This window comes from Colwellia sp. NW0002-52-1 (assembly GCF_057550865.1).
In genome coordinates this window covers 1-57,671 of record NZ_BAAJLU010000005.1, presented here as the reverse complement: position 1 = coordinate 57,671, position 57,671 = coordinate 1, and the positions used below count along the sequence as shown (strand labels likewise).

Sequence of the window (57,671 nt, the reverse complement as noted above, 5' to 3'; positions counted from 1 at the left end):
AATACAATTATCAGTTACTACAAACGCCATTTTACTCTGCTTAAGTTGGAAGTTAGTTGGATGTTAAATGTTTAAATCTAGCGCATATCTGCGATTAATATGCGGATCATACCTTGCTAGCCAACAATTTCAATTAATGTTTTAGCTTTGTATTTGGTATCGCTGAGAGTATCAGGTAAAATAGCGCCAATTTTTACCCTAGTCTTGCTTTGGAAACCTAATATGTTGCGTTTAACTAACGTCAAATTACCGCTTAACCATCAACCTGAAGAATTAAAGCTAGCTATTCTTTCTATATTAGAAATTTCTGCTGAGCAGCTTGTAGACTTTTCAGTTTTTAAACGTGGTTATGACGCGCGTAAAAAAAGCAACATCATTCTAATGTACACACTAGACGTTGAAACAACCGTTAATGAAGAACTGTTGATAACGCACAGTAAAAACCAGAACATTAAAACCAGCCCCGATACTAGCTACAAATTTGTTGGGCAGGCGCCTGAAAACTTAAGCGAGCGTCCTGTGGTTATTGGTATGGGCCCTTGTGGCTTGTTCGCAGGTTTACTATTAGCGCAAATGGGCTTTAAGCCTATTATTTTAGAGCGCGGAAAAGATGTACGTCAGCGTACTAAAGATACTTTTGGTTTTTGGCGTAAAAAAATTCTGAATACTGAATCAAATGTACAGTTTGGTGAAGGTGGCGCGGGTACGTTTTCAGACGGTAAATTATACAGCCAAGTAAAAGATCCAAAACATTATAGTCGTAAAGTATTGCATGAGTTTGTTGATGCTGGCGCACCTGCAGAAATATTATTTGTTAGTAAACCACATATTGGTACCTTTAAATTAGTGACCATGGTTGAGCAAATGCGTGCTGAAATTCATCGTCTTGGTGGCGAAGTGCGTTTTGATCAACGTGTGGACGATATTCATTTTGAAAGTGCGAATGACGGCACTGATAATATGCAAGTTACTGGTTTAACTTTAGCAACAGGTGAAGTTATATCGACCAAGCATATTGCCTTAGCAATTGGCCACAGCGCCCGTGATACTTTTGCTATGCTGCATAAAAAAGGTGTTTTCATAAAAGCTAAACCATTTTCAGTCGGGTTTAGAATTGAACATGAACAATCGGTGATTGACGATGCACGTTTCGGCGAAAATGCGGGTAATCCTATTTTAGGTGCTGCAGATTACAAGCTTGTGCACCACTGTAAAAATGGTCGCTCAGTTTATAGTTTTTGTATGTGCCCGGGTGGAACCGTGGTTGCGGCAGCATCAGAAGAAGGTCGCTTAGTCACTAACGGAATGAGCCAATATTCACGCCATGAACGCAATGCTAATAGTGCGATTGTTGTCGGCATATCTCCCGAAGATTATGATGAGAATGGCAGTAAAGACAATGTCCTTGCAGGTATTGAATTTCAACGTCGACTTGAAGAAACCGCTTTTAAACTCGGTGGTGAAAACTACGATGCGCCAGTGCAACTTGTTGGCGATTTTCTCGCCGGACGAAAAAGTGGCGAGCATGGCTCAGTTTCGCCTTCTTACAAACCCGGTGTTAAGTACTGCGACTTAAGTGAAACATTACCGGCTTACGCTATTGAAGCAATACGTGAGGCTTTGCCTGCATTTGAACGTAAAATAAAAGGCTTTTCGATGGCAGATGCAACCTTAACTGCTGTTGAAACTCGTACCTCATCGCCAATTAACATTACCCGTGATAAAGAAAGCTTTGAAAGTGTTAATACTAAAGGTTTGTATCCTGCAGGTGAGGGAGCAGGTTATGCTGGCGGTATTTTATCTGCTGGTATTGATGGTATTAAAGTTGCTGAAGCTATGGCGCTTTCTATGCTTAAACAACACGCTTAAAATGCCATTTTAAAGCTTCAAGTTAATGTTCAGGGTAACTTGAAGCTTTATCATTAAAAAGTGACTGTTATATTTTTATTGAGATGAATACTGAGGTGTATATTAAGGTATTAGTTGCACTTTTCTTTATCACAAACTTAATCACTTACTTCCAACATCTCTTTAATATTCGCTTTAGTCACTTGTTGATACTTACTTTTAGGTAACTGCGCGCTCATGTTTTGCAAGCTAGACCAAATACCACGTAATGTCATCGGTTTGGCTAGCCATTGAGGTACGTTACCTTTTGGGTCAATCATAAATTGATAAGTAATATCGATTTTATTAGGCTCAATAGGTACAATTTTCCAATGAGCACCTAAAACTTGCATGCGGACCACGTGTTGGTTTTTTGAAATTTCTTTTGCGTCTTCAACCAAAATATCAATCGATAAATCTTTATTTTGCCAATATCTAGAGTGCACAACCATCTCACGGGCAGAAAATGGCCATATACTATTAAACTGAATATTGAAGATATGCTCGTTGTTTGAAACTTCTTCAATAAGCTGCGCTGACTTCGCGTTGTCAAGCCACTGTGGTGTTAGGCTTAAATCTTCAATAAAGTATAGAAAGCCCGCAAGTGTTGAGTTAAATCTGGCTTGGGCCTTTATTTCAACTAAATTTGTTACGCTATTAATGCGGTAACTTACGTTGAAGTTGTTATTTGTGCGCCATAATTTCCAAGGGAGGTCTTGGATTTCGTTATAACTGGCATTGAAAAGTTTAACGGTATTTTTTGTCGCTAAACTCTGCATTGATAACAAGCTAAAACATGCGCCGAGAATCATGACTATTTTTAAGGTTAACGTTTTTTTTACTTGCTTGTTCAATATACTGGTCCTGTCCATTGCAAATTATAGAGAATTCCCCTATATTCCCGTGCTCGGCTCAGCACAATTTTTTCATTCTCATATCTTTGTGTTTGTAGCCTAACAATATAATATCGAATTTAGCTTTATATAGCGCCATTTATTGCTTGAGCATTAATGTGGCAGTTATAAATATTAATTAATAAATCTCAAGCGGCACTTAGTGTGTGTCGCCACTGAACAAAGGAAAACTACATGCCTGTAATTACGCTTCCCGATGGTAGTCAACGCTCTTTTGAACAAGCTGTGTCTGTAATGGACGTTGCCCTTGATATTGGTCCTGGTTTGGCAAAAGCCACCATTGCTGGTCGTATCAACGGTGAATTAGTTGATGCTTGTGAATTAATTAAAGAAGATGCAGCTCTGCAACTTATTACCAGTAAAGATAGTGAAGGTTTAGAGATCATTCGCCACTCTTGTGCACATTTATTAGGCCATGCTATTAAGCAATTATGGCCAAACACCAAAATGGCTATTGGTCCGACAATCGAAAACGGTTTTTATTATGATGTTGATTTAGAAGAATCAATCACCGAAGACGATTTAGTTAAACTAGAAAAGCGCATGACAGAATTAGCCAGAACCGGCTATGAAGTTATTAAAAAAACAGGTACGTGGCAAGATGCTTACGATGCTTTCACCGAACGTGGTGAGACCTACAAATTAGAAATTCTTGATGAAAATATTGATAAGTCAGATACACCAGCGCTTTATCATCATCAAGAATACATTGACATGTGTCGTGGTCCTCACGTGCCAAGCATGCGTCATTGTCATCACTTTAAGTTGATGAAAGTTGCTGGCGCATACTGGCGTGGCAATTCAGATAATAAAATGCTGCAACGTGTATACGGCACAGCATGGGCAGATAAAAAGCAACTTAAAGCTTATATAGTACGTTTAGCGGAAGCTGAAAAGCGCGATCACCGTAAAATTGGTAAAACGCTAGATTTATTCCATTGGCAAGAAGAAGCGCCGGGTATGGTGTTTTGGCATAACGATGGCTGGACGATTTACACTGAGTTAGAAAAATTTGTTCGTGAAAAGCTACACGAATATGATTACGACGAAGTTAAAGCGCCCATGATGATGGACCGCAGCCTTTGGGAGAAATCTGGCCACTGGGATAAATATGCTGATGGCATGTTTACCACTGAGTCAGAAAAGCGTGAATACGCAATAAAACCCATGAACTGCCCAGGCCACGTACAAATATTTAACCAAGGGTTAAAATCTTATCGTGATTTGCCACTGCGTATTGCTGAGTTTGGCTGTTGTCACCGTAATGAGCCATCGGGTTCTTTACATGGCCTAATGCGTGTACGTGGTTTTACGCAAGACGATGCCCATATTTTCTGTATGGAATCACAAGTACAAGCTGAAGTAACCAAATGTATTGAAATGGTTTACGACGTCTATGGCTCATTTGGCTTTGAAGATATTGTTGTTAAGCTTTCTACTCGTCCTGAAAACCGTATTGGTAGTGATGAAATTTGGGATAAAGCAGAAGCCGGACTTGCTCAAGCATTAACTGACAGCGATATTAAATTTGAATACCTACCAGGCGAAGGTGCTTTTTACGGTCCTAAAATTGAATTTACTTTAATGGATTGTTTGGGACGTGCTTGGCAATGTGGTACTGTGCAACTCGATTTTGCTTTACCAGAGCGTTTAGGCGCAACTTATGTTGGTGAAGACAACGAAAGATACATTCCAGTGATGATCCATCGTGCAATTTTGGGTTCACTTGAACGTTTTATCGGAATTTTGATCGAAGAGTACACCGGCAAATTTCCAACTTGGTTATCGCCAATTCAAGCAACTGTGATGAATATTACCGACAAACAGGGTCAATATTGTGAAAAAGTTGTAAAAAAACTAAAAGAAAATGGATTTAGAGCAAAACTAGACTTGAGAAATGAGAAGATAGGCTTTAAAATCCGCGAGCATACTTTAAAGCGTGTTCCGTATTTGTTAGTCGTTGGTGATAAAGAAATGGAAACTGGCGAAATTGCAGTACGAACTCGAAGTGGTGAAGATTTAGGAACGATGTCGGTAGACGACTTTGTTGCTAAATTATCGAACGAAGTGAAAACTCGTCAATAAACACTTTGTAATAAAACACGTAATATTATTATTTAACCCAAGTGAGCTAAAATTAGTGCTTACTTGGTCACAACGTTCTTTGGAGGAACATGGCTATTAAAGGTGGACAACGTGGCGGGCAAAAAGAGCCGGCGCATCGTTTAAATGAGTTAATCACAGGTATTCAGGGCAATGAAGTTCGTTTAATTAAATTTGACGGCGAACCTGGTGGCATAGTTACTTTAGATGAAGCAATGGACCAAGCGGATGACGCAGGTGTAGATCTCGTAGAAATCAGCCCAACAGCTAAACCTCCTGTTTGTCGCGTCATGGATTACGGTAAGTTTATCTATGAAAAAGCTAAAGAACAGAAAGAACAACGTAAAAACCAGAAACAAATACAGGTTAAGGAAATTAAATTCCGTCCTGGAACAGATGAAGGCGATTATCAGGTCAAACTACGCAACCTGAAACGCTTTTTAGAAGGCGGCGACAAGGTCAAGGTAACATTACGTTTCCGTGGCCGTGAAATGGCCCACCAAGAACTAGGTCTTGAAATTCTAACTCGCGTTAAAAACGATTTAGAAGAATTGACTGTAGTCGAGTTTTTCCCTCGTAGAGCGGAAGGGCGTCAAATGGTGATGGTTCTCGCCCCTAAAAAATAGATAGTACCCGGTTTGACAAGTAGTTAATTGTTTTTCGGAATAATTAACTCACCGCTATTATCTTTAAGCTGGTAGACAAGGCCTACAAGTAGAATTCGACATCTTAGTTTAAGCACTAAGCGCTGAGAAGTTCTCGCCCTCGTTTACTTTATATTTGGCATAACAATGCGGAGTTATTAACATGCCTAAAATGAAAACCAATAAAGGTGCTGCAAAGCGCTTTAAACAGACAGCCACAGGCTATAAATTTAAACAAGCCGGTCTTCGTCATATTTTGACTAAACGCCGTACTAAAGTTAAGCGTCATCTTCGTGCTAAATGCATGATCGCCGCATCTGACATTAAGTCAGTTAAAAAACTTTTACGTCACGGTTAATAGGAGAAATAGAAAATGGCAAGAGTAAAACGTGGTGTACAAGCACGTGCACGTCACAAAAAGGTTCTAAAGCAAGCTAAAGGTTACTACGGTGCCCGTAGTCGCGTTTATCGCGTTGCTTTCCAAGCTGTAACTAAAGCTGGCCAATACGCATACCGTGACCGTCGTCAACGTAAGCGTCAATTCCGTCAACTTTGGATTGCTCGTATAAACGCAGCAGCTCGTCAAAATGGTTTATCTTACAGCCGTTTCATTAATGGTCTTAAAAAGGCTTCTATTGAAATCGATCGTAAGATCCTAGCTGACATTGCAGTATACGATAAAGCAGCTTTCACATTCTTAGTTGAAAAAGCGCAAGCTTCTTTAGCATAAGTTTGAGATATTAGCTCGATAAAAAAGGACGCCTCTGGCGTCCTTTTCTTTTTTTAAATGTTAAGAAACTGACTACTAAGTCAGGAAATATTGTTGCTATGACATGAGCGATTAATTAAGCGGGTTACGCACTTTTACATTAACCCGTTTAGTTAAACGTTTATTTAACTATAGGAAGTAAAGGTCTTATTATGAGTCTTGCTGATCAAATTTTAGCGGTAAACAACGATTTGCCTATCCGCACTGGCGCTGCTGTCCATAGTGGCAAAGTACGTTCTGTATATTGGTTAACTGAAGATGACAGCCGTCGTTTAATTGAAGAAAAAAATTACGATGTAGCACTTGATACACCGCTAGCGATTATGGTGATCAGTGATCGCATTTCAGCTTTTGATTGTATTTGGCACGGCGAAGGTGGTATGAAAGGCGTTCCGGGCAAAGGTGCGGCACTTAATGCTATTTCTAATCATTGGTTTAAACTATTTAAAGAGCAAGGTTTAGCTGACAGCCATATTCTCGATATTCCTCATCCTTTTGTTTGGATCGTACAAAAAGCTAAGCCTGTAATGATAGAAGCTATTTGTCGTCAATATATTACTGGCTCAATGTGGCGCTCTTATGCAAAAGGCGAGCGTGAGTTTTGTGGTATCGAGCTAAACGACGAGCTTGAAAAAGACAGTAAGTTACCAACACTGCTACAAACTCCGTCTACAAAAGGCATTTTGCAAGGTATTCCAGGCGTTCCAGCGGTTGACGATGTTAATATTACGCGTAAAAACATTGAAGATAACTTTGCGGCTTTTAACTTCAAATCACCCGAAGATATAGCTTTATATGAAAAGTTATTAACAGAGGGCTTTGATGTTATCTCTGATGCATTAGCTAAGATTGATCAAATTTTTGTCGATACCAAATTTGAATTTGGCTATGTTAAAGACCGTAATGGTAATGACAAACTTATTTATATGGATGAAGTTGGCACGCCAGATTCATCACGCATTTGGGATGGTGAACAATATCGTGCGGGTAAAATTGTTGAAAACTCTAAAGAAGGCTTCCGCCAATTACTTCTTAGTCACTTTCCAGACCCTGATATTCTGTTGAATAAAGACCGAATGAAAGAGCGTGAAGCGCTTGCTCGCGATAACGAACTACCTGCAGCTGTGCTAATGTCTCTATCGGCAACTTACCTTGCCATTGCAGAGAAAGTCATTGGCGAAAAAATTGTTTTATCGCAAAATCCGAAACAAGAAATTATTGATATTTTACGTGATGAATATCAACTGATTGATTAGGCTTGAGTGTTAATTAATCGTGATACCAATATACTAAAACAGCCTCGTAACAGCGGGGCTTTTTTATCAGTAAATTTTGATGATAATATCTTGTACATGTTATTTAATTAAGTTTTAAGGAACTTGACACTGATTCACAAGGGTAGTTAAATGATGTGTATTAATAAAATAATAATTATAGTTTTTAGCTAAATTAATACAGTGGTAAGAGGGAAGTCGATAAATAATGGAAAGTATTTTATTAGAATATCATGATAACGCAGATCTTTATGATTCTTATATGCCTTTTTTCAAGCATGGTGGTTTGTTTTTTCGTACTGATGATGAGTATGATTTAGGAACACCGATCAACCTTTACGTTAGTCTCCCTGATTCACTAGAGTCAATTTGTGTTAAAGCTCAAGTAGGGTGGGTAACTCCTCAAAATTCTCAAAATGGTAATGATGCCGGTGTTGGAGTCGCTTTCGTGGATGATCACGAAAATCTAAGCCAGCAAATACAAAATGCCATTCAACTTTTTATGAATATGGATAAACCTACCTTATCAATGTAGTAACACTTGGCTATACTTTGTGATTGATTAATGAGTTAAATAATAATAATAAAAGGTAATAATAATGAATAAATGGTTTCTGCTCGATAATGGGAAAATTAAAGGTCCTTTTGATTTAACTGAAGCACAGGCATTGGTGGCAACTAATCCATATCTATATGCATGGCAGCCGTTATATTCGCACTGGACACCGGTCAATCAAATTAGCCATTTTAATGTTGCTGCTGATATTCCTCCTCCTCCACTCGATATTCCTGAAGAGTTAAGGTTAGCTTTTGTAGAAGAAGAGCGTCAAATGTTGACTCAGTTAGATAAACTAGACTCGGAACTTACGCCAATTAGTGATGATATTTCTGAGGTGTCAGTAGAATTAAATCGTTATCTAGAATTAACCCAGAGCTTAAATAGTGAAGTAAGTTCGGTTATTGCTAATATTGAACAGCAATTTGCTGCGCTACAACAAAACCTGGCGATTAAAACTAAACTAAATTAAATAAGTACGTTTATACTTTTGTTCGTTAAATGTAATTTCAATAAAAAGAAGAATAAATAATGAATACATGGATTTTTTCAAAAAATGGTAAAGTAACTGAACCTCTAGCAATTGCCGAAGCAAAAAAATATGTTGTAGAAAATCAAGATGCTTATGCTTGGCAGGCTAGTTACACACAATGGTTACCCGTTCATAGTATAAGTGAATTTCAGGCATTATTACCCGAGCCTGAAAACAGCGCCCAAATACCACAAGTCATTATTGATGAGTTTTTTTCGAAAGAACAAACGCTGAATCAATACTTTGATGAAATGAACAAGAAACTTACTGATAGTGAAGATAATGCATCACTCTTTGCACAAGAGATTGAAAATTATAAAAAGCTAACGGCGTCATTAAGTCCTGAAATGAAGGGCAATATTAATGATGTTGAACAGCAATATTTAGCTTTGGAAGCAAAATTAAATAATCTTAAGCAGGTAGTTAATTTATCTCAAACAAAGCTAGACACAGTTGTAAATGAATTTAATGAAAAGGTGTCGACTAAGTCAGTAAAAAGCACTGTTGTGCCACAGCAAGCTCAAAAAACGAAAACTAATGCACCGTCAATTCAATTAGTATCAAAAGACACAGTTAAAGTTGAAACCGAAAAAAGTGCAAAGCCTGAGCAAAAATCTGAAACCGTAAAAAATACAAAGCCTGAACAAAAAGCTGAATCAACTAAAGTTACAAAGGTTGAGCAACCTACAGAAGCTGAAAAAAACTCAAAGGCTGAAGACACTACAGAGCAAAAAGATAATAGCAAAGTAGCGCCTGAAGTGAAAAAAGTACCAACGGCTAAGGTTATTAGTACTCGTGCACCTAAACGCGTTGATATTAAAAAGGTTAATACGCGCCCAAGTGACTCAAACAATAACAATAATACATCTACAGAAGAAGCTGGCGTTACAAAAGAGCAAGCAAGTGAACAAGTAGAAGCCGTAAAAGCATCTAATGATAAAGCTAAGCCTGTGGCAGTAAAAGAACCTACCGTTGAAGCTCAGTTTGAGGGTAAAGAGAAAACAGCTAATGTGGCCAACCCAAGTAATCTGACGACAGAAGAAAACGATGATAAGAATCACAACCTACAGTCTAAACTTGAGTCTGGTGTGAAAAATATCTTCAAATCTGTTTTTACTAAAGAAGAACCTGTAACTTCCAAGAATATTTTTACTGATATCATAGAAAAAGATAACAAAAATGAGGATGTTAAACAGCCAGCCACTGAAGCTGTTAGCGCTGAAGATGAGGCCTTAAAAGCACCACGTAGAAGACGACGAAGATAAAAAGTTAATTTGCATTGTATGCAAAGCAGACGAAAACCTAGCGGATAAACCCTAAGTAAGTTAATACACTTGTATTGAAAATAGCCTCGCATTAGCGGGGCTTTTTTATATAACCTGAACTCTGGGTAATGAGTGCTTGATACTCAAGTGAATCAAAAGTTTAGGTGGTAAAGTAAATGCTATAGCAAAGTGAACATCACAAATAGACACCATTAATGCTTCATTTTATGGCATTGCCCAAGAAAAATGTTTATGGATAGCGAGCTATTTATTGACGCTTTAACGCAGGCAATGGGTTAAAAGGGAGCATTGAGCAAGTGCTGCTTATCCAGAGTTCAGGTTATATATGGTTTAGGGCTTTAGAGCTTTATGACTATATGCTTATTTATCCGTATACATTCCTAGCCCATATAACTAGCTTAGCATTTACATTGTTGCCCCATTCAGTAGCAAGATAGTTTTTTCGCACCAACATGGCGCCTTTTTGTTTTTCTTTTGCACCATATTGGTTCGTTGTTCTTTATTAAAATCAAGCGGATTTTCCTTAAGTTATTATTATAGTTGTACTTTTTAAGTTGGGCATAAATGGTGCTTAGTGTTAGGAAATAATAAAAAATAAATTAACTATGAATGCACTAAAGGTGATCGAATGAAACTAATAACCGCAATTATTAAGCCCTTCAAAATGGATGATGTCCGTGAAGCTCTAAACGAAATTGGTTTAGATGGTATGACAGTAACAGAAGTAAAAGGCTTTGGTCGTCAAAAGGGCCACACTGAGCTTTATCGTGGCGCTGAATACTCAGTAGATTTTCTACCAAAAATTAAGTTTGAAATTGCAGTTAAAGACGATTTTGCTGAGCGTGTTATTGACACTATTGTTAGCTCGGCTCAAACCGGAAAAATTGGTGATGGTAAAATTTTCGTCACCAATATTGAGAATATTACTCGTATTCGAACCGGAGAAGTAGACGACGACGCTATTTAATACTAGCTAGTTCATGTAGAAGTAATAACAAACTCGACTAAAGAGTACATATAGCAAATAGATTTAAATAGTGGATGTAAAAATGAATAAAATATTAATCACACTTATCGCCTTACTGGTTTCTTTACCTAGCTATGCACAAGAGGCAACACTTAACAGTGCGAATACCGCATGGGTATTAACTTCAACCGCATTAGTTTTATTGATGACCTTACCAGGTTTAGCGCTTTTTTATGGCGGTTTAGTTCGTCGTAAAAATATACTTTCAATTTTAATGCAGTGTTTTGCCATTGCAGGTGTTTCATCAATATTATGGTTTATTGTTGGCTACAGTTTAGCTTTTGGTGAAGGTAATGCTTGGATAGGCGACTTTAGTAAAGTGTTAATGGTTGGCATGACAAAAGAAACGCTAGCAGGAGATATTCCTGAAAGCTTGTTTATGTTATTTCAAATGACCTTTGCGGTAATAACACCTGCACTTATTATTGGTGCCTATGCCGAGCGTATGAAGTTTTCTGCCGTATTGTTATTTTCAGGCTTGTGGCTTCTAATTGTTTACGCACCGGTTACTCATTGGGTTTGGGGCGGCGGATGGCTTGCACAAATGGGCGTTTATGATTTTGCTGGTGGTATTGTGGTACATATTACTGCTGGTGTTGCAGCGCTTGTTGCCGCAGTAGTACTTGGTCCTCGTCACGGTTTTCCAAAAACACCTATGCTACCGCATAACTTAACGATGACAGTGACTGGCGCAGGTATGTTATGGGTTGGTTGGTTTGGTTTTAATGGTGGTAGTGCTTTAGCAGCTAATGGAGATGCTGCGATGGCAATGCTAGTTACTCATCTTTCCGCCTCTGCTGGTGCCTTAACTTGGGCTGCAATTGAATGGAAAAAATTTGGTAAAGCAAGTGTACTTGGAGCGGTAACCGGTATGGTTGCTGGCTTAGGTACTATTACACCAGCGTCAGGTTTTGTTGGCCCTGGTGGTGCGTTAATTATTGGTATTTCTGCGGGTATTATTTGTTTTTACTCAACAGTTTATATTAAACAGAAGCTTAAAATTGACGACTCGTTAGATGTGTTTCCTGTTCATGGTATAGGTGGCATATTAGGTACTTTGTTGGCCGGTGTATTTGCTTCTACAGAACTAGGTGCGTTTAGTGGCTTCGGTTACGCAGAGGGTATTACAACTATGCTTGGGCAAGTAACCGTACAGTTAATTGGCATAGGTTCTACAATTGTTTATACCGCTGTTGTATCTTACATTCTGTTTAAAGTAGTAGCGTTAATGACCAAAGGGTTAAGGGTTTCAAAAGAGCAAGAAACTACCGGATTAGATTTAACTGAGCATGATGAAGTTGGCTATAACATGTAATTGAGTGTGCTAACGATATTAATAATCTTGAAAATAAATAACCTGAACTCTGGATAAGCAGTACTTGCTCAATCCTCCCTTTTAAGCCATTACCAGCGTTGAAACGTCGATAAATAGCCCGCTATTCATAAACGTTTTGCCTTGGAAATGGCATAAAATGAAGCATTGATGGTGTAAATTAGTGATGTTCACCTTGCTATAGCATTTACTTTACCACCTAAGCTTTTGATTCACTTGAGTATCAAGCACTCATTATCCAGAGTTCAGGTTAAATAAGATTAAAACAAAAATTGGCTTCAGAATTTGAAGCCATTTTTTTATCTGAAATAACACGGTTAAATATTTATTGTAGTGTTTAATCACTATTTATAGGTAAGTAATTTAATAATTTATTATCTCAATGGCATTTAATTAGTAATTAGCGGTGATATTTCTTGAAAAACGTATATTTACTCTACTCTAACGTTAATTTTTTGTGTAAAATCGTTCACCATTTTATTAATCGAAAAAGTCTAGCTAAAGGCCAAATTAGGCCGATGTTAATGCCCTATATTTTTGTACTAAAACTATGGGCGCTTTGAACACGCTTTAGAGGAACTCATGAATTTAGACGATATTATATTGCAGGCAGAACAAGCAATTGCAGCGGCGACTGATCCTGCAGAACTTGACCAAGTTCGCGTTAATTTCTTAGGCAAAAAAGGTTTGTTCACTGAGCAAATGAAAGGCCTAAGCAAGTTACCAAAAGAAGAAAAGCCCAAAGCGGGTCAAGTGATTAACATCGCTAAACAGCAAGTACAAAAATTGTTGACTGAACGTGGTGAATTATTACGTGCCGCTGTTATCAAGCAACAACTTGCTGCTGAATCTATCGATGTAACATTGCCTGGTCGTGGTGATGAGTTAGGTGGATTGCACCCAGTAACACGTACAATCGAAAGAATTGAAAGCTTTTTCGGTGATTTAGGTTTCTCTGTTAAACAAGGCCCAGAAGTTGAAGACGACTTTCATAACTTCGATGCTTTAAATATTCCTGAACATCATCCTGCACGTCAAGATCACGATACGTTCTACTTTAACCCTAAGTTAGTGCTTCGTACGCAAACGTCTGGTGTACAAATACGTACCATGGAAAAAGAACAGCCACCTTTGCGTATTATTTCTCCTGGTAAAGTTTATCGTAACGATTATGACCAAACACATACGCCAATGTTTCATCAAGTTGAAGGCTTAATGGTTGATAAAGACGTAAGTTTTACGCATTTAAAAGGTGTGTTGCATGACTTTTTACATCACTTTTTTGAAGAAGAAGTAGAAATTCGCTTCCGCCCATCATATTTCCCATTTACTGAACCTTCTGCTGAAGTCGACATTATGGGCAAAAATGGCAAATGGTTAGAAGTATTAGGCTGTGGCATGGTGCATCCAAATGTACTGCGCAGCGTTGGTATTGACCCTGAAGTTTATACCGGCTTCGCTTTCGGTATGGGGGTTGAGCGATTAACCATGTTACGTTACGGCGTAAATGACTTACGCTCATTCTTTGAAAATGATCTTCGCTTCTTAAAACAGTTCAAGTAGGAAAGCCATATAATGAAATTTAGTGAATCTTGGTTACGTGAGTGGGTTAATCCTGCTATATCTTCAGATGAATTAGCATATCAAATTACCATGGCTGGTCTAGAAGTTGACGCCGTAGAACCTGTAGCGGGTGAATTTACCGGTGTGTTAATTGGTGAAGTGGTTGAATGTGGCCCTCATCCAGACGCAGACAAATTACAAGTAACAAAAATTAACTTAGGCCCAGACTTTAATGACGGTGAGTTAGTCGATATTGTTTGTGGCGCTAAAAATTGTCGTTTAGGTTTAAAAGTAGCCGTTGCCACTGTTGGTGCTGTATTACCGGGCGATTTTAAAATCAAAAAAGCAAAGCTTCGCGGTGTGCCATCACACGGAATGTTGTGTAGTGAGTCTGAAATTGGTTTATCTGAAGACTCTAATGGCATCATGGAATTAGCAAACGATGCGCCTATTGGAAAGTGTGTTCGTGAGTACCTTGATCTTAACGATGTAACCATTGATGTGGACTTAACTGCTAACCGTGGCGATTGCTTAGGCCTTAAAGGTTTAGCACGTGAAGTAGGTGTATTAAATAGTTTAAGTGTAACCGAACCTGAAATAACGCCAGTATCTCCAACGATTGAAGACACGCTTGAAATTACATTGTCAGCTGAAGCTGCTTGCCCACGCTATTTAGGTCGTGTAATTAAGAATATTAATATCGAGGCACAAACACCTTTATGGATGGTTGAGAAGCTACGTCGTTGTGGTACGCGTTCAATTGATCCTGTGGTTGATGTAACTAACTATGTATTGCTTGAACAAGGCCACCCAATGCATGCTTTTGACTTATCAGCAATAGAAGGTGGCATTAACGTACGTTTCGCTAATGAAGCAGAAAAACTAACCTTGTTAGATGGTAATGAAGTTACATTATCAACACAAACCTTAGTAATAGCTGATAACACAAAAGCATTAGCAATGGCGGGTATTTTTGGTGGTTTAGCATCAGGTGTTACTAGCGAATCAAAAGATATTTTCTTAGAAAGTGCTTTTTTTGCACCTTTAGCTATCTTAGGTAAAGCACGTCAATATGGTTTACATACTGATGCATCGCACCGTTATGAACGTGGTATTGATCCACAACTTCAGCATGATGCTATGGAACGTGCTACACAATTATTGCTTGAGATTGTTGGCGGTGAAGCCGGACCTATCGTTGAAGCCGTTTCAAAAGATAATATTCCAGCTGAAAAAACAGTAACACTGCGTAGAGCAAAGTTAGATGCTCGTATTGGTCATCATATTAAAGATGCTACCGTTAGCGATATATTAACGCGATTAGGCTTTAACGTTACTGAAAGCGGAACAGAACAAGACAAAGTGTGGACTGTTGTTGTACCAGCATATCGTTTCGATATCAGTATTGAAGTTGACTTAATTGAAGAAGTTGCTCGCATATTTGGTTATAACAATATTCCTAATGTTTCGCCAAAAGCAACGTTAGCGATGCGTGAGCAAAAAGAAGCGCAGTTGCCGGTAAGTAAATTACGTAACGTTTTAGTTAATCGTGGTTACCAGGAAGCGATAACTTATAGTTTTGTAGATCCAAAAGTACAAGCGCAATTGCACCCGGGTCAAGCGACCATGACTTTGCCGCATCCTATTTCTTCTGAAATGTCAGAAATGCGTGTAAGTTTATGGACGGGATTATTACAATCGGTTGCCTATAATCAAAATCGTCAACAAGCGCGTGTACGTTTATTCGAAACTGGTTTGCGTTTTATTCCAGATAACAGTGTAGAAAATGGCGTTCGCCAAGACAACATGATTGCAGGTGTTCTTAGCGGCCAACGCAGTGAAGAACATTGGGATATTGAAAAAGCAGCTTCAGACTTTTACGACATTAAATCTGATGTACAAGCATTGCTAGGATTAACGAATAACGAAAGTGACTTTATTTTTTCAAAGGCAGAAATTGACGCTTTACATCCAGGGCAAACCGCCGCTATTCATAAAAATGGTGTACTGGTTGGTCATGTTGGTGCCTTACATCCTGAATTAGAACGAAAATTAGGCCTTAATGGACGCACATTAGTTTTTGAACTTTTATTGAGCGAAGTTTGTACACAAAATATCCCTCAAGCACGCGACATATCTCGCTTTCCGGCGAATAGACGTGACATAGCTGTAGTGGTAGATGAGCAAGTTAGTGCAAATAAAGTACTACAACTTATTGAAAAGGTTGGCGGAAATTATTTAGTTGATCTAAACTTGTTCGATGTATACCAAGGTAATGGTATAGAATCTGGTTTTAAGAGCTTAGCAATAGCAATGACATTGCAAGATAATAATAAAACCTTAGAAGAAAAGGATATCACTGACGTAGTTGACCGAGTGGTTGATACCTTAAAAACTGAACTAAATGCATCTCTGAGGGATTAAATAATGGCGCTAACAAAAGCAGAAGTAGCAGAACATTTATTTGAAAAAGTCGGGCTAAGTAAGCGTGACGCAAAAGATATGGTTGAAGTGTTTTTTGAAGAAATTCGCGAAACCTTAGAATCAGGCGAGCAAGTTAAATTGTCTGGTTTTGGTAATTTCGACCTACGTGTTAAAAGTGAACGTCCTGGTCGTAACCCTAAAACAGGTGAAGATATTCCAATTTCAGCGCGTAAAGTAGTAACTTTTCGACCTGGCCAAAAACTTAAAAGTCGCGTAGAAGACGGTAATAGCGAATAATACCAAATGTAATAAGTTATTGACCAATTTTAAGCGAGGATAAATTGTTCAATAATACATGTTTATTGTTCCAGACTAAACATAAGTACCTGCATCCCTGCAGGCAAGGCGTTTGATTGAGTTATAGTGAGCTATTGGGATTGAAAGCAACGCAGTTATTGGCGATTTAAACCGCCTTAAAATTATCGATTATTTATTTCAATTGGTATAAGTTAGCAAGTCAGTTTTGTAGTTAGTACAGTAATAAAAAAGGTTGCTTAGGCAACCTTTTTTATTGCTTATTTTTTGCAAATGTAAATGTGATGCCAAGTTAATGAATTAGCTGCTGACTTTTACTTAATGTAAAAGTTGAACGCTTAATTAATCAAGTTAGTATTAACCGTTGATTAGGGTTGAATAGGTTTTTCTTTTTTTTCTTTGAAAGGGAGTTTAACTGCAAAAATAGTAAGCTCTTTAAGTAACAATGCCCCAATTGCCAGTGTCGCACCTGTCGCAATAGCATTTAACTCAAGTGGAATAGCCATTGAAAAGTTCTCAGCGGTCCCTGAAGCTATTTGCTTGTCTAAATGCCAAATAATTTGGTATACACTGTTGAGATAATCTGATTGAGATATTTGCGTTAAATGATTTGCTAAGTAGTCCACACGTAAAGATAAATGTTCAATTAACTCGCCCGTGCTGATAATTGAAGCTTCAGTATTTTCTTTATAGCGTGCAATCATCGTGACTAAACTGCCGTCAAAGTGTTGCTGTGCTATTACTTCAAATTGAGCAAGTTGCGATTGAGCTTCGGCTAAATGACCACCAAGGCGTTGTTGATATTGCTGCATAAACTCAGGCAGCTGCACACCTAAAATAAATGTAACCGTGAAAAAGCAACGATCAATAATATTGTTAAATACCGTCAACATAATGATAAGTTACCCGATGGAAAATATAGTGTTACGTTAGCACAATTAATGACAAAATTCAGCGCAAAAAAACTAAGTCAGTGTTAGGTTTTAAATTATTAATTGCCTAACAGTGATAATATAGCGTGACGTAAAATCGTTAAGTCACATTAAATTCACTTGGAAGTTAACCACAAAAATGCGCAGATCATCACATCATAGCGAACATGAAGTTACTACTTTTAATTGGCATGTAGTTAAATTGCTATTGCCTTATTTATTTGAATTTAAGGCGCGTATATTTTTTGCCTTAGCTTGTTTAGTGTTAACCAAAGTAGCCAGTGTTTACCTGCCATTTATTCTTAAAGACATTGTTGATATTTTAGATAAACAACAAGAAAACCGTATTTACCTTGTGCCATTTGCATTAGTTGGGGCATACGGCTTGGTCAGATTAACCATCGTACTTTTTGCCGAAATTCGTGACACTTTATTTGGTCGAGTTACCGAACGGGCAATCCGACGTATTGGTTTAAAAGTTTTTCAACATCTACACAAATTAGATTTAGACTTTCATTTGAATCGTCAAACGGGTGGCTTATCGCGTGATATAGATCGAGGTACCACCGGCATTAATTTTTTAATGCGCTTTATGGTCTTTAATATTATTCCCACCTTAATAGAAATAACCATGGTCGTGGGGATTTTATTTTTTAACTATGGTATTTGGTTTGCGCTCATTACCTTATCTTCTATCGTGTTGTATGTTGCTTATTCAGTGTATGCAACAGACTGGCGAACTCGTTTTATAAGAGAAGCCAACAAGGCAGATTCATCGAGTAACACGCGTGCAATTGACAGCCTACTAAATTATGAAACCGTTAAATATTTTACTAATGAAGACTTTGAAGCAAAATCTTACGATAGCCAATTAGCTAACTGGGAACAGGCAAAAATGAAGAATCGTTTATCTTTATTTGCCCTAAATGGTGGCCAAGCGTTGATTATATCGTGTGCAATGACCGCAATGTTAGCTTTAGCTGCCTACCAAGTAACCCACGAGGAAATGACTTTAGGTGACTTTGTTTTGATCAATGCTTTTATGATGCAGCTATTTATTCCGTTGAACTTTCTAGGTTTTGTTTACCGTGAAATTAAAGGTTCATTAGCCAATATAGAGCAAATGTTTGATCTGATGCTAAGAAAACCTAAAGTAGAAGACAATGCACAGGCTAGCGAATTAAACCTAACGCAGGCGGAAATTAAATTTGAAGATGTATCGTTCGCCTATAATGTTAAAAGGCCTATTATTAAAAACATATCGTTTACCATAAAAGCAGGGCAAAAGGTTGCTGTAGTAGGTGAAAGTGGCTCTGGAAAATCAACACTAGTGAAGTTGTTATTTAGGTTTTACGATTGTGACAGCGGTAAAATAGCCGTAGATGGACAAGATATTCGTCTCGTTACACAGCACTCATTAAGAAAAAATATTGGCATAGTGCCACAAGATACCGTGTTATTTAATGATACGCTTTTTGAAAATGTACAATATGGAGCACCAGAGGCAAGTGCTGAAAACGTACATAATGCCTTTAAACTAGCACATTTATCTGACTTTGTTTCAAGATTACCTGAAGGCGTTGAAACTATAGTTGGAGAGCGTGGCTTAAAGTTATCAGGAGGTGAAAAACAACGAGTTGCTATTGCGCGTACTATTTTGAAGAACCCGAAAATTTTAGTGTTCGACGAGGCAACATCTTCACTTGATAGCCAGTCAGAACAAGCCATATTACGTGCCATTAAAGAAGTTGCTGAACATAGAACTAGCTTGGTTATTGCACATCGTTTATCAACTATTGTCGATGCTGATAATATTATTGTTATGCAACAAGGTGAAATTGTCGAGCAGGGTACACACCAGCATTTAATCACTGAAAAAGGTCATTATTATAGAATGTGGCAATTACAACAATCAGACAACAGTGAATAGCTCTACTACGACTTGCTAATCAGTATGAATAAAGAAAGAGAAAAATTGAGTAAAATGTTATGACGGTAATACATGAAATAGAGCAAACCAAGCAATGGTTAACTCAGGTTATTATCAACCTGAACTTCTGCCCATTTGCTAAGAAAGAGTTTGTAAACCAAACCATTCATTATCATGTAAGTGAGAAAGCACAGCTAAAAACTGCTTTAGTTGAGTTTTTAGCGCAATGCCATTACTTAAATGATAATCCAGCCATTGAAACAAGTTTGTTAATTTACAGTGATGGTTTTAGAGATTTTAACCGTTTTCTTGATTTGGTTGATGACAGCAATGACCTTATTGTTGAACATGGCTTTGAAGGGATATTTCAAATAGCGACCTTTCATCCAGAATACTGCTTTGCTGATGCTGATTACGATGATGCCAGTAACTATACCAACCGTTCTCCATACCCTACATTGCACTTAATTCGCGAGCAAAGCATGGAACGCGTGCTCAGTGTATATAAAAACCCTGAAGCTATTCCTGAAAATAATATTGCCTTAGCTGAAAAAATGGGAGCAGAATATTTTCAGTCTTTACTACATAAAATTAGCAATAGTTAGCAAAGATTAAATCAACTTAAAAATCCTGCTTAGTTTTCATATTGCTAATAACTTTTCTTTGCTATTCACACCGTACTTTGAATTACGATATACTGGCAACAATTTAGATATAAGCGTCACTTGTGCGCTTACTCATTAGGTATATTTTTGTGGAAAAACTTCCTGTTGTAAAAGTTGGTGGTAGCGTTGAAGAAGCTGTAAAAGGTGAATATTCTCTTGATGTAGTAGCAATATTAAAAGAAGCATGGCAATTAACCTTAAAGTCACGCATGTCGATTAATTTAGGGCTACTGACTTGCCTTGTTATCGGTATGTTAGTGTCGATTATAGTCAGTAGTCAACTCGGTGGTATAGAAGTGGCGATTCAAGACCAGCAGTCTGCCACTTTACTTAATATTATCGTTACTTTAGTGGTTTACCCCTTTATTGTTGGTGTAGAAATGATGGGCGTATTTCACTCTGTTGGTTTGGAAACCAAACCAAAATTGATTTTTGGTTTTTTAAAACGCGGCAGTTGGGTGGCGGTTAGCGCCTTACTCACCTCTACTTTAGTTACTATGGGTTTAGCTTTGTTCTATATACCCGGTATATTTTTAGCTGTGGCATTATCGTTAGTTTTACCTTTAGTGGTAGAAAAGCAAATGTCACCGTTAAAAGCCATAACGGTAAGCATTCAGGCTACACGTTTTCAATGGTTTAAAATATTTTCAATTTACTTAATTCTAGCCTTGGCTGTCATGGTTGCCGCTTTACCTGTAGCCGCCGCAGGTGCTTCAGAGTTAGGTTTTGTTGCTATCGCATTTTTTCTTTTCTGTTTGGCTTATTTAGCGCCGCTTTTTTACAATGTGAAAGGAATTTTATATCGCGAAATATTTGGTTTACAAATACAAGCCGATGCACAAAAAAGTAATAATATAAATGACACATTTTCAGCTTAGAACAATCGCTTCTTACGATAGAGTAAAGTCGAACATGCTCTATACTAAAAATAGGTGCACAAGGAGTAATTGTTTTGGTAAACATTAAAAAACAAAATATTTTAGGGTTTATATGTTTAGTGCTGTTAGGCGCAGGACTAGTGGCACCTTTTAGTTTTTTAAAGCTAGAAGAAATCAGTATTATTAGCTCGGAAGAAAAAACAGTCCCGAAAAAAGTCATTAAAAAAGTGGTTAAGAAGGCAGAGAAGCCTCTGCATGATGTTAAGTTACCCAACTTTGCTAAGATCCGCGATGTAAAAGAGAAAAAGCGTAAATTTTTTGCCTTTATTAAACCTGCAGTTACTGCCGAAAATAAAAAAATATTGGCTAAGCGTGCAGAGGTAGAACGTTTAATCGAGCAGTTAACTTTAGAACAACCCTTCAGTGTTGAAGATGAAGCGTTAGTGGCTAAGTTAGTCAACGATTATAAGGTCAGTAAAAAGTTTTCACTATTAAAGCAGCTTTACGAACTTCAACTTAAAGTCGATGTGATCCCGCAAGCGCTTGTTTTAGTGCAAGCAGCCAATGAGTCTGCGTGGGGTACTTCTCGATTTGCTAGAATTGGTTTGAATTTTTTCGGTGTTTGGTGTTATAGCGAGGGCTGTGGCATGGTACCAAATAGCCGTAACTCCGGTGCCGCACATGAAGTAGCGGCATACAGCTCGGTAAAACAAGGCGTTGAGCGTTATTTACATAACATTAATACTCATCGTGCTTATAGCGTATTTAGAGTTATTCGTGGCCAGTTACGAGAACAAAACCAACCCTTAGTGCCCGAAATACTGGCAACAGGATTAACCGCATATTCTGAACGTGGTGCTGATTATGTGTTAGAACTGACAGAAATGATCCGCCATAATCGACCTTACTTTGGAGCAACGATTAAACAAAATCATTAATGTTTCCCATGTAAAGCTTCTAACCATTATAAAACTGTGGTCGCTATAAATGGTTATGCCGTTCGCAATAAATGCAATACCGAACGGCGAGTTTTACATAATTAGTCAGAGCCGAATATAAAATTCAGTCTTTTCCTAGCCTTACCTAGACTAAAAAATTAAATTATTAATCGTAAGTTAAGTTTAATATTGCTAACTAACCTGAACTCTGGATAAGCAGCACTTGCTCAATGCTCCCTTTTAAGCCATTACCTGCGTTAAAACGTCGATAAATAGCGCGCTATTCATAAACGTTTTGCCTTGGAAATGGCATAAAATGAAGCATTGATGGTGTCTATTCGTGATGTTCACCTTGCTATAGCATTTGCTTTACCACCTAAGCTTTTGATTCACTTGAGTATCAAGCACTCATTATCCAGAGTTCAGGTTAACTAAGCTCATGTGGTTGTCAGAAAATATTATAAGTTACTTGACGTTATCAAAGATAATTTGTTGATAAATCGTTGAGCTTACTTAATTTCAGTTACGTTTAATAAATCTGCAGCTTGTATACTCACGGCTGTTTTTTCTGGCGCTGCTGGCGTGAATGTTTCTTGATCAAAAGCGGTATCGCCGCCATCAATAATGCCAGAGTTTGCGTTAATGCCTTTAAAGTCGAAAAGTTCACTGTCACATAAATGTGAAGGAACAACATTTTTAATAGCAGTAAACATTGACTCTATACGTCCTGGGTGGTTTTTATCCCAGTCTTGCAACATTGCCTTGATGTTTTGACGTTGTAAGTTAGGCTGTGAACCACACAAATTACAAGGAATAATCGGAAACTGTTTTAATGCCGCATACTGAATAAGCTCTTGTTCTTTACAGAATGCTAAAGGGCGAATAACAACATGTTCACCGTTGTCAGATACTAGCTTAGCGGGCATTGATTTTAACTTACCACCGTAAAACATATTCAGCATTAATGTTTCTACCATGTCGTCACGATGATGGCCAAGTGCAATTTTAGTGGCACCTAATGCTTTAGCGGCTTTGTACAATAATGCACGGCGTAAGCGAGAGCATAAGCTACAAGTGGTTTTACCTTCAGGGATTTTTTCTTTTACGATTGCATAGGTGTCTTCTTCAACAATTTTGTAAGCCACCCCTATTGATTCAAGGTAATTTGGTAAAATGTGCTCAGGAAACCCAGGTTGTTTTTGATCAAGGTTTACCGCAATTAAGTCGAAATTAATCGGGGCTGACTCTTTTAAACGCATTAATATCTCAAGCATGGCATAGCTGTCCTTGCCACCCGACACACAGACCATGATTTTATCGCCATCTTCAATCATATTATATTGAGCAATGGCTTGACCAACATGACGGCGAAGACGCTTTTCAAGCTTGTCTAGTTGAGTGTTTTGGCTTGGCGTTAGGGCTGATGTTAAAACTGCGCTCATAATAATTTCCTGATAAATATTGGCGCGTAGTATAGCGGAACTAACGGTTTGAACAAAGTTGAACTTAATGAAATTTTTTATCTAATTTATGCTGATGTTTTTAATGCCTTTGCTACTTGTTCCGCCCAAACAGAATAAGCAAGCGATGATGGATGAAAACCATCTTGAGCTAAATATTGTGGCGCAAAAGGCATGTTAATGGTTAGCACGCTGCATTGATTATAATCTGTTGAAGTTAAAGTCATTAACTCATTAAGTTTTTTTGCTCTTAACCCTAACCACCACCTTAATGGTTGCAGTAAGCCAGTAAACAAGTGCATAGGAGGTATCGCTGTCATCAAAACTTTTGGGTTATCAAATTTGACGTTACATAAGTCTACAATAGTCTTGATATTACTAACCCATTGGTGCTGCTTTGTTAAGCCAGTAACATCGTTTACACCAATAGATACTAGAACAAAGTCAAATCTTTGGTTTTTGATATTCTCAATTTCACTTATTAAAGCTGTTGATGTTAAGCCTGTAGTCGCCACTAGTTGCCAATTAACGGTGTTGTTAGTCGCAAGGTTCGCTACTAACTGACCTGATAAGGCATTTTTTTGTGCTTTTGTGCCAACACCGGCCGAGGCAGAATCACCTATAATTAATAAGTTAATCTTCTTACCACTACCTGCAGTGCCTGAACGCTCACCTAATGCTTCAGGTAGCTTTATCATACTAACGCGAACCCATACTGCTTGTAAAAGCAATATAGGCATTATTAACAAAGTACTGATGCAATAAAGAATATGAGTAAGTGGCTTTTTTATCTGCAACGCTAAAACCCTAACGGGAACGGTAAATTATAGTTATAACGTAAAATATATTCGAAGACAAATAGTAGAAAAAACAGCGTCTAATAAGTGAAGTTAATTCACGTACAATTTGTAAGTAAACAAGATATAAGTGCGGTTTATACCAATTGATATAAACAATCGATCATTCGAAAGCGGTTTAAATATCCAGTATCTACGTTGCTTTCAATCCCAATAGCCTGCTATTGCTCAATCAAGCGCCTTGCTACTGAAAATTTATCCTCGTTTAAAATTGACCGATTCATTAAATCAATTGGTATTACTAGGAGTAATGTGCTGTGTACAAGTTGCTAGAAGTCAGCTGCTAAAGCTAAATATGAAGTGCTAAATGTGAAGTGCTGAGAAAAAACGTCAACCAAAGAACTGTATTATCAGTGGATGACGCATTTTTATAAGTAATGAACTTCAGTAGCTTTATTTAACATCCAAAGGAGAAACATAACCTTCAGGTTTTAAAGCGAGTACATCACAATTTAGTCGATCAATAACATGTTCAGCGGTATTGCCGATTAGCGCGGCAGATAAGCCTGTGCGACCTATAGTGCCTAAAATAACAAGTTCCGCATCTATTTCTTCAGCAACACTTTGAATAATATCTTCAGGTAACCCTTCTTTTATATGAGTGAAATCCTCAGTGATATTAAAAGCGGCTGCATGCTCTAACATGGCCTCTTCATGATGCTTGAGCATAGCAAGGTTATAATCATTAGCATCAAACTCTGGAATCTCTATGGCGATATTTACCGGAGTGCCTGGAAACGAATTTACCAAGTGTAAGTTTGCTTTCATTACTTTGGCTAACTGTTTGGCTTCTGCCGTTATTTTATCGTTTAAGGCTTTATGTTCTTCTTCTTCGCTGCCAATGTTTAATGCAGCAATAATATTGCCGTCTTCAGGCCATAAATGTTCTTTCACTAGCAGTACAGGGCAAGGGCATTTACGTAAAATATGCCAATCGGTTGGGGTAAATATAACGGACTTTAATTTATCGTGTTGATGAGTCCCTTTGATGACAATATCATAACCATGATCAATAACTTGTGCGATTATTTGCTCAAAAGGGCGGTTATGCCAAATAACTTTACAATCAACAGTAATACCAGAAACATCTAGGTCAGCAATCATAAACTCTAACCATTGTGTACGATCATTAATAACCGATTTGCACATAGCTTCGCGTTCATCGCCTGAAAGCATTGTAGTCATTTCATAAGAGAAGTCATATATGGTCAAAAATGCAGTGATACTTGCACCCGTTTTACGTGCTAATTCTATTGCTCGCTTTAACGCTTTTTGATCTTCTGTTGTTGGGTCAACAATTGCGAGTATTTTTTGATACTTTTCCATAGTTAATTCCTTATCTTTGCCTGCTTGTATTAGGCCAAACCACACAGCTAATAACCTTGCTTAATATATTAACAATAATCTATTTTGAAAAGATAATACTTGTTTTAAATCAAATTATTATCATTTTTTATAAACTATATTATGTTAAGCATAGCGGTAAATTGTTGAATAATAAAGTCGTGAGAAAACGCTGGATTTATATTTTAAAGCGCGGCACACTCATTTAATTTTTCAATATTTACGATGGTAATAAGTTTACCATTAACGGCAATTAAGCCATTTTTATCGAAGCGGTTAAGTAAACGACTTATGGTTTCTACGGTTAAACCAATATAGTTACCAATATCATTACGTGTCATAGACAAACGAAATTCAGAGGCCGATAAACCACGCGCATGATAGCGACTACTTAAAGTACTAAAGAAGGTGGCAAGGCGTTGTTCCGCATTTTTACGGTTAAGTAATGTTAGCATTTCATGATCTTCACGAATTTCAGTGCTCATCATACGCAAAATTTGTTTTTTTAATTTTGGCATACTATTAGATAACGTATCGAGCGTATTATAAGGTATTTCGCAAACCATTGAGGTTTCTAGTGCTTTAGCAAAACTTGGATGTTTCGCATTCGCTATGGCGTCAAATCCGAGTAAATCCCCAGCCAAATGAAAGCCAGTAATTTGCTCTTCTCCTTGTTTGTTAATTGTATAAGTTTTGAATGTGCCAGAACGCACGGCGTAAAGCGCTTGCATTGGTTGACCGTCGTTATATAGCTGCTCTCCTTTTTGGATAGGCAGCTTACGATCAATAATATTATCTAAAGTCTCTAACTCTTGATTGTTAAGTGAAAATGGTAAGCACAATTCACTGATACTGCAGTTTTGGCAGTGAATATGTTGTTGGTCGGCACACGATTTATTATTCATAATAACCTATAAAAATTTCCATGCTGAACACCATATTAGATGCGTTAGCTATATGCAATAAGTATAGAATAAATGCCGTATGAAATCACCAAAATGGCCGATAGCTTTCTAAATAGTGGCTGAGTTAATAAAGACTTAACACTGAACGTGCCTAGTGAAATTGACATTAAAGCAGGTAAAGTACCTAAACCAAAGAAAAACATGATCAAAGCACCATTGAGGGTATCGGCGCTTGCTAAAGACCAAGTTAAAGTTGAGTAAACTAAGCCGCAGGGTAGCCATCCCCATAATGCACCTAAAGCGAAGGCACTTTTAACGTTCTTAATGGGTATAAAGTTTTTAGTCAGTGGCGATATATAACGCCAAATATTTTTTCCTAAATGTTCTATGCGGCTCAACCACATTAACCACTGCCCTAAATATAGTCCTAAAAAAATTAAAAAAATACCGGCGATAGTTTTTAATATAACAACAGGAAAACCTATGTTTTTAGCTGCCATAGAGCTGGTAAATGCCACAATAGCGCCAATGAAACTATAGGAAGCAATACGGCCAAAGTTATAAGCAAATACAATGGCGAATTTTTTATGGCGAGTTTGATCAGAAATAGCAGTAGTCAACATAGTGCTAATGCCACCACACATTACAATGCAATGGCCAGAGCCGAGCAGACCAATAATAAAGGCAGAAAAAAAATCAAGTGTCATGAGTCTGGTTTTTTAGCTGTTGCTTTGAAGTTTCTGTTTCATTTAACTCGTTATTCTTTAAGGTATTTTGCTTAGCTTTATCATTTTCATCATCAAATAAAATACTCATGCCTTGCTTTTCTAAATCATCAAACTGCTCAGTTTTTACCGCCCAAAAAAACAGATAAATACCAATAGCTGTGAGCAACACGGCAATGGGAATTAATACGTAAATTATACTCATTTTTTTAACAGCCTTAATGAATTTGTTACCACTAAAATTGAACTGGCCGACATACCTATAACCGCCATGTAAGGCGCTATATGGCCTGTTACCGCTAGCGGTAAAACAATAGCGTTATAACCAAAAGCCCAAAGATAATTTTGCTTAATAATACGAGTGGTGCGAATAGCAACTTCACGCAGGGTTTGTACACCCTTAAGTTTATTATTGAGTAATATCACATCTGCGCCATTTTTAGCAATATCAGTACCGCTACCCATAGCAATAGACAAATGAGCTGCGCCCAATACGGGACTATCGTTAACGCCATCGCCAACCATGGCAACCGTATGAGTACTTTGTTGCTGTTTTATGGTGTTAACTTTTTCTTGTGCTGAGAGGTTTGCATGCACTTTGTTAAGGTTTAATGCTGATTGTAATTTATTACAGCCTTGTAGGTGATCACCAGAAAGCATGCTGGTTTCAATGTTTTGTTGGTGAAGAAAATCGATCAATGCTTTAGCATCTTCTCGTAAGCCATCATGCAAGTAAAATTCAGCGATTAATGTTTCACCTTGCATTAATACACACTGCGCACTATAGGCTGAGTGTTCATTAGCACCTAAAAGCCAAGAGCTTTTACCAATGCGGTAATGTTGGTTATTTACTTCACCAGAAATCCCTGCGCCAGGGGCAACTACAACTTGGCGGGTCATTTGGTTATGATCACGAAATGGGCTAAAAGCTTTTGCTAAGGGGTGAGCCGAATGTGCTTCAAGCGCTGCCGCTATGGCAAGCACTTGTTGTCGTCCTTCTTGCGTCGCTTCGTTTGAGTATTCACCATAAGTTTTTACATCTACAATAGTGAACTCACCTGTAGTTAATGTTCCTGTTTTATCAAATGAAATAGCATTAACTTCAGGCATAGTTTCAAGCACATGGGCAGACTTAATCATAATACCTTTACGATTAAGTTGCGTAGTTGCACAGGTAAGCGCTGTTGGTGTTGCTAATGCCAATGCACAAGGACAAGTTACGACAAGAACCGATAAGGTGATCCAAAATGCTTCGCTTGGATCATGATTCAGCCAGTATATTGCCGTTGCTATGGTCGTCATCAGAATTAGCGCAACAAAATATTGAGCAATTTTATCTGATAACTTGGCTAATTTAGGTTTATGGCTTTGTGCATTTTCACTCAGTCGAATGAGCTGACTTAAAAACGACTCTTGATTATTATGTTTAACTTTTGCCGTTAAATTGCCATCGCCGTTAATAGTACCAGCAAAAATGTTATCTAAAGCGGTTTTCTTCAGGGGCAGTTGCTCGCCAGACAACATAGCTTCGTTAATTTGGCTGGTGCCCGTTAATATTTCACTATCAGCCGGAATGGTTTCACCGGGTTTAATTAAAATAATATCATCAGTTTTTAAATAATTGGCTGAAATAAATTGCTCAATACCTTGCTCAATTTTAGTCGCGGTCATTGGCATTAATTTTAATAAATTTGCTGAAACATCAGCGGCGCGGCTGCGGGCTCTAAACTCAAGAAATTTACCAATAAGCAGTAGAAAGGTAAACATAGACACTGATTCAAAATACACTTCGCCTTGCTGCGTAAATGTTGCCCAACAGCTAGCCATAAAAGCTAAAATAATGGCGATAGAGACAGGAACATCCATCGAAAGCTGGCGCGCTTTTAAGGCAAAGAAGGCACTTTTATAAAATGGGAAGGCGCCATAGCTAACAATAGGAAGCGTCAAGAAAAAGCTTGCCCAACGTAAATACATTACATTGTGTTCAGTCATATCGGAAAAAGCGCCGAAGTATAAACCAAAAGCGATCATCATTACTTGCATCATTAAAATGCCCGAAATGCCTAACCGTTTGATAAAGTTTTTCGCTTGTTTATTATTGTTTTTTTCAGCCGTACTCGCCTTAAAAGGCAAACCGTGATAACCAATTTTATCGATTAAACTCAGTATGTCGCTCAACTTTACTTGGCTTTCTTGCCATTGCACAGTTGCACGTTGAGTTGTCGCGTTAACATTAATTTTATTAACGCCCTCGAGCTTACTGATTTGCATTTCAATTAACCAGGCACAGGCTGAACAGCTTATCCCATCAATGGTTAAAATAGTTTCTTTAAAACCATTATGATAATAAGCAAACTCGTTTTGTAAGCTTTCATCATCAAGTATTTCGTTGCGTTGTAATTGCTCGGGAATTAATACTTCACCTTTTTGAGCTGGTGCACTGCGAAAACGGTAATAATCAGTTAAATTGTTATCAACAATAGTTTGGGCAACCGCTTGGCAACCAATGCAGCACATTGGTTGATCAATATTATCAATACGAGTTGTTAAGTTAATGCCCTTGGGAACGACTTCATCACAGTGGAAACAAACGTTGCTCATTAATTTATGCTCACTAATACCGGCTAATTAATTTGCTACAGTCAGATCAGGTTTTATGGCAATAAAATCAGATTGAGGTAGGGTGATCACGTTTTGAATCTTCCAGTGGTTTTCAAATGGACTAATGGTTACTCGCCATTTACCCGAAACATTTTGGTCAGCTTCAAAGTAATGGGTAAAGTTACCATTAGCGTCAGCTGTTAATGCTAAGTAGAAGTCTCTTTCTGCTATTGTTGGGTGAAAAAAATTAACATTTAATAATGGAAAGGTTTTTTCAATACCGGTAGGGCGAATAATTAATTGATCATCAACAAGCTTCAAACCAAAACTCATACCTAGCTTTTGTGCTTGTTTAACTTTACCTAATTCTAAGTTTATCGCTTTACCTTTTTTATAGTAATCACCAACCACCAGAGGATCGGGATCCGTGTTGGCGATAATAAAAGTGGCAATACCGGCGACAACGGCAGTAAAAGGTAATATAAAGACAAACCAAGCCCAAGGCTCACGATACCAAGATGTTTTCATGAAAATTTCTGCTTTGCTGAAAGAGTGCTTATTATACGACTTTTCTTTTACAGGAACTATTAAAAAACCTGTAAAATAACAAACTTTAACCCAAAGACAGGGTATTTATTTGTGATACAGTTTTACCTTTATAACAGGCATAATTTCTCAGATGCGTTGAGCCTGAGTAAACTCATTTCTTGATCACTCTCAAAGGCGCTACCAATTGAATTTATGTCACTATCTTTATCACATGTAGAACGAACATTTAATCTGTTCGGTATTAGTTAACATGAACATCACGGATAAACATCATCAATGCTTCACTTTATGCCATTTCCTAGGCAAAACGTTTATCAAGCGAGATATTTATCGACCTTTAAAGGCAGATAATGGGTTAATACCAATTGAAATAAATAATCTATCATTTTGAGGCGGTTTAAATCGTCATTAACTTATTAAATTTGGTCTTAAAAGGGAGCACAGAGCAAGTGCTGCTTATCCAAAGTTCAGTTTACTTAATATTAATAAAGTTTTAACGCGATCATAATTTTGTTTAATACCATAAATAAATACGATAACTGTATAGAAAAAATAGTGGCCAAAATTTTCAAACAAGCATAAAAAAACCTTGATACTTTGCAGTATCAAGGTTCAATTTCTAAGCTATGTTAACTCAACTCAACTTAACTTAACTACTCTTGCGATAAGCTATAAACATAAGCGCTGATTACGTGAATTTTTTTCTCACCTAGGATTTTATCCCATGCTGGCATTATGCCGGCGCGACCATTAGCTATTGAAGCTTGAACAGCACGTTCAGAGCCACCGTATAACCAAATGTTATCAGTTAAGTTAGGCGCACCAAGTTCAATACCCATGGCTGCACTACCTTTACCATCACTACCGTGACATGCTGCACACATAGCAAATTTAACTTTACCTGCGGCTGCGGCTGTAGTGTCAACTTCACGACCACTTAAACTTAAAACGAATGCTGCTACTTCTTTAACACCTTGTTCGCCGCCTAAAGCTGCGCTCCAAGCCATCATGCCATTAGCTTTTCGGCCATGCATAAGCGTCGCTTTTATTGTTTCAGGTGAACCACCGTATAACCAATCTTGGTCAGTTAAGTCAGGAAAACCAGTAGCACCACGGGCATCAGAGCCGTGACATTGCGAACAGTTTTGTAAGAATAAACGCTGTCCTACTTTACGTGCAGAAGCGGCTTCTTCGTCGTTAGCTGTAGCTAAATCGGCTATTTCACGCTTGGCGTATGCATCAAAAATAGGTCCATATTTTTCATCTGCTGCAGCAACTTCACGATCGTATTGTACTAACAAGCCTTTTTCTTTAGCCAAAGCCGATTTTTCTTTAGACTCAGCTAAATTTAAAATACCTTGGTTAGAACTTTCCCAGCCAGAAAAACCTTTCCAACCGCCTAAGCCATAAACCGCGATGTAGAAAAAGCCCCAAATAATGGTTAATAAAAAGAAATTACTCCACCATTTTGGTAGTGGGTTGTTTAACTCTTCAATGCCATCGAAAACGTGTCCAGTAGGCTCACCTTCAGCTACGCCTGCAAAGTTCTTTAAACACATGCGTAATAATAAGTAACAACCTATCAATGTGCCAAGGGTTAGAACCGATACCCAAATAGTCCAGAAGCTAGACATTATTAGTCTCCTGCTTGTTATTTTTGTTAGTGTGGCTTATTTCAGTTTCAGTTTTTTCTTCAAAAATTGAATTTGCCGCTTCATCAAACGATGACTTGCGTTTTTTTGAGTAAGACCAAACCACAATAACTATAAATAATGCCAATATTAATAGAGCAATAAGCCCTCTAAGCGTGCCGTAATCCATCATATTATTTCAACGCATGACCAAGAGACTGTAAATATGCAATTAATGCATCCATTTCTGTTTTGCCTTTAACTGCTTTTTTTGCACCTGCAATTTCAGCTTCAGAATATAGAGGAATAGCATTACCTTGCTCGTCTTTGTGGCTTCTATTACGGGTTAAAAAGTTAAATGTAGCTAACTTCTTACCCGTTAATTCGCCATCAAGTGTATTTTCAGCTAACCACTTAAAAGAAGGCATGTTCGACTCTGGTACAACTGAGCGTGGGTCAAGTAAATGCGCACGATGCCAATCATCACTATAACGACCACCAACACGCGCTAAGTCAGGACCCGTACGTTTTGAACCCCATAAAAATGGATGTTCCCATACTTGTTCACCAGCAACAGAGTAATGACCATAACGTTCTGTTTCAGCACGAAATGGACGTATCATTTGGCTATGACAAACATTACAGCTTTCACGAATGTAAATATCACGGCCTTCCATTTCTAATGCCGTATAAGGGCGCAAGTTATCAACAGGAGTTGTGGTTTCTTTTTGAAAAAACAAAGGTGTTATTTCAACTAAACCACCGACACTGATTGCAAGAATGGTGAAAATAGCAAACAAACCAACATTTTTTTCAAACTTTTCATGTTTATTTTTCATCGTCGGCTCCTTAAGCTGCTTTCACTGCTTCAAGACTATTGTCTTTAGCATAAATTGTTTTAAACATGTTGTAAGCCATCAACAAGAAGCCTGATACAACTAATACACCACCAACAAAACGCATAAAGTAGAATGGGTAAGAAGCCGTTAAACTTTCAACAAAACTATAAGTTAAAGTACCGTCGGTATTTACCGCTCTCCACATTAACCCTTGCATTACACCTGAAATCCACATAGCAACAATATATAAAACAATACCAGCAGTATGTAACCAGAAGTGTATGTTAATTAAGCGAATGCTATACATGCGGCCTTGATTAAATAACACAGGAATTAAGTGGTATACCGCACCAATTGATACCATAGCAACCCAACCTAGTGCGCCAGAATGTACATGGCCAATTGTCCAGTCAGTATAATGTGAAAGGGCATTTACCGATTTAATCGCCATCATTGGGCCTTCAAACGTAGACATGCCGTAGAAAGATAACGAAACAATTAAGAAACGAAGAATAGGGTCATAGCGAAGTTTATGCCATGCACCAGACAGCGTCATAATACCGTTGATCATACCACCCCAAGATGGCAAGAATAGTACGATTGACATAACCATACCCACTGACTGAGCCCAATCCGGCAAAGCAGTGTAATGTAAATGATGTGGACCAGCCCAAATGTATAACGATACTAAAGCCCAAAAATGAACAATAGATAAACGGTAAGAGTAAACCGGGCGTTCAGCTTGTTTTGGTACGAAGTAGTACATCATACCCAAGAAACCCGCTGTTAATAAGAAGCCAACGGCGTTATGACCATACCACCACTGCATCATGGCATCGATAGCGCCAGAATAAATGGAGTAAGATTTCATCATTGAAACGGGAATAACCATACTGTTGCCAATATGTAATACGGCAACGGTAAGAATAAAACCACCGAAGAACCAGTTCGCAACATAAATATGAGAGGTTTTACGCTTGATCAAAGTGCCAAAGAACACGATGGCATAACTTATCCAAACCACGGCAATTAAAATATCAATTGGCCATTCTAATTCAGCGTACTCTTTGCTTGATGTATAACCCATGGGTAACGTTATAACGGCAAGTACAATAACCGCCTGCCAACCCCAAAACGTAAAGGCGGCTAAGTTGCCCCCAAAAAGTGTGGTTTTACAAGTACGTTGCACAACATAATATGAAGTTGCAAACAATGCACTGGTACCAAAAGCAAAAATTACCGCATTGGTATGCAGCGGACGAAGACGAGAGTAGGTTAACCAAGGTGTGTCAAAGTTTAAAGCAGGCCAAATTAATTGTGCCGCAATAAGAACACCTACAAGAGTACCAACGATCCCCCAAATAACTGTCATTACGGTGAATTGACGCACCACATTGTAGTTATATGACGGATGATCTAGCGTTGTTGTCATTTTAATTGTTCCGTTACTAGGTTAGGTTTTGCAGTTTTGTATAAAAAAGAGTCTTTTTCATGAAAAATGCTGAGAAGCCATGATAAATGTCACACTCGAAAAGCGAGTTGTTTCAAATTCTATGTGATTTTACCTTTCGCCCATGCCATAAATCAACCGTAAAACTTGATTTAAATCAACAAAAAAACTGCATTCTCACTATTACTGCGAGAAATAGTAAAAAACAATATATAAATAATTGCTGTATCTATAAAAGGTTAGCATTAAAACTTGGATAAACTAGCCCTAAAACAGTTAAATTATTGCTGTTGTTTTGTCGATTGTTTTTTTAAGGTAAATATTCGAAATTCATGGCAGTTATTGCATTTATTCAAAGCGTATAAGGTATTTCTGTCAAATTTACTTAAATTGTTATCAATGAATAATTCAACATAGTATTAGCCTTTAAATATAAATACTGAGATTACAGACTAAAAAGTTCATTAATACGATTACTGATTGTGTATGATAGCGGACAAATTATTTCGTTTTATTTTCATTAATTAAAAATGTTGCTCTCTGTGATTAATTCTCTAATAAACTCAGTTTTTAAAACTGTTATCAAAAGCATTTTGCGTATTTCATCGGCAATAATAGCGCTTTTTTTATCTGTTCTGCTTTTTGCATGTAGCCCTGATAATAAATTAAACCTAAATACTGATGTTGCATCTGCAAAAATTGCTCACTGTATAGTTGGACAAAGCAAATGCGAATTTGCACTAACCAATGCTAAAGCTAAAATATTATTTGATGTTGAAAAAATAATTGCAGAGCAACCTTTTAACATGATCGTTAAGTACCAAGGCCAAGAAAAACTAAAGAGTATTACTGGTTATCTTGAGGGTGTTGATATGTACATGGGCAAAATTCCATTATTTTTTGATCTTCAAGCAATAACTAATAATGGCAATGAAACTTCACCTAAAAGCTCGATAATTACAGCCAAAAAATCATCAAAACTACCTGAGCAATTAACACATCAAGCTGCAGAAAAAGAGAATCAGCTATCTTTACAGGAACCTTCACAGGAGCTATCACAGGTTTTTCAAACTGAAGTGCTTATTGGAAGTTGTTCCTCAGCACAAATGAAATGGCGTATTTGGTTAACCTTTACCACCGAGAAAAACATAAAGCATACTAAACTGTTTACGGTGCCAAGTTATCGCGCTTAAAGCGCCTAGGCATGTTTTTAGAGCAAATTAATTTAGTTTTTAAGAATAGAAGTGTAGCCAACTAACTTTTGCAGTTTGAAGCAAGTAACATAATTACATACAATGCTGAGTAATGTGTGTTTTTTAGAATTTATTAAGTTGTTTTAAATAATTTTTATAATGCTTTTCGACTTCTTGCTTAGTTAACAATTTAGCTTCAGATTCCCTTTCAAGTATTGTCTGCATGTAAAAAAGAATATTATCGTAAGTTAACTTTATTTGCTTTGGGAAGAGTTCATTTGGCGCAATTTTAAAATCCAGCCAGCTACCATCATCAAACTCAATATGAGAACCCCACTTAGAAATGAGTAATTCGCCATCTCGATCATCAAGCACGATACTTATTTTATAATAATAAGATTCACTATCAAATGATTCTGAATATGGAAATTCCTCACCATTTTCATTCGTTATGACTTTATCGTATGACATTGATAAACCTTTAATCGAGCCTATAATTTTTATTTAGAAAACTACACTTACTAACTTGCTACTAACCAAATAGCGACTAATACCATTAAACTACCTGATATTTTATTGAGCAATTGAACATTATTTCGTTTGGTTAAAACTTTAGCGATAGATTTACCGCCCGTGGCATATAGCGTCATGCAAATAAATTCAGATATTAAAATGACTAGTACTAAAATACTTAACTGCGGTGTTAATGGTAATGTTTGGTTTATAAAAGGGGGCAATAACGAAATCATAAACGCCCAACCTTTAGGGTTGGCGATAGCGGTTAAAAAGCCTTGCTGAAATAAGCTACTTCTTTTAATTGATTGTTGATGCTGATTTGGGTCTGTACTTAGTTTACCTTTGGCTCGCCACATATTAATACCGACATAAAGTAAATATAGCGCGCCCATAATTTTAAAACCTTGGAATAGTTGCGGCAATGCAGTCATTAATGTTGCTATACCTAATACAGAGGCAACTGCAACGGTTGCTACTCCTAATAGCTCGCCGTACATCATCCAGAATGTTTTCTTCACGCCAATAGTTATACCTAAGCTCATGGCCAAGGTCATACACATGCCTGGCGTTATGCTAACCATAAAAAATGTTGGAATAAAAATACTCAGTAAGGTGAAGTCTATCAAGGTGTAAGTGCCAAAATGGTGAGTAAAAGAATAATAACGCAATTAAGTGAAGGTTTAATAACATAAAGTTTAAATAAACTATAAAAAAGTAATTTTATTCGAGTAATTAAATATGGCTAGTAGAGCTTAAATCAATCAGCTTATAGAGGATAACTTGTTAGTTTATATTGTGCAGCAAGAGAATATCAAAAATGTATGAAATATTGTTAGCGTTCATTGTTAAGTGAACGCTGCAATACATTGTTCCGAAAAATGCAAAATTTTAGCGGTAACAGACGTTATAAAAACTATTATTCACGATAAAAACCAATATGTTGATGAAAACGAACAATCAACTCTTCTTTATCATTATCGTATTTAAGTTTTTGGGCAATGCTATGTAAAACAGACTCTATTTGATTTAAAAACTTACCATAGCCATGGCTGGTTTTATCTTGCTCACTAGCAACAAATACAAAATGCACACTATCAACTAACTCTTCAGCGACCCATTTACAGGTATAACCACTATTCATACTTTTAGGGTTATAGCCAATCATCATTAACTCCCCCTTAGCCACGGTAGATTCATCTTCACTGCGGCGTACAATAGGCACTAAACCATTAGCTATCAGCGCACCATTATTTAAATTATGTTTTTTTGCTGCACTGATAAATGCATCGGCAATATAGTTATATAGCGGGTTATAATTTTCACCTTCACTATCATCAAGTTTAACTAAATTACGTAATCTACGATTAATCGGCATATCGACAATGGCATAAGTCAGCTCGTCGGTATTTTCCGGAATAGATATCTCATCGGGTGCATAACGGTTAGATATACTGCGTAATTTATGCACTTGGTTGCCTTGCACGCCTTTATCTTTGGCAAATAAGTCATAAGTAAGGTGTTGATGATCACAAATGCGCATTTCGTCTTTCGCCATACCACTTTGTTCAGTGAACTTTGTGATAGCTTTAACAACTTTTTGATGAAAAATTGCCGAATCATGCCTTACTTCATTACCGTTAGATAAAAACACTAAATGAATTTTGCTAGCCTGCTTTTTTCCATCAAAATAGGCTTTTTGACTAAAATGATAACGAGAGTTATATAAAAATAAAATTTGCTGTTCGGTTTGCGCAGTAATTTTTTCTGGGCTAAAACGAATACGAGTGAACTTGTCGTTGGCAACAAACTGGCCACTTTCTATATCTAATTCTTCGTTAATTTTAAAGAATATTTCTGACAGCTTCTTGTAAAAAGGCAGAAACGGTTGTTCGCTGCTGTGATCAACAGGGCCTGATATTCTCTCGATTAAACTGTCTGTAATAGCAAACTTAGCAAGTAAATATTGGTTTTCACGTGCAGAAGAAGGAATATGCACTTTATGTTGAACACGTCTTGTACGAGAGATTGGCATAACATTTTACCTTTAATTTAAAAATATCATCATAGTAGTATCAATAAAGGTGGTCAAATAAGAAATAAATCAGAAGGGAGATCATTAACTTAACAAGGCTATTAAAGTTTGAATATTAGGGATGAAAACAATGTTACAGCGCTTAGGTTATCTACAAAGGGGTTAAAAGTATCACCTTCATATAGAAAATGTTGGCTTTAATATTTCTTTGCAGCTAACCCTACCTAAATGAACCAAGATTTGTATATAATCTCGGGGTCATTCTTAAATAAAGTATAAAAAAATGAAAAATACCTTAGCTTTCACACTATTAACTTCAGCCGTATTGTTGGGCTGTGGCGCAGAAAATTCTGTCAAAAAAACAAATAGTACTGCCGATGTAACAGCAAGTTATAACAGTATTAATAAAAAACAGCTGACCGAGCATATTAAAACCCTTGCTTCAGATGAATTTGAAGGGCGCGCACCTTCAAGCAAAGGTGAAGAACTTACGCTTGATTACTTAACAAAACAACTTACCGCCGTAGGTTTTAAACCGGGCAATGGTGATAGTTTTTTACAAGCCGTGCCTATGGTTTCTATTGAAGCATCTCCAGAAATGACTTTATCTATTGGTGATAAAGCATATCAATATGGTCATGATATGGTCATGGGCTCTAGCCGTATTAGTGAATTCGAACAGCTAAAAGATTCTGAGTTAGTTTTTGTTGGTTACGGTGTTAACGCACCTGAATATCAATGGAATGACTACGAAGGTCTAGATGTTGAAGGAAAAACAGTGGTAATTCTGGTAAACGACCCAGGTTTTGCTACTCAAGACCCAGCATTATTTAATGGTAACTCCATGACTTATTACGGTCGTTGGACATATAAATATGAAGAAGCGAGTCGTCAAGGTGCTGAAGGTGCAATAATTATTCATGAAACTGCACCAGCTTCATACGGTTGGTCGGTTGTAGAGCATTCATGGACAGGTCCACAATTTGGCTTTGTTCGTGAAGATCTAAACAAAGGCCGTGTAGCCGTTGAAGGCTGGGTTAATAGCGAAGTTGCCAAAGAGCTTTTTGCTAATGCTGGGTTAAACTTTGAGCAAGAAAAAGCAAAAGCAGCAAAGGGCAGTTATCATGTTGCTATGGGCGACTTAACCGCTTCAGTTGAAGTAAAAAATACCGTTAAAAAGTCAAAATCATATAACTTTATTGCCACCTTACCCGGTAGTACCAAGCCTGACGAACACATTATTTACACTGCGCATTGGGATCATCTAGGTAAAGATACAAGCAAAGACGGCGACCAAGTTTACAATGGCGCAGTTGACAATGCATCTGGTACTGCAGCTTTAATTGAAGTGGCTGAAGCATTCTCAAAATTGCCTGTATTACCTGAGCGTTCAATTACCGTAATGGCAGTAACCGCTGAAGAGCAAGGCTTACTTGGCTCTAAGTTTTATGCTGCAAACCCAGTTATTCCAGCAGCGAAAACAGTGGCTAACATTAATATGGACGCATTAAATGTAAATGGTCGAAGTAAAGATGTATCTGTTTATGGTTTAGGTCAATCTCAGCTAGACGACTACTTAACCGTTGCCGCTAAAAAACAAGGGCGTGTAATTTCAGGCGACCCTCGTCCAGCGGCAGGTATTTACTACCGTTCTGATCACTTCGCTTTCGCTAATATCGGTATTCCAGCACTTTATGCTAAAAGTGGTAAAGAGCCAGTTGATGCCGCGACAAAAGCACTAAGAGAAATATTAGATCCAATTCTAGCCAAGTGTTACCACAACGCCTGTGATGAATACAGCGAGCAATGGGACCTTTCAGGTGCCGTAGAAGATATGCAAGCCTTCTTCGAAGTAGGTTATGAACTTTCACACCAAAACGTGTGGCCACAGTGGAGCAAAACCTCAGAGTTTAAACGCTAAGCACATAGCTAAAACTCCAAAGCAGCAATTATGTAATTGCTGCTTTTTTTTATGCTAAAAATAATAAAGTGGGGTCAGATACACATTAATTAAAACCAAAAATAAACTGGTCAGATAACATTAAAATTTATCTTTTCAATTTTGTTGTTAAGCGTAAATTATACTTTAAAGATTCTTGTCCTATACTGAGATCAATTTAAATAATAAGGATATTATTTATGGCTCGCCTGCCCAGAATTCAATTAATCGACATACCACAACATATTATTCAACGCGGAAATAATCGCAGTTTATGCTTCGCAGATGAACAAGACTTTGCTACTTACGCTCATTGGCTAACTGAGTACTCAGTTAAGCATTGTGTTGATATTCATGCATGGGTTTTTATGACTAATCATGTGCATTTGCTTTGCACACCTCGCATGCCAAACGCAATTAGTTTATTAATGCAAAGTTTAGGTCGCAGATATGTGCAATATTTCAATCATAAATATCGAAGAACTGGCACGCTTTGGGAAGGCAGATATAAATCTTGTTTGATTGAAGATGTTTCATACTTATTGCAAGTGTATAAATATATTGAGTTAAATCCTGTTAGGGCGAAAATGGTTGATGAACCATCACAATATTTTTGGTCCAGTTATCAAATTAACGCCTTAGGAAAAAAATCTGCATTATGTACACCTCATCCCGCATACAAGGATCTTGGCGATAATTCACTACATCGCCAAGAAACATATCAGTCTTTGTTTAAATATCAAATTGCCCCCTCATTAATTGAAGATATCAGAACGTCATTAAATAAAGGCTTGGCACTGGGAAGTGAGTGTTTTAAATCTGAAATAGAGCAATCAACTGGACGAAGAGTTAGAGAAGCTAAACTAGGCAGGCCTTTAGGCACAAGTACACAAGTGAAGCCGGATACACATAAATAAATTAATAAGTAGGGTCAGATACACATTAATTGATTTTAGTGTCTTTGATAATTTTAAAAAAGGGAATATTACCCCTAGAGTTTGACCATGTTTCTAGGTTAGAGGTGATTAAGCATCTAAAATTTAATGTGTATCTTACCCTACTTTATTTCAGGCGAAAAAAAACTGCCAAATAAGCAGATTTCTTTAATTTGGCTCCTCAACCTGGACTTGAACCAGGGACAAACGCTGAGTTTATAACAGCACAGTTCGTTGCTTTGCGAAGCAACACTGAAATCAACGTTTAACATTTAATGTGTATCTGACCCTACTTTATTTTAGGCGAAAAAAAACCTGCTAGTAAGCAGGTTTCTTTAAAGTGGCTCCTCAACCTGGACTTGAACCAGGGACAAACGCTGAGTTTATAACAGCACAGTTCGTTGCTTTGCGAAGCAACACTGAAATCAACGTTTAACATTTAATGTGTATCTGACCCTACTTTATTTTAGGCGAAAAAAAACCTGCTAGTAAGCAGGTTTCTTTAATGTGGCTCCTCAACCTGGACTTGAACCAGGGACAAACGGATTAACAGTCCGTTGCTCTACCAACTGAGCTATTGAGGAATTGATCTTTTTACATAACCGCTATCAATAAAAATTGCTAGCTATTATTTACTAATGTGGCTCCTCAACCTGGACTTGAACCAGAGACAAACGCTGACTTAATAACAGCACAGTCCGTTACTTTGCGAAGCAACATTGAAACCAACATTTAAAGTGGCTCCTCAACCTGGACTTGAACCAGGGACAAACGGATTAACAGTCCGTTGCTCTACCAACTGAGCTATTGAGGAATTGTTCTTGTTACATAACCGCTATCAATAAAAATTGTTAGCCATTATTTATTGATTTGGTTCATCAACCTGGACTTTGACCAGAGACTAACGCTGACTTAATAACAGCATAGTCCGTTGCTTTACGTAGCAACATTGAAACCAAAATCTTAAATTTGGCTCCTCAACCTGGACTTTAACCAGAGACAAATGCTTAATTAATAACAGCACAGTCTGTTGCTTTGCGTAGCAACATTGAAACCAAAATCTTAAATTTGGCTCCTCAACCTGGACTTGAACCAGGGACAAACGGATTAACAGTCCGTTGCTCTACCAACTGAGCTATTGAGGAATTGTTTTGAAAGCCGCTATTGGCTAACGGGGCGGAATATTAAAGGCCTCTACTCACACTGTCAATACAAAAGTTAGAAAAATTTCATTTTATTGTCTGTTTGCTCAAATAGCAGGCATTGTTTACTCAATTTAGTCTTTTTCTGATGATTAAATAATCAAGATATGATTTTGTTAATTTTAAATATAGTTATCCACTTAATCTGTGGATAACTATGTGAGTTAAAGTGTAACACAAAGTAATACTAACGGTAGAATGCGGCTTGTAGCGAAGTGGTGCTTTATTGCCCTGTTACTTTATTTCATTTTATAACAATAACTTAACTGATAAATGTTGGCTTTATATGCATGTGCGTGCGTTTTTTGTTCAGGCTAAGTTTTTATACATTTCCTGTGCATTTCTCGGAACAATAGTGTAGAGCAATTTTTTCCTGTGATATTATTTTTTCAACTAATAGCGTTATTATTATTTTAAATTGAATATATACGTAGCGACTCTTTGTTTGATCTTTTACAATGGCAGATGCATTCGATTTATCACATATTCTGAAAAAATTAATGACTGAAACTAAAAATACTCATCAAATTAATCTACTGAAAGATCCCGTAGCCCCGACGTTAAAAAGCATGACCATTCCGATGATTTACGGCATGATTTTATTGATGACTTTTAACTTGGTTGATACCTTTTTTGTCGGCTTGTTAGGTACGCAACCATTAGCTGCTATCAGTTTTACATTCCCAATTACCTTTACCGTGATCAGTTTAACCATAGGTTTGGGCATAGGTACATCGGCCGTTATTGCAAAGGCATTAGGTAAAGGCGATAAAGAAACTGCAAAAAATTTAGCCACCAGTTCATTATATTTATCAGCCATTATAGTGGGCATTCTTGCTGTAGTTGGCTACTTACTTATCGACGAAACCTTTTTATTATTAGGCGCTAACGAATCATTATTACCTTTAATTCATCAATATATGGATTTGTGGTTTTTGGGTTGTATTTTATTAATAGGCCCTATGATAGGCAACGCCATTTTACGAGCCGATGGCGACACAAAAACACCCAGTATTATTATGGGAAGTGCGGGGCTTATTAACGCAGTATTAGACCCCATTCTTATATTTGGTTTTGGTCCTATCCCAGCAATGGGTATTCAAGGGGCGGCAATAGCTACATTAATATCTTGGGTTTTTGGTCTTGGGTTTGTGTTATATATTTTAGCGGTAAAACGTGGCTTAATTCATAGCCACTTAATGTCGATTAAAGCATTTATTTCTGCCTCTCGCGATATTTTACATATTGGTTTACCGGCCGCTGGCGCTAACATGTTAACCCCTGTTGCTTCAGCCGTATTAACTGCCATTGTGGCTGAATATGGCGTATCAGCCGTGGCAGCATTTGGTGTGGGTTCTAGAATTGAGTCTATTGCCTGTTTAGTGGTTTTAGCACTTTCCATGACCTTACCGCCATTTATTAGCCAAAATTTTGGTGCTTGTAACATGAAGCGCGTTGAAGAGGGTTATAAAACTTCAATAAAGTTTGTGCTTATTTGGCAAGTGCTTATTTATGTTGTGCTGGTATTAGCGGCACCATTTATTGCTGATATGTTCTCTACAGAGCAAGCCGTAGCCGATATTATTAAATTGTTTATTTGGATTTTACCCTTAGGTTATGGCTTACAGGGCGTTATTATTTTAACCAACTCTTCATTTAATGCCTTACATAAACCTATGGTTGCCTTAGTATTAAGTATTATTCGGTTATTTGTTTGCTACGTACCTTTGTCCTATCTAGGCAGTTTATGGTTTGGTTTAGAAGGCTTCTTTATCGGCGCATTACTTGGCAATGTCGTAATGGCGGCTATTTCTTATACTTTGTTTAGTAAGCAATGTGCAAAAGACTGCATCAACGTTGAGGCTAAAGTTTAATGAAAGCGTTAAAAATACACTCAGACTATATTCCTAGCGGCGACCAACCAACCGCTATTGCAAAACTGCTCGACGGTATTGACTCAGGGTTAGCACATCAAACGTTATTAGGCGTAACTGGCTCAGGTAAAACTTATACCATCGCTAACGTTATCGAAAAACTTAATCGACCTACCATGATGTTAGCGCCAAATAAAACGTTAGCGGCGCAACTATACGGCGAAATGAAAGAGTTTTTCCCTGACAATGCTGTTGAATATTTTGTTTCATATTACGATTATTATCAGCCTGAAGCCTACGTGCCCACAACCGATACTTTTATTGAAAAAGATGCCTCAGTAAACGAGCATATCGAGCAAATGCGACTGTCGGCGACTAAATCTCTGCTAGAGCGCAAAGACGTTATTATTATTGCCTCGGTATCAGCCATTTATGGTTTGGGCGACCCAGACTCTTATTTGAAAATGATGTTGCACGTAAGTGTTGGCGACATTATTAATCAGCGCGATATTTTAAGACGCTTAGCTGAGCTGCAATACACTCGCAACGACGTAGCATTTCAACGGGCAACTTACCGAGTGCGCGGTGATGTAATTGATGTTTTCCCGGCAGAGTCAGACAAAATGGCATTGCGCATTGAGCTATTCGATGAAGAAATTGAACGCATAAGCATATTCGACCCACTTACCGGCGAAGTTGAGCGCACCGTTGCTCGCGTAACGGTTTATCCAAAAACACACTATGCAACGCCACGCGAAAAAATATTAGCTGCGGTTGAAAACATCAAAATCGAATTAAAAGATAGATCTACCCAATTAAAAGAAAACAATAAGTTAGTAGAAGAGCAACGAATTGTACAACGCACACAATTTGATATTGAGATGATGACCGAGCTTGGCTACTGCTCAGGTATAGAAAACTATTCTCGCTATTTATCAGGCCGCGGAGCAGGCGAAGCGCCACCAACATTATTTGATTACTTACCTCCCGATGGCTTGTTAATTATTGATGAATCGCATGTTACCGTGCCGCAAATTGGCGCTATGTACAAAGGTGATCGCTCGCGTAAAGAAAACCTTGTAGAATATGGTTTTAGGCTACCTTCAGCACTTGATAACCGCCCAATGAAATTTGAAGAGTTTGAGGCCTTATCGCCACAAACCATTTATGTATCAGCAACGCCAAGTAACTATGAATTAGAAAAATCAGCCGGCGAAATAGCAGAACAAGTTGTGCGCCCAACTGGCTTGCTAGATCCACAAATAGAAGTGCGGCCAGTTGACACCCAAGTTGATGATTTACTTTCTGAAATTCGCAAGCGTATAAAAATTAATGAAAGAGTACTAGCCACCACGTTAACCAAACGCATGGCAGAAGATTTAACGGACTATTTAGATGAACATCAAATAAAAGCACGTTACATGCATTCAGATGTAGACACGGTAGAACGTGTTGAAATTATTCGAGATTTTCGTTTAGGTAAGTTCGACGTTTTAGTCGGTATTAACTTACTTCGTGAAGGCTTAGACATGCCAGAAGTATCGCTAGTCGCAATTTTAGACGCCGATAAAGAAGGCTTTTTACGCTCTGAACGCTCACTTATTCAAACCATTGGACGAGCGGCACGTAACATTAACGGTAGAGCCATTTTATATGCTGCCCGCATTACCGGCTCTATGCGCAAAGCCATTGACGAAACTGAACGAAGACGCGCTAAACAGCATCAATTCAATCTCGACAATAACATTACGCCACGTGGTGTTAGACGAAATATTTCAGACGTTATGGATCTCGACGGCGGCAAAACTCGCGCAGCTGCAGTATTAAAAGCAGCAGAGCCAGCGTCAGAATACGAGACGTTAACCACCAAGCAAATTGATGTGAAAGTGCAAGAGCTAGAAGCGCAAATGTTTAATCATGCACAAAACCTAGAGTTTGAATTAGCCGCATCAGTAAGAGATAAAATCAAACAGTTACGTGACTTACAGCTAGAAACTTAAAGCTATAACTTACAAGCAATATAGAGTGATTTATTTATGTTTAAACAGACAAATAAATCACTCTATGTCTGTTAGTTAGATGCATCCACCTGTAGGTTGGACTTCAGTCCAACAGATTATCAGCTTATCAGAACCTCAGTTTTTCTAGGTATTTCGCTATTGTCGGACTAAAGTCCGACCTACAAAAAATTACCCAAGGCTATAGCAATAACTTCAGTCTTGAATAAAGTAGGGTCAGATACACATTAATCTCTTAAAACCACCAAAATCAATTAATGTGTATCTGACCCTACTTTATATTTAGGTTGAACTTCAGTTCAACAGGCTCAAAATGTAAAACCAAAATTCACAAGTTACTTGGTTATCTCAAGCGATTAAAGTATCGCCGCAATATCGCTGTCAATATCGGCTGGCTTAGTTCTTGGGCTATAACGTTTAATCACTTTACCTTGATTGTTTACCAAGAACTTAGTGAAATTCCACTTAATACCTTTACTCCCTAAAATGCCAGGCGCTTCGCTTTTTAAGTGCTCAAATAATGGATGAGTATTATCGCCGTTAACGTCTATTTTACTAAAAAGATCGAACGAAATATTAAAGTTAAGATCACAAAACTGCTTAATTTCAGTGTTATCACCTTTTTCTTGTTTACCAAATTGATTACAAGGAAAAGCTAATACTTCTAAACCTTTATCTTTATATTTTTTGTATAAATCTTCTAAACCGGCATATTGTGGAGTAAAGCCACAAGCGCTAGCCGTGTTTACTATTAACAGCGTTTTACCTTTGTATTGAGAAAAATCTACGGCTTCATTTTTGTAATTGTTAGCACCAAAGGTGTAAATAGTTTTTGTCATTTTATTTAGCTGGTCGGATCAATGTAAAAATTAGAATAAGGCAAATAGCTATGATTAACAAGATTATCTAAGCCATTATTTTCATGATGAAAAATTACAACTTGTTAGTGCTTTAGCTAGAGGTTTAATTGAGGTTTCAGATAAGGTTTAATCTAATGTTTAAGTTAAACGGTAATATTGGTAATAATTTATTGTGCATTTATAAATGGCAGTAATTATGAAATTAAATTTTTTATAAGAAACGCTGACCATAGCCGCTTTCAAAATAATCTTAATTTTATTAACATAGAACGCATAAAAACCAAGGCGACTTTCCAAGCATATAAATCCCTTTTTGCATTACAGCTAACAAGAAAATAACAATGGCTGCGACCTTAAACTAGCAACTTATAACCAAGTGTCTAGCAAGTTGCTTAGCCAGTTAAGGCAAAATAATCGCAACGTTTTAAATCAACTTTTAGTATTCAACCCGAACAAAACTTTAAAAAGGCGTGTAACTTCCATGAGTAACATTGAAAACATCAGCTTAAACGCTCTGCTTACGAACATTAAACAGGCACAACATCCAATAGAATTTACCCAAGTCATGCAAGTTATTGCCGATAATTATCAGTACCAACCCACAGCGTTTAGTAATGGTGAGCTAGTGAATGAAAGCGGCACTAACGAAGGCTCTTGTAAAATATTTTACTTTGCACAATTAAATAACTTAACGCCTTCACAAACGCTAGCTTGTTTCGGCAGTTATTACCGAGAAGATGTTTTAGAAAACCCTAAAGGTAATGATCACCAAAATATTAGAAACTTCATGCAAACAGGCTGGCAAGGTATTAAATTCAAAGCAGCGGCTTTATCACCGATAAAATAAACAACTAGTAGGCGAGCCGGTTAACAACAGCACAATTAAGCTGAAAAGTTTAACTAACTTTAATTAACGTTAACTAGCTAAGTACAACTAACTTCAAATAAGTATCAGATATTACAAAAGGATCCGTTCGATGAAAGTAGCATTTATTGGTTTAGGTGTAATGGGATATCCCATGGCAGGGCATTTACAAAAAGCCGGACACGAGGTTTGTGTATTTAATCGAAGCCAAGAAAAAGCCGAAAAATGGCAGGCTGAATTTTCAGGTACTACCGCTAAAACACCCGCACTTGCCGCTAAAAACTGTGACATAGTGTTTTGTTGCGTAGGTAACGATGACGACCTTCGCCAAGTAGTATTAGGTGAGAACGGCATATTAGCAGGCATGCCCAAAGGCAGCATTTTAGTTGACCATACCACGGCATCGGCCGAAGTCGCAGTAGAGCTTGCAAACATTGCAACAAGCCAAGAACAATACTTTTTAGACGCACCCGTTTCAGGCGGCCAAGCAGGCGCAGAAAACGGTGTGCTAACCGTAATGGTGGGCGGTGACGAAACTGTTTTTAATAAAGCAGAGCCTGTTATGGCAGCATTCGCTAGATTTAGTCAATTAATGGGGCCAGTTGGCTCAGGGCAATTAGCTAAAATGGTCAACCAAATTTGTTTCGTTAATACCGTACAAGGCTTAGCTGAAGGCTTAAACTTCGCACAGAAAGCCGGCTTAAATGTTGATAAATTACTTGCGACTATTGGCAAAGGCGCTGCAGGCTCTTGGCAAATGGATAACCGCGGAAAAACAATGTGCGATCGAGAGTTTGACTTCGGTTTCGCGGTTGACTGGGTAAGAAAAGACCTTGCCATCGCATTTGAAGAAGCTGAAAAACTTGGCGCAGATTTAACTGTTACCAAGCAAATTGATGGTTATTATAAAGAAGTTCAAGAAAGTGGTGGCAACCGTTGGGACACTTCAAGCTTAATTAGTCGCTTTAAAAAGTAAAACGCTAATTAAGAAGTTTTTTGTAGCTGAATAGCCTTATTCTACATACAAAAAACTAGCCGACTTACTTAAGCTAACTCAACTCAATTCAATTCAACTCAACTCAAGTTAAGTCAAGCTAAGTTAATTCAAGTTAAGTAAGTCGGCATAAATAGGCAGTATTGTGTTAACTTTGCACGTACTCGTATAACGCTTTAAGCACGGCCATTTTTGCTTGGTTTTGCTCATGCTGATGCGCTAAGTCTTCAATTTTTATCATAAACTCATCAATACTTAACAACCCTTTTTTACCGTGCTGAAGTCTATTTTGACAATGCGCTTGCCATTTTTGTTGCTCGCCATCGTCCAAGGTATAAGGAAAATTACGCGCACGATAACTAAACAACAAAGTACTTAAACGCTCATCTTGAAACTGAAACGGATGCGTACCTAATTGCTCTGGCGCTAACTGATGCAAAATATCCATTTGCGCTTTATCGCTATGCGAGAAAAACTTACCACCATAAAGTGCAAACTCAGCTTCTACTGGTTCATCACCAAAATCACTTTCGGCAAAAACATCAGTTAACTTATCTCTAAGCTCAGTATATTGCTTTAGCCTTTTTAAGTTTTCTAAACAAAGCTCACGAGGAATAGCCAAACGCTCGGCGTTCTCAGGCAACAAGGTTTTTGCTGGCGCAACAATAGGGCACTTATTTAAATGAATTAACTTAACTGGGATAGGCAACTCGTCTTCAGCCAAATCGTCATAACGGGTATATAAACGCGCTTTTATTTCTTCACTTGAAAGCTCAAATAACGGCGTTGGATCTTGCGCTAAATCTATCGCAATAACGGCATTTTTATTAATTGGATGATAACAAACCGGCGCAAACCAACTCGTACAACCATGTACTGAAGACACTTTGCTAGAGGTATGCACAACAGGTGTCATGTTATAAACGTCAATTAACTCAGCCACTTGCTTTTTATTTTTCAAATTAAAAATAAACTCATATAACTTAGGCTGCTTTTCTTTAATTAACTTAGCCATAGCAATCGTGGCATAAACATCACTCATCGCATCATGTGCGGCTTCATGACTAATACCGTTTGCCTGTGTCAGCAACTCTAAACGAAAGCTAACAACTTGCTCGCCATCTCGCTCAACCGTCGGCCATTCAATACCTTCAGGGCGAAGGGCATAACAAGCACGTACCATATCAATAATATCCCATCGACTATTACCATTTTGCCATTCACGCGCATAAGGGTCGTAAAAGTTACGATAAAGCAGGTAGCGAGTTACCTCATCATCAAAACGAATACTGTTATAGCCAGCAACACAAGTATTAGGTTGGGTAAATAAGCCATGAATACGATCCGCAAACTCAGCTTCAGTTAACCCTTCACGCAAAGCTTTTTGCGGCGTAATACCGGTAACTAAACAAGCCTCAGGCTGTGGCAGATAATCTTGTGGCGGCTGACAATAAAACATCTCAGGCTCACCAATAATATTTAAATCAAGATCGGTACGAATACCTGCAAACTGCGAAGGCTTGTCGAATTTTGGAGATATTCCCCAGGTTTCGTAATCGTGCCAGAGGATAGTAGCTTGGTCAGTGTTATTCATTCTTTTTCACTTCTTATTATTTTGTTTTTAATTTTATGATTACATCATTGTTCTAGCTTTTTAGAATAGATGTATCTATATCGTTAACTGATACTTAAATCAAAACACCCTACCAAGAAAAATCTTTATTAGCACAGTAGAATTGTTCTACTTGCTCTCGATAGCACAAATGACGTTATAACTTTAATTATCGCTTTCGTTGAGAGGGTAAGCAACAAAGAATTAAAATTGGCTGTTACCCTAGTACTGCACTCGCATCAATTAAGTGAGAACTTCTCCTTTTTGAATATGCATTTAAGTTTTGGTTTCAAGCTGTACAAAAGCGAACATCTTAAATTGCGGACAGTCTATTTAAATTATGTGCTCAATTTACTAATACTCTTCCTACAGAGTATTACAAAGCAAAAAGTATTTGAAATACTTAATAGATAAATATCATAAAGCTAACGATTAACTGCAAATAGATTGTTTTTATTTGTTTGGAGAAATAGTAATATTGCGCGGTAATTAAATGATTAATCTACATATAAGTTACTTTTAAAGACACAATGACTGTCGAATAAGTTTTAGTTTAGCAGGACAAAGGAATGAATACCCATGAATGGTGAGTCAATATACCAGCCCAACTTTATTATCAATGAAGATGATAAAAGATCTTCAGAGAAAAAAGCATTTGAACACAGTGAAGAGCCTTTAGCATCTGCTGGCGCAGCTAAGGTCGATGCAAAAAAAGAACTCATTAAACGAGAAGTTGCATTTATTGAGCGCCAAAGAAAGAAGTTAAGGCTATTTGATCCCAAAAGCGTCTACTTCTATAGGCACATAACTATTAGTTACTTTCAGTCTGCATTCCATATTATTAGTTTATTGATTTCATGTTATCTAATTTATGAGCTTATGTTGTTCGGAGCTTCAGAAGGCCGAGAATTTGTTAAAGGGATTGGTTGGGTATCGAACACAACCCTATTAGAAACAATTATAGATATTTTTGTTTTGATTGTGATCTTTATTCAGTTGCGTGGCTTATTCAAAGTTCATGGGATAGTTGGCCTAAAGCGTTATAAGCTAGCCATGTTAGCTAATTCAATTAATAGCGTTGTTATCATACACCTTAAAGTAATAGTGTTTTTTATGATAATAATCATGGCCTATGCCTATTCGCTAGAGTCTTTAGTTCAAGCAGATGCATTATGGAAAACCTTAGGAAATGGCGTTGTCGCGGATGTTTTTGATGCGTTATTTCTTATTATATCGGCTGTTATCATCCTTCGTTCATTTAGATTCTGTAAAAGAGGGCTAGCAGAATGAAATTTTTTATTTTACTTGTTTTTATCTTCTTTACTCAGGTTGCTTTCGCTAAAAGCACGCTTATAGCTGATTGTTTTCATTTAGAATCTGCCAGTAAAGCACAATTTGTTTTATTTAATAAAAAGGAGTTTATTGAACTAGGCGAGTGTTTAGCTATTTATACTGCTAAGAATCAGCATATTAAGGACTTACCTATGATGTGTGATGAAGTGACAGAAAATGCGACTAACCCTCTTGGTATTATGTCGTTAACTAAACTAGAAGCTATTTATATAGGCCAATGTGTTGGCACCATTAATTATATATATCAACGCTATAATAACGAGTTTTTGGTTAGTAGAGGTTACTATAGGCGTAGTCAAAAATATTTTTGTAATAAAGGAATGGAAGCAGTTAATTTATTGAAAAAAAACTCATCTGATAGTATGTCCCGAGATGAAGTTAGAGATTTACTTTGTAATGCTAGGTGATTTATATGGAATTTGATGGCTTATCAATGAATGAGCATGCTAGACGTTTTCTAAGTGAAACTAACATCTCACTGCCCAAAGAGCTTAATGTTGCCCTACAAAATGTTTTTACTAAAACACGTGATGGAGATACTGCTGATAAAAATAAATTCAGAAAACGTGTAATAAAAACAATAAAGGAGGGCGATTCACCTGCCAAGTATATCGTTATGCTTGATAAGGGGAATGCGATTTATAACTCATTATGTTTGCTTTATTTAATAGGTACAGGCGAAACAAAAAAGTTATTTCAGCATTATGAAGCAACAAGTTTTAAACCAGAAAAACGTAATTTTTCTATACTGAAAAAACAAACTGACCAACAATATTTAGAGTTTTTTTGTTTAGGTATTGTCAGAGAAAACATTGATAAAATTATTGAGTGCTTATGTTCAGCTGAGTTTGATTTATTCACAGATAAGTTACCTTCGCCTTTTTCTAATTTAGCTAGAAGTAAGTATGACTTAACGCCTATGTTGAATCTTTATGGACAAGTTATTCCTTGGAAAGAATACATGAAGAGCTATGAAAAGGCGGAAGCGTTTTTTGCAAGTAAAGACTATCCGCAGGCAAAAAAAGTATTAAAAAATTTAGAGCATACCGCTTTATTAAGACTGCCGGTGATTGAGTCTTTAAACAAAAAAATTAAAGTCCAAGAAGATGAGTCAAAAGAAGCTTGGGAGTATTTTCAAAAAATATTAAATTAACCCTTGGTTGTTCCGGGAACAAAACCATTATAGCTCCAGTTACTTAACAGGAGCTAGTAATGAAAACACTTAATACCCTATTTAAACCTTATCCTATCATTGTAAAAAGCCGTTACTTTCAACGCGCTCTTTCTATTCAAAATAAACTTAGCAATGGCGAAGACTATCACCATATCGGTGGCAAACGATTAGTGTGTGCTAAGGGCCTTATTCGCTTTAAGTTAGGGGGCTATCGTTTGATCTTCAAACGCGATCAGCTTGGTTATTTACCTGAACTTCTCTTACAGAGAAAAAATTTAGATCGTTTTTTAAAGCGAAGGTAACGAATAACCGTTACTTCAATTTAACTTTTTTACTCTAAAGAGAAACTTATGAAAAACAAAATAAAGCCACAAGATAATGCGTCCAACCAGAAAAACCCTAATAAAGGAACACCTGGAACTAACCGTCAAAATAGTCAGGTTCATGGTAATCGCAGTAACCAAAAACAGCAGAAGCAAGGAGCATAATATGCAACTATCTAATGAGAAAAGTACGTTAATACCTTTAAACTTTACACAAGTTGATAACAATATTCATCCTCTAGTAAAGTTACTTAATTTTGAAAAATTGAAATGGAAATTAACAAAATCTTTAGAAGCAACTTGGAGTATTAAGCTATGTGAATTTGCAGAGTCAGAATATTGTAAATTTCTAACGTTGAAGAAGCTTCATCCTAAGGTTGCTTTAGTGCCAAGTAAAATAGTAGATAAATTTTGGCACGAGCATATTTTGGATACTAAAGCTTATGCTGATGATTGTAATAAAGTTTTTGGGCACTTTATCCATCACTATCCATATTTTGGGATTTATGGCGCAGATGATCAAAATAACTTACAGTCATCTTTTGATGTAACGATAAAATTTTATGAAGCGCAATTTGGTAAGTTCCCAACCGAGGCTTTATTTGGAAAAGAATCAACTCTAGCTGCACGCTGCGACGGAGATCATGCATGCCATGTTCCTTCAAGCTGTGCATGTAGAACACCGGGTGCCTGTAAGTAATTAAGCCTGCGCTCGTAATACTGTTGGTATTTGGTATTGCGAGCAAAGCTCTCAGAATTTATCTGATTGATAATCCATTTTTAATTAGAAAGCTCTATGTATTATAACTTAGCTTTAAAGTAAGTATTAGCGAAGGTAAGTCAATAATATATTGATTATATTAGTAGTTTTAGTTAATGCTTTTTACTTTATACAAATAATTATTAAAAATATTCCTCTACTTTTAGTTTACATTTTGTTTCATAATGGTTACTTTAGTGTAAAAAATAAACATGCTAAGTTTGTATTAGTAATGTTTAAAGCAAGGATGCAAAGTTAATTCACGTCGCTTTATTCATTTAAATATTGTAATTATTTTGTTAACTGAAATAAGAACGATTTACCAACAACCTTAGCTATTTAATACCAATAAAATAATAAAAATAAAGGGTTTTATTAAATGCTAAGCTTTCTTCATTGCTCATTCCGGTGCGATAAATTACTTGCTTTTTTTGCGCTATCTATTGCTTTTGTATTACCATCTTTTCTGATATATGCAGAAGAACAAGCTAATACAATCGAATGGTACTCTCTTGACTATCAAGTAACACGCGGAGATTTTAATGGCGATGAATTAGAAGATTTATTACTTCAACCGCTTCGCCCTGAAGGCTTGAATCTCATCTCTTACGGCTCACTTAATAGTGAAAGTAAAGTTGAGCACCTTTTTGAGAACACTCAATCAACCCCAATAGAGTTTAGTGAACAATTTTGGCATAGCGGGCATCAATTATTCACCACTGGAGACTTTAATGGTGATGGTTTTGAAGACTTGTTAACACTCTATCGCAGTGATTTGAGTAAGAAAGACAGAAGGCATAGAAAAGTTGAAGGTTATGTGTTTTCTGGCTCTAAAGACGGACTGAACTTAAAAAAATTCGATTTTAAACTTAAAAATAATAGAAAATTACCATTTTTAGACTTTCCTGAAGATTATGAGTATCACGCGGGAGATTTTAATGGTGATGGTAAGGATGATTTATTCGTACAGTTTACAAAGCATATTCAGTTCCCCGATGACAATATTGATATTTCGAATGCAAACCACTATGTCGTACTTAGTAACAAAAAGGGCAAAATTAAAAAGGTAAAGCAATCTATCTCTTTAGCTGAATTTTCATGGCTTGCAGCACAATTCAACCCTATCATCGGTGACTTTAATGCCGATGAACGTGACGATATTTTTGTTCAACAATATACACATCGCAGTACTCATCACCTACTAACCTCTGCTCAAAACGGCGAATTACTAGTACTACAACCCGTTACTATTGCAGATGATTTAATGGGATTAAGTTGGAATGCAACCGATGTTACATTATTTCCTTATGATGTGAATGAGGACAATATTCTTGATCTATTACGCATAAGCACAGAAGAGCCTCATAACACAAATACAGCGCCAGCGAAAGCAGAAGATTTATCGACACAAAGTATGCTTAAATCTATATCAAGTGCAAAAAGTCCACTTGCGTTAGTTGGTATACAGGCAAGCTCAAGTTGTAATAACAATTTGTTGAGTTCGGAGAGTAAAACACTTAGTAAAAGTGTTTCGTTTCTAAATCCTATCAGTGGCGCAGCTGCTGTGTCGGGTTGTCCTGTCGATTTACCACCGATCACTCCTGCAGCACCCTCTTCAGCAAGCGTACCTTCATCCAATACTACTGGCGGGTTCACCGTCAATTGGTCTTCGGTTTCTTTTTCACCGTCGCCGTATTACAGACTTTATCAAAGCACTAATGGTGGTTCTTACCTTTCTCTAGGCTCAACGTTAAAAACAAGCTGGAAAACATCAGGACTGAGCAACGGTACTTATCGATATCGTGTACGAGCATGTTACAAGGACTTTGGTAAAGAGCATTGCGGTAGTTACAGATATAGCAACACTGCAACTGTTAGTGTTATCGTTGCACCACCACCACCGTCCGCGCCCTCTTTATCTGCATTTACTGCGTACGCTAATGTTAATGGATGGATAGGTTGGACTGTTTCAGCCAATGCAAGCTCATTTGAAGTGTTTAAAAATGTTAATGGAGGAAGTTATGCTCAATATGCTTCGTATAGTGGTGCAACTAGTAACGCTATTGTTGGACTAAGTAATGGAATAAACTGTTTTAAAGTAAGAGGAAGGAATGCGCAAGGTTATGGTGGTTTTTCTAATGTTGTGTGTATCACTTTTAACCACAAACCAACAACTTTCATTTTGGGCCCATATAACAATCAAGCATTTACAATGGCTGATGATATTACTGTTTCAGCTGTGGCGAGTGATACTGATTCAGGAGACGGTATTAGTAAAGTTGTGTTAACCGTTTCAGGAAAAGGCTCCTACACTGTCACATCAGCACCATACTCGAAAAACTTCGGTAAGCTTTCAGTCGGCTCGTATACTATTACTGCTACGGCATACGACAATAGAGGAGCAAACCAAAGCGTAACGAGTTCTTTCTCTGTTAAGCTTCCTAATGCGGCCCCAAGTATAAGTCCTCTAACACCTATTGATAACGATACGATTTTAAATACACAGTCAATAGATGCGACAGCTGATGCGAGCGATAGTGATGGCAGTATTAAGCAGGTTGAATTCAAATTAGATACTGGTAGTTGGAAAGTAGACACGACTTTTCCGTATAGCTATAAATTTGGTAAATTAAGTGCTGGTAGCCATATAATTTACTACCGTTCAAAAGATAACGAGAATAAGTACTCGAGTAGTACGCCAGAGAGAAATATTAAAGTAAATCATACGCCTGTAATAAAGACCTATATAGGCCCAGCGATAGCTGAAGATAGCACACTGGTTTTGTCTACAGAACATTTTAATATTTCAGATGCCGATAGCTCTACATTCACCTTGTACGTTTCTGCAGGGGAAAACTATACCGTGTCGGGCACTACTATTACCCCATCTTCTGCAAACTATAATGGTAGTTTAAGTGTGAAAGTGCGCGTAAAAGATAGTGCGGGTGCATACAGTAGTTATTTCGATGCACCGATAGATATTACGCCGGTGAATGATGCGCCTATAATTACTAGCTATAAGGGCCCCACTATAGAAGAAAATGGCACACTAGCCTTATCATTGGCTCATTTTAATATAACAGATGTAGATAGTTCGAGTTATACTTTGCATGTCGAACCTGGTAATAATTATACGGTGACAGGCACAACAATTACATCATCAAAGATAAATTATAATGGCAGTTTAAATGTCAGAGTACGAGTAAGAGATAGTGCAGGGGCGGATAGTGAATATTTCTCCGCTTTAATAGACATTATCCCTGCACCGTTAAGCTCTCCAAGTAGGATTAGCGCTAATATCACAGATATTAATTTAGGTAGGTTAACATTGAGTTGGGCAATCACTCGTTCTGCTCATACATTTAATATTGAAGAAAAAGAAAATAACTCTAATTGGAGACGTATAAAATCAAATCTCCAAGCTACGGAACTTGATTCAGGCGTTGTAATTCCCGTTACAATTTATTTTGTTAATGATCTTAATAATAGCCAGTATCAATATCGAATTCAGTCCTGCCAAAGCTTAACATGTAGCCAATGGAAGGTTTCAAACTCAGTGCTATTTAAACCTGCAACACCTGCAAGTATAATCGTGCCAAGCAATAGTACGAACGGCAATATTAGCATAAGCTGGGCATCATCGAGCACGGCAACAAAATATCAACTACAAGAAAGTGTTAACAATGGCAC

The 57,671-nt window shown here is 37.4% G+C and carries 52 protein-coding genes and 3 tRNA genes (1 of these 55 running past the window's edge); 32 read left to right on the top strand and 23 right to left on the bottom strand.

What is annotated here, in order from left to right; translation table 11 throughout:
* A protein-coding gene (gene fdxA / locus AC27H3_RS07000) for a ferredoxin FdxA (RefSeq protein WP_487104827.1) crosses the window boundary here: on the bottom strand, positions 1 to 30 show its beginning. It extends 303 nt beyond the left edge of the window; the window shows 30 of its 333 coding nt (coding positions 1-30); it begins with the start codon at positions 28 to 30; the stop codon falls past the left edge of the window.
* 192 nt (positions 31 to 222) lie between these two features.
* Between fdxA and AC27H3_RS06995 the strand changes: the two genes are divergently transcribed.
* On the top strand, positions 223 to 1,869 hold the full coding sequence (locus tag AC27H3_RS06995) for an NAD(P)/FAD-dependent oxidoreductase (protein ID WP_487104825.1): 1,647 nt from the start codon (positions 223 to 225) through the stop codon (positions 1,867 to 1,869).
* Between the two features lie 137 nt (positions 1,870 to 2,006).
* Here the strand turns inward: AC27H3_RS06995 and AC27H3_RS06990 are convergent, their stop codons facing one another.
* Entirely contained in the window at positions 2,007 to 2,741 is a 735-nt protein-coding gene (locus AC27H3_RS06990) for an START domain-containing protein (RefSeq protein WP_487104823.1), read from the bottom strand.
* Between the two features lie 234 nt (positions 2,742 to 2,975).
* Here AC27H3_RS06990 and thrS point away from each other — a divergent pair, with 234 nt between their 5' ends.
* From thrS to AC27H3_RS06925, 13 genes are all read left to right on the top strand, one after another.
* Positions 2,976 to 4,886 carry a threonine--tRNA ligase gene (gene thrS, locus AC27H3_RS06985; protein ID WP_085304393.1) on the top strand — a complete coding sequence of 637 codons (1,911 nt, stop codon included), beginning with the start codon at positions 2,976 to 2,978 and terminating at the stop codon, positions 4,884 to 4,886.
* 89 nt (positions 4,887 to 4,975) lie between these two features.
* The gene (gene infC, locus AC27H3_RS06980; RefSeq protein WP_085304391.1) at positions 4,976 to 5,530 is read left to right on the top strand and encodes a translation initiation factor IF-3; all 555 of its coding nucleotides are present in this window, start codon (positions 4,976 to 4,978) and stop codon (positions 5,528 to 5,530) included.
* Between the two features lie 181 nt (positions 5,531 to 5,711).
* Positions 5,712 to 5,906 carry a 50S ribosomal protein L35 gene (gene rpmI, locus AC27H3_RS06975; protein WP_077342442.1) on the top strand — a complete coding sequence of 65 codons (195 nt, stop codon included), beginning with the start codon at positions 5,712 to 5,714 and terminating at the stop codon, positions 5,904 to 5,906.
* Between the two features lie 15 nt (positions 5,907 to 5,921).
* Positions 5,922 to 6,278: a 50S ribosomal protein L20 gene (gene rplT / locus AC27H3_RS06970; RefSeq protein WP_077284679.1), complete on the top strand. Its 357-nt coding sequence runs from the start codon at positions 5,922 to 5,924 to the stop codon at positions 6,276 to 6,278.
* Between the two features lie 191 nt (positions 6,279 to 6,469).
* The gene (locus AC27H3_RS06965) at positions 6,470 to 7,573 is read left to right on the top strand and encodes a phosphoribosylaminoimidazolesuccinocarboxamide synthase (RefSeq protein ID WP_487104820.1); all 1,104 of its coding nucleotides are present in this window, start codon (positions 6,470 to 6,472) and stop codon (positions 7,571 to 7,573) included.
* 226 nt (positions 7,574 to 7,799) lie between these two features.
* Positions 7,800 to 8,126 carry a PilZ domain-containing protein gene (locus AC27H3_RS06960; protein ID WP_487104819.1) on the top strand — a complete coding sequence of 109 codons (327 nt, stop codon included), beginning with the start codon at positions 7,800 to 7,802 and terminating at the stop codon, positions 8,124 to 8,126.
* 64 nt (positions 8,127 to 8,190) lie between these two features.
* Positions 8,191 to 8,619 carry a GYF domain-containing protein gene (locus tag AC27H3_RS06955; RefSeq protein ID WP_487104817.1) on the top strand — a complete coding sequence of 143 codons (429 nt, stop codon included), beginning with the start codon at positions 8,191 to 8,193 and terminating at the stop codon, positions 8,617 to 8,619.
* A 59-nt stretch (positions 8,620 to 8,678) separates the two neighbouring features.
* Positions 8,679 to 9,944 carry a hypothetical protein gene (locus tag AC27H3_RS06950; RefSeq protein ID WP_487104815.1) on the top strand — a complete coding sequence of 422 codons (1,266 nt, stop codon included), beginning with the start codon at positions 8,679 to 8,681 and terminating at the stop codon, positions 9,942 to 9,944.
* A gap of 649 nt (positions 9,945 to 10,593) precedes the next feature.
* The gene (locus AC27H3_RS06945; RefSeq protein ID WP_085304380.1) at positions 10,594 to 10,932 is read left to right on the top strand and encodes a P-II family nitrogen regulator; all 339 of its coding nucleotides are present in this window, start codon (positions 10,594 to 10,596) and stop codon (positions 10,930 to 10,932) included.
* A gap of 82 nt (positions 10,933 to 11,014) precedes the next feature.
* Complete coding sequence (locus AC27H3_RS06940; protein ID WP_487104813.1) at positions 11,015 to 12,307, top strand: ammonium transporter; 1,293 nt, start codon at positions 11,015 to 11,017, stop codon at positions 12,305 to 12,307.
* A 600-nt stretch (positions 12,308 to 12,907) separates the two neighbouring features.
* Positions 12,908 to 13,888 (top strand): phenylalanine--tRNA ligase subunit alpha, encoded by a 981-nt coding sequence (gene pheS, locus AC27H3_RS06935; protein ID WP_085304378.1) that lies wholly within the window; start codon positions 12,908 to 12,910, stop codon positions 13,886 to 13,888.
* A gap of 12 nt (positions 13,889 to 13,900) precedes the next feature.
* Positions 13,901 to 16,312, top strand: a complete 2,412-nt coding sequence (gene pheT, locus AC27H3_RS06930; protein ID WP_487104811.1) for a phenylalanine--tRNA ligase subunit beta — start codon at positions 13,901 to 13,903, stop codon at positions 16,310 to 16,312.
* 3 nt (positions 16,313 to 16,315) lie between these two features.
* A complete protein-coding gene (locus AC27H3_RS06925) occupies positions 16,316 to 16,609 on the top strand; it encodes an integration host factor subunit alpha (protein ID WP_085304376.1) in 294 nt (97 codons plus the stop codon).
* A gap of 386 nt (positions 16,610 to 16,995) precedes the next feature.
* Here the strand turns inward: AC27H3_RS06925 and AC27H3_RS06920 are convergent, their stop codons facing one another.
* The gene (locus AC27H3_RS06920) at positions 16,996 to 17,520 is read right to left on the bottom strand and encodes a DUF2937 family protein (RefSeq protein WP_487104809.1); all 525 of its coding nucleotides are present in this window, start codon (positions 17,518 to 17,520) and stop codon (positions 16,996 to 16,998) included.
* 178 nt (positions 17,521 to 17,698) lie between these two features.
* Between AC27H3_RS06920 and AC27H3_RS06915 the strand changes: the two genes are divergently transcribed.
* The 4 genes from AC27H3_RS06915 (at position 17,699) to AC27H3_RS06900 (ending at position 21,970) form a co-directional block, all read left to right on the top strand.
* A complete protein-coding gene (locus AC27H3_RS06915) occupies positions 17,699 to 19,489 on the top strand; it encodes an ABCB family ABC transporter ATP-binding protein/permease (protein WP_487104807.1) in 1,791 nt (596 codons plus the stop codon).
* 59 nt (positions 19,490 to 19,548) lie between these two features.
* On the top strand, positions 19,549 to 20,094 hold the full coding sequence (locus AC27H3_RS06910) for a DUF1415 domain-containing protein (RefSeq protein ID WP_487104805.1): 546 nt from the start codon (positions 19,549 to 19,551) through the stop codon (positions 20,092 to 20,094).
* 149 nt (positions 20,095 to 20,243) lie between these two features.
* On the top strand, positions 20,244 to 21,032 hold the full coding sequence (locus AC27H3_RS06905; protein WP_487104803.1) for a hypothetical protein: 789 nt from the start codon (positions 20,244 to 20,246) through the stop codon (positions 21,030 to 21,032).
* Positions 21,033 to 21,106: 74 nt separating this feature from the next.
* Positions 21,107 to 21,970, top strand: a complete 864-nt coding sequence (locus AC27H3_RS06900) for a glucosaminidase domain-containing protein (RefSeq protein ID WP_487104801.1) — start codon at positions 21,107 to 21,109, stop codon at positions 21,968 to 21,970.
* Between the two features lie 509 nt (positions 21,971 to 22,479).
* Here AC27H3_RS06900 and ttcA read toward each other — a convergent pair.
* From ttcA to ccoN, 12 genes are all read right to left on the bottom strand, one after another.
* Positions 22,480 to 23,412, bottom strand: a complete 933-nt coding sequence (ttcA, locus tag AC27H3_RS06895) for a tRNA 2-thiocytidine(32) synthetase TtcA (protein ID WP_487104800.1) — start codon at positions 23,410 to 23,412, stop codon at positions 22,480 to 22,482.
* Positions 23,413 to 23,498: 86 nt separating this feature from the next.
* Positions 23,499 to 24,128 (bottom strand): SGNH/GDSL hydrolase family protein, encoded by a 630-nt coding sequence (locus AC27H3_RS06890; RefSeq protein WP_487104798.1) that lies wholly within the window; start codon positions 24,126 to 24,128, stop codon positions 23,499 to 23,501.
* Between the two features lie 552 nt (positions 24,129 to 24,680).
* The gene (gene uspE, locus AC27H3_RS06885) at positions 24,681 to 25,613 is read right to left on the bottom strand and encodes a universal stress protein UspE (RefSeq protein WP_487104797.1); all 933 of its coding nucleotides are present in this window, start codon (positions 25,611 to 25,613) and stop codon (positions 24,681 to 24,683) included.
* Between the two features lie 203 nt (positions 25,614 to 25,816).
* Entirely contained in the window at positions 25,817 to 26,536 is a 720-nt protein-coding gene (fnr, locus tag AC27H3_RS06880; RefSeq protein ID WP_085304359.1) for a fumarate/nitrate reduction transcriptional regulator Fnr, read from the bottom strand.
* A gap of 44 nt (positions 26,537 to 26,580) precedes the next feature.
* The gene (locus AC27H3_RS06875; RefSeq protein WP_487104795.1) at positions 26,581 to 27,243 is read right to left on the bottom strand and encodes a sulfite exporter TauE/SafE family protein; all 663 of its coding nucleotides are present in this window, start codon (positions 27,241 to 27,243) and stop codon (positions 26,581 to 26,583) included.
* Complete coding sequence (ccoS, locus tag AC27H3_RS06870; protein ID WP_085304355.1) at positions 27,233 to 27,466, bottom strand: cbb3-type cytochrome oxidase assembly protein CcoS; 234 nt, start codon at positions 27,464 to 27,466, stop codon at positions 27,233 to 27,235. The genes AC27H3_RS06875 and ccoS overlap by 11 nt, the downstream gene beginning before the upstream one ends.
* Positions 27,463 to 29,862 (bottom strand): heavy metal translocating P-type ATPase, encoded by a 2,400-nt coding sequence (locus AC27H3_RS06865; protein WP_487104792.1) that lies wholly within the window; start codon positions 29,860 to 29,862, stop codon positions 27,463 to 27,465. The genes ccoS and AC27H3_RS06865 overlap by 4 nt, the downstream gene beginning before the upstream one ends.
* Positions 29,863 to 29,889: 27 nt before the next feature.
* The gene (locus tag AC27H3_RS06860; protein ID WP_487104791.1) at positions 29,890 to 30,390 is read right to left on the bottom strand and encodes a FixH family protein; all 501 of its coding nucleotides are present in this window, start codon (positions 30,388 to 30,390) and stop codon (positions 29,890 to 29,892) included.
* A gap of 674 nt (positions 30,391 to 31,064) precedes the next feature.
* Entirely contained in the window at positions 31,065 to 32,045 is a 981-nt protein-coding gene (gene ccoP / locus AC27H3_RS06855; RefSeq protein WP_487104789.1) for a cytochrome-c oxidase, cbb3-type subunit III, read from the bottom strand.
* Entirely contained in the window at positions 32,038 to 32,235 is a 198-nt protein-coding gene (locus tag AC27H3_RS06850) for a cbb3-type cytochrome oxidase subunit 3 (protein WP_487104787.1), read from the bottom strand. The genes ccoP and AC27H3_RS06850 overlap by 8 nt, the downstream gene beginning before the upstream one ends.
* Position 32,236: 1 nt before the next feature.
* The gene (gene ccoO / locus AC27H3_RS06845) at positions 32,237 to 32,881 is read right to left on the bottom strand and encodes a cytochrome-c oxidase, cbb3-type subunit II (protein ID WP_085305751.1); all 645 of its coding nucleotides are present in this window, start codon (positions 32,879 to 32,881) and stop codon (positions 32,237 to 32,239) included.
* A gap of 10 nt (positions 32,882 to 32,891) precedes the next feature.
* Positions 32,892 to 34,313, bottom strand: coding sequence for a cytochrome-c oxidase, cbb3-type subunit I (gene ccoN, locus AC27H3_RS06840; protein WP_487104785.1), 1,422 nt, complete (start codon positions 34,311 to 34,313; stop codon positions 32,892 to 32,894).
* Between the two features lie 560 nt (positions 34,314 to 34,873).
* On the opposite strand from ccoN, the gene AC27H3_RS06835 reads away from it, so the two are divergent.
* Positions 34,874 to 35,524, top strand: coding sequence for a hypothetical protein (locus tag AC27H3_RS06835; protein ID WP_487104783.1), 651 nt, complete (start codon positions 34,874 to 34,876; stop codon positions 35,522 to 35,524).
* A gap of 123 nt (positions 35,525 to 35,647) precedes the next feature.
* Here AC27H3_RS06835 and AC27H3_RS06830 read toward each other — a convergent pair whose 3' ends face one another.
* The 3 genes from AC27H3_RS06830 to AC27H3_RS06820 all read right to left on the bottom strand — a co-directional run bounded on the left by AC27H3_RS06830 (position 35,648) and on the right by AC27H3_RS06820 (position 38,072).
* Positions 35,648 to 35,995, bottom strand: a complete 348-nt coding sequence (locus AC27H3_RS06830; protein ID WP_487104781.1) for a hypothetical protein — start codon at positions 35,993 to 35,995, stop codon at positions 35,648 to 35,650.
* A gap of 50 nt (positions 35,996 to 36,045) precedes the next feature.
* Positions 36,046 to 36,666 (bottom strand): LysE family translocator, encoded by a 621-nt coding sequence (locus AC27H3_RS06825; RefSeq protein ID WP_487104779.1) that lies wholly within the window; start codon positions 36,664 to 36,666, stop codon positions 36,046 to 36,048.
* A 290-nt stretch (positions 36,667 to 36,956) separates the two neighbouring features.
* Positions 36,957 to 38,072 (bottom strand): DUF3083 family protein, encoded by a 1,116-nt coding sequence (locus AC27H3_RS06820; RefSeq protein WP_487104777.1) that lies wholly within the window; start codon positions 38,070 to 38,072, stop codon positions 36,957 to 36,959.
* A 283-nt stretch (positions 38,073 to 38,355) separates the two neighbouring features.
* On the opposite strand from AC27H3_RS06820, the gene AC27H3_RS06815 reads away from it, so the two are divergent.
* Positions 38,356 to 39,993, top strand: a complete 1,638-nt coding sequence (locus tag AC27H3_RS06815) for a M28 family metallopeptidase (protein ID WP_487104775.1) — start codon at positions 38,356 to 38,358, stop codon at positions 39,991 to 39,993.
* A 218-nt stretch (positions 39,994 to 40,211) separates the two neighbouring features.
* Positions 40,212 to 40,928 carry a transposase gene (locus AC27H3_RS06810; protein WP_487104773.1) on the top strand — a complete coding sequence of 239 codons (717 nt, stop codon included), beginning with the start codon at positions 40,212 to 40,214 and terminating at the stop codon, positions 40,926 to 40,928.
* A 526-nt stretch (positions 40,929 to 41,454) separates the two neighbouring features.
* Here AC27H3_RS06810 and AC27H3_RS06805 read toward each other — a convergent pair.
* From AC27H3_RS06805 to AC27H3_RS06795, 3 genes are all read right to left on the bottom strand, one after another.
* Positions 41,455 to 41,530, bottom strand: a tRNA-Asn gene (locus AC27H3_RS06805).
* Positions 41,531 to 41,684: 154 nt separating this feature from the next.
* Positions 41,685 to 41,760, bottom strand: a tRNA-Asn gene (locus AC27H3_RS06800).
* 255 nt (positions 41,761 to 42,015) lie between these two features.
* A tRNA-Asn gene (locus tag AC27H3_RS06795) sits at positions 42,016 to 42,091 on the bottom strand.
* A gap of 557 nt (positions 42,092 to 42,648) precedes the next feature.
* Between AC27H3_RS06795 and AC27H3_RS06790 the strand changes: the two genes are divergently transcribed.
* Entirely contained in the window at positions 42,649 to 44,022 is a 1,374-nt protein-coding gene (locus AC27H3_RS06790) for an MATE family efflux transporter (RefSeq protein ID WP_273312009.1), read from the top strand.
* Positions 44,022 to 46,022: an excinuclease ABC subunit UvrB gene (gene uvrB / locus AC27H3_RS06785; RefSeq protein ID WP_273312006.1), complete on the top strand. Its 2,001-nt coding sequence runs from the start codon at positions 44,022 to 44,024 to the stop codon at positions 46,020 to 46,022. The genes AC27H3_RS06790 and uvrB overlap by 1 nt, the downstream gene beginning before the upstream one ends.
* 374 nt (positions 46,023 to 46,396) lie before the next feature.
* Here the strand turns inward: uvrB and AC27H3_RS06780 are convergent, their stop codons facing one another.
* Positions 46,397 to 46,879 (bottom strand): glutathione peroxidase, encoded by a 483-nt coding sequence (locus tag AC27H3_RS06780; RefSeq protein WP_487104771.1) that lies wholly within the window; start codon positions 46,877 to 46,879, stop codon positions 46,397 to 46,399.
* 502 nt (positions 46,880 to 47,381) lie between these two features.
* Here AC27H3_RS06780 and AC27H3_RS06775 point away from each other — a divergent pair.
* Positions 47,382 to 47,747 carry a HopJ type III effector protein gene (locus AC27H3_RS06775; protein ID WP_198946930.1) on the top strand — a complete coding sequence of 122 codons (366 nt, stop codon included), beginning with the start codon at positions 47,382 to 47,384 and terminating at the stop codon, positions 47,745 to 47,747.
* A gap of 121 nt (positions 47,748 to 47,868) precedes the next feature.
* Positions 47,869 to 48,741 (top strand): NAD(P)-dependent oxidoreductase, encoded by an 873-nt coding sequence (locus AC27H3_RS06770; RefSeq protein WP_487105060.1) that lies wholly within the window; start codon positions 47,869 to 47,871, stop codon positions 48,739 to 48,741.
* A 166-nt stretch (positions 48,742 to 48,907) separates the two neighbouring features.
* On the opposite strand, the gene sbcB is transcribed toward AC27H3_RS06770, so the two are convergent.
* Positions 48,908 to 50,353, bottom strand: coding sequence for an exodeoxyribonuclease I (gene sbcB, locus AC27H3_RS06765; RefSeq protein WP_487104769.1), 1,446 nt, complete (start codon positions 50,351 to 50,353; stop codon positions 48,908 to 48,910).
* A 597-nt stretch (positions 50,354 to 50,950) separates the two neighbouring features.
* Here sbcB and AC27H3_RS06760 point away from each other — a divergent pair.
* From AC27H3_RS06760 to AC27H3_RS06730, 7 genes are all read left to right on the top strand, one after another.
* Positions 50,951 to 51,661, top strand: coding sequence for a hypothetical protein (locus AC27H3_RS06760; protein WP_487104767.1), 711 nt, complete (start codon positions 50,951 to 50,953; stop codon positions 51,659 to 51,661).
* On the top strand, positions 51,658 to 52,131 hold the full coding sequence (locus AC27H3_RS06755; RefSeq protein WP_487104765.1) for a hypothetical protein: 474 nt from the start codon (positions 51,658 to 51,660) through the stop codon (positions 52,129 to 52,131). The genes AC27H3_RS06760 and AC27H3_RS06755 overlap by 4 nt, the downstream gene beginning before the upstream one ends.
* 5 nt (positions 52,132 to 52,136) lie before the next feature.
* Positions 52,137 to 52,877 (top strand): hypothetical protein, encoded by a 741-nt coding sequence (locus AC27H3_RS06750; protein WP_487104763.1) that lies wholly within the window; start codon positions 52,137 to 52,139, stop codon positions 52,875 to 52,877.
* Positions 52,878 to 52,936: 59 nt separating this feature from the next.
* A complete protein-coding gene (locus AC27H3_RS06745) occupies positions 52,937 to 53,200 on the top strand; it encodes a ParE family toxin-like protein (protein ID WP_487104761.1) in 264 nt (87 codons plus the stop codon).
* A gap of 48 nt (positions 53,201 to 53,248) precedes the next feature.
* Positions 53,249 to 53,386 carry a hypothetical protein gene (locus AC27H3_RS06740; protein WP_487104759.1) on the top strand — a complete coding sequence of 46 codons (138 nt, stop codon included), beginning with the start codon at positions 53,249 to 53,251 and terminating at the stop codon, positions 53,384 to 53,386.
* Between the two features lies 1 nt (position 53,387).
* Positions 53,388 to 53,921, top strand: coding sequence for a glycine-rich domain-containing protein (locus AC27H3_RS06735; RefSeq protein WP_487104758.1), 534 nt, complete (start codon positions 53,388 to 53,390; stop codon positions 53,919 to 53,921).
* 439 nt (positions 53,922 to 54,360) lie between these two features.
* On the top strand, positions 54,361 to 57,671 hold a 3,311-nt coding region (locus AC27H3_RS06730), incomplete at its 3' end, for an Ig-like domain-containing protein (RefSeq protein ID WP_487104756.1).

Bases quoted from the DNA above. Each gene is read 5' to 3' on its own strand.
- AC27H3_RS06735 (WP_487104758.1), top strand. From the start codon at position 53,388: ATGCAACTATCTAATGAGAAAAGTACGTTAATACCTTTAAACTTTACA.
- AC27H3_RS06775 (WP_198946930.1), top strand. From the start codon at position 47,382: ATGAGTAACATTGAAAACATCAGCTTAAACGCTCTGCTTACGAACATT.
- AC27H3_RS06860 (WP_487104791.1), bottom strand. From the start codon at position 30,390: ATGAAAACATCTTGGTATCGTGAGCCTTGGGCTTGGTTTGTCTTTATA.
- AC27H3_RS06745 (WP_487104761.1), top strand. From the start codon at position 52,937: ATGAAAACACTTAATACCCTATTTAAACCTTATCCTATCATTGTAAAA.
- uvrB (WP_273312006.1), top strand. From the start codon at position 44,022: ATGAAAGCGTTAAAAATACACTCAGACTATATTCCTAGCGGCGACCAA.
- pheS (WP_085304378.1), top strand. From the start codon at position 12,908: ATGAATTTAGACGATATTATATTGCAGGCAGAACAAGCAATTGCAGCG.
- AC27H3_RS06790 (WP_273312009.1), top strand. From the start codon at position 42,649: ATGACTGAAACTAAAAATACTCATCAAATTAATCTACTGAAAGATCCC.
- sbcB (WP_487104769.1), bottom strand. From the start codon at position 50,353: ATGAATAACACTGACCAAGCTACTATCCTCTGGCACGATTACGAAACC.
- AC27H3_RS06850 (WP_487104787.1), bottom strand. From the start codon at position 32,235: ATGATGGATTACGGCACGCTTAGAGGGCTTATTGCTCTATTAATATTG.
- AC27H3_RS06830 (WP_487104781.1), bottom strand. From the start codon at position 35,995: ATGTCATACGATAAAGTCATAACGAATGAAAATGGTGAGGAATTTCCA.
- AC27H3_RS06945 (WP_085304380.1), top strand. From the start codon at position 10,594: ATGAAACTAATAACCGCAATTATTAAGCCCTTCAAAATGGATGATGTC.
- AC27H3_RS06995 (WP_487104825.1), top strand. From the start codon at position 223: ATGTTGCGTTTAACTAACGTCAAATTACCGCTTAACCATCAACCTGAA.
- AC27H3_RS06755 (WP_487104765.1), top strand. From the start codon at position 51,658: ATGAAATTTTTTATTTTACTTGTTTTTATCTTCTTTACTCAGGTTGCT.
- AC27H3_RS06955 (WP_487104817.1), top strand. From the start codon at position 8,191: ATGAATAAATGGTTTCTGCTCGATAATGGGAAAATTAAAGGTCCTTTT.
- fnr (WP_085304359.1), bottom strand. From the start codon at position 26,536: ATGAATAATAAATCGTGTGCCGACCAACAACATATTCACTGCCAAAAC.
- AC27H3_RS06865 (WP_487104792.1), bottom strand. From the start codon at position 29,862: ATGAGCAACGTTTGTTTCCACTGTGATGAAGTCGTTCCCAAGGGCATT.
- rpmI (WP_077342442.1), top strand. From the start codon at position 5,712: ATGCCTAAAATGAAAACCAATAAAGGTGCTGCAAAGCGCTTTAAACAG.
- AC27H3_RS06740 (WP_487104759.1), top strand. From the start codon at position 53,249: ATGAAAAACAAAATAAAGCCACAAGATAATGCGTCCAACCAGAAAAAC.
- AC27H3_RS06950 (WP_487104815.1), top strand. From the start codon at position 8,679: ATGAATACATGGATTTTTTCAAAAAATGGTAAAGTAACTGAACCTCTA.
- AC27H3_RS06940 (WP_487104813.1), top strand. From the start codon at position 11,015: ATGAATAAAATATTAATCACACTTATCGCCTTACTGGTTTCTTTACCT.
- AC27H3_RS06815 (WP_487104775.1), top strand. From the start codon at position 38,356: ATGAAAAATACCTTAGCTTTCACACTATTAACTTCAGCCGTATTGTTG.
- AC27H3_RS06910 (WP_487104805.1), top strand. From the start codon at position 19,549: ATGACGGTAATACATGAAATAGAGCAAACCAAGCAATGGTTAACTCAG.
- AC27H3_RS06780 (WP_487104771.1), bottom strand. From the start codon at position 46,879: ATGACAAAAACTATTTACACCTTTGGTGCTAACAATTACAAAAATGAA.
- pheT (WP_487104811.1), top strand. From the start codon at position 13,901: ATGAAATTTAGTGAATCTTGGTTACGTGAGTGGGTTAATCCTGCTATA.
- AC27H3_RS06820 (WP_487104777.1), bottom strand. From the start codon at position 38,072: ATGCCAATCTCTCGTACAAGACGTGTTCAACATAAAGTGCATATTCCT.
- ccoS (WP_085304355.1), bottom strand. From the start codon at position 27,466: ATGAGTATAATTTACGTATTAATTCCCATTGCCGTGTTGCTCACAGCT.
- ccoO (WP_085305751.1), bottom strand. From the start codon at position 32,881: ATGAAAAATAAACATGAAAAGTTTGAAAAAAATGTTGGTTTGTTTGCT.
- AC27H3_RS06915 (WP_487104807.1), top strand. From the start codon at position 17,699: ATGCGCAGATCATCACATCATAGCGAACATGAAGTTACTACTTTTAAT.
- uspE (WP_487104797.1), bottom strand. From the start codon at position 25,613: ATGGAAAAGTATCAAAAAATACTCGCAATTGTTGACCCAACAACAGAA.
- AC27H3_RS06925 (WP_085304376.1), top strand. From the start codon at position 16,316: ATGGCGCTAACAAAAGCAGAAGTAGCAGAACATTTATTTGAAAAAGTC.
- AC27H3_RS06875 (WP_487104795.1), bottom strand. From the start codon at position 27,243: ATGACACTTGATTTTTTTTCTGCCTTTATTATTGGTCTGCTCGGCTCT.
- AC27H3_RS06960 (WP_487104819.1), top strand. From the start codon at position 7,800: ATGGAAAGTATTTTATTAGAATATCATGATAACGCAGATCTTTATGAT.
- AC27H3_RS06750 (WP_487104763.1), top strand. From the start codon at position 52,137: ATGGAATTTGATGGCTTATCAATGAATGAGCATGCTAGACGTTTTCTA.
- AC27H3_RS06920 (WP_487104809.1), bottom strand. From the start codon at position 17,520: ATGTTGACGGTATTTAACAATATTATTGATCGTTGCTTTTTCACGGTT.
- AC27H3_RS06965 (WP_487104820.1), top strand. From the start codon at position 6,470: ATGAGTCTTGCTGATCAAATTTTAGCGGTAAACAACGATTTGCCTATC.
- AC27H3_RS06890 (WP_487104798.1), bottom strand. From the start codon at position 24,128: ATGATAAAGCTACCTGAAGCATTAGGTGAGCGTTCAGGCACTGCAGGT.
- ccoN (WP_487104785.1), bottom strand. From the start codon at position 34,313: ATGACAACAACGCTAGATCATCCGTCATATAACTACAATGTGGTGCGT.
- thrS (WP_085304393.1), top strand. From the start codon at position 2,976: ATGCCTGTAATTACGCTTCCCGATGGTAGTCAACGCTCTTTTGAACAA.
- AC27H3_RS06760 (WP_487104767.1), top strand. From the start codon at position 50,951: ATGAATGGTGAGTCAATATACCAGCCCAACTTTATTATCAATGAAGAT.
- rplT (WP_077284679.1), top strand. From the start codon at position 5,922: ATGGCAAGAGTAAAACGTGGTGTACAAGCACGTGCACGTCACAAAAAG.
- AC27H3_RS06810 (WP_487104773.1), top strand. From the start codon at position 40,212: ATGGCTCGCCTGCCCAGAATTCAATTAATCGACATACCACAACATATT.
- ccoP (WP_487104789.1), bottom strand. From the start codon at position 32,045: ATGTCTAGCTTCTGGACTATTTGGGTATCGGTTCTAACCCTTGGCACA.
- ttcA (WP_487104800.1), bottom strand. From the start codon at position 23,412: ATGAGCGCAGTTTTAACATCAGCCCTAACGCCAAGCCAAAACACTCAA.
- infC (WP_085304391.1), top strand. From the start codon at position 4,976: ATGGCTATTAAAGGTGGACAACGTGGCGGGCAAAAAGAGCCGGCGCAT.